This is a genomic window from Streptomyces sp. NPDC047117 (assembly GCF_040643545.1).
In the GTDB taxonomy this organism is placed as follows: domain Bacteria; phylum Actinomycetota; class Actinomycetes; order Streptomycetales; family Streptomycetaceae; genus Streptomyces.
In genome coordinates this window covers 1-57,095 of sequence record NZ_JBEYUN010000020.1, presented here as the reverse complement: position 1 = coordinate 57,095, position 57,095 = coordinate 1, and the positions used below count along the sequence as shown (strand labels likewise).

The 57,095-nt window shown below is 71.2% G+C and carries 51 protein-coding genes (1 of these 51 running past the window's edge); 16 read left to right on the top strand and 35 right to left on the bottom strand.

The annotated features are described in order from the left end of the window. The 5 genes from ABZ840_RS30720 to ABZ840_RS30700 all read right to left on the bottom strand — a co-directional run. Positions 1-145: the 5' end (the start) of a DUF2510 domain-containing protein gene (locus ABZ840_RS30720; protein ID WP_361565221.1), read on the bottom strand. It extends 890 nt beyond the left edge of the window; only the first 145 of its 1,035 coding nucleotides appear in the window; it begins with the start codon at positions 143-145; its stop codon lies off the left edge, out of view. A gap of 29 nt (positions 146-174) precedes the next feature. Continuing rightward, on the bottom strand, positions 175-1,476 hold the full coding sequence (locus tag ABZ840_RS30715) for a haloacid dehalogenase-like hydrolase (RefSeq protein WP_361564955.1): 1,302 nt from the start codon (positions 1,474-1,476) through the stop codon (positions 175-177). A 111-nt stretch (positions 1,477-1,587) separates the two neighbouring features. Beyond that, positions 1,588-2,370: a 3-oxoacyl-ACP reductase gene (locus tag ABZ840_RS30710; protein WP_361564952.1), complete on the bottom strand. Its 783-nt coding sequence runs from the start codon at positions 2,368-2,370 to the stop codon at positions 1,588-1,590. A gap of 1 nt (position 2,371) precedes the next feature. After that, positions 2,372-3,739: an aldehyde dehydrogenase family protein gene (locus ABZ840_RS30705; RefSeq protein ID WP_361564949.1), complete on the bottom strand. Its 1,368-nt coding sequence runs from the start codon at positions 3,737-3,739 to the stop codon at positions 2,372-2,374. 11 nt (positions 3,740-3,750) lie between these two features. After that, on the bottom strand, positions 3,751-5,118 hold the full coding sequence (locus tag ABZ840_RS30700; protein ID WP_361564947.1) for a glutamine synthetase family protein: 1,368 nt from the start codon (positions 5,116-5,118) through the stop codon (positions 3,751-3,753). A 73-nt stretch (positions 5,119-5,191) separates the two neighbouring features. Here ABZ840_RS30700 and ABZ840_RS30695 point away from each other — a divergent pair, with 73 nt between their 5' ends. From ABZ840_RS30695 to ABZ840_RS30685, 3 genes are all read left to right on the top strand, one after another. After that, the gene (locus tag ABZ840_RS30695; RefSeq protein WP_361564944.1) at positions 5,192-5,929 is read left to right on the top strand and encodes an FCD domain-containing protein; all 738 of its coding nucleotides are present in this window, start codon (positions 5,192-5,194) and stop codon (positions 5,927-5,929) included. A 120-nt stretch (positions 5,930-6,049) separates the two neighbouring features. Next, complete coding sequence (eat, locus tag ABZ840_RS30690; RefSeq protein ID WP_361564941.1) at positions 6,050-7,522, top strand: ethanolamine permease; 1,473 nt, start codon at positions 6,050-6,052, stop codon at positions 7,520-7,522. Positions 7,523-7,554: 32 nt separating this feature from the next. Further along, the gene (locus ABZ840_RS30685; protein ID WP_361564938.1) at positions 7,555-8,265 is read left to right on the top strand and encodes a gamma-glutamyl-gamma-aminobutyrate hydrolase family protein; all 711 of its coding nucleotides are present in this window, start codon (positions 7,555-7,557) and stop codon (positions 8,263-8,265) included. 32 nt (positions 8,266-8,297) lie between these two features. Here the strand turns inward: ABZ840_RS30685 and ABZ840_RS30680 are convergent, their stop codons facing one another. Further along, complete coding sequence (locus ABZ840_RS30680) at positions 8,298-8,852, bottom strand: helix-turn-helix transcriptional regulator (RefSeq protein WP_361564935.1); 555 nt, start codon at positions 8,850-8,852, stop codon at positions 8,298-8,300. Positions 8,853-8,963: 111 nt separating this feature from the next. On the opposite strand from ABZ840_RS30680, the gene ABZ840_RS30675 reads away from it, so the two are divergent. From ABZ840_RS30675 to ABZ840_RS30665, 3 genes are all read left to right on the top strand, one after another. Continuing rightward, positions 8,964-10,097: an aryl-sulfate sulfotransferase gene (locus ABZ840_RS30675; RefSeq protein WP_361564933.1), complete on the top strand. Its 1,134-nt coding sequence runs from the start codon at positions 8,964-8,966 to the stop codon at positions 10,095-10,097. 3 nt (positions 10,098-10,100) lie between these two features. Then, complete coding sequence (locus ABZ840_RS30670; RefSeq protein ID WP_361564930.1) at positions 10,101-11,411, top strand: solute carrier family 23 protein; 1,311 nt, start codon at positions 10,101-10,103, stop codon at positions 11,409-11,411. A gap of 391 nt (positions 11,412-11,802) precedes the next feature. Next, on the top strand, positions 11,803-12,270 hold the full coding sequence (locus tag ABZ840_RS30665; RefSeq protein WP_361564927.1) for a VOC family protein: 468 nt from the start codon (positions 11,803-11,805) through the stop codon (positions 12,268-12,270). Positions 12,271-12,456: 186 nt separating this feature from the next. On the opposite strand, the gene ABZ840_RS30660 is transcribed toward ABZ840_RS30665, so the two are convergent. Further along, positions 12,457-13,431 carry a LysR family transcriptional regulator gene (locus tag ABZ840_RS30660; protein WP_361564924.1) on the bottom strand — a complete coding sequence of 325 codons (975 nt, stop codon included), beginning with the start codon at positions 13,429-13,431 and terminating at the stop codon, positions 12,457-12,459. Positions 13,432-13,501: 70 nt separating this feature from the next. Between ABZ840_RS30660 and ABZ840_RS30655 the strand changes: the two genes are divergently transcribed. Then, positions 13,502-14,644 (top strand): TDT family transporter, encoded by a 1,143-nt coding sequence (locus ABZ840_RS30655; protein WP_361564922.1) that lies wholly within the window; start codon positions 13,502-13,504, stop codon positions 14,642-14,644. A gap of 60 nt (positions 14,645-14,704) precedes the next feature. On the opposite strand, the gene ABZ840_RS30650 is transcribed toward ABZ840_RS30655, so the two are convergent. The 3 genes from ABZ840_RS30650 to ABZ840_RS30640 form a co-directional block, all read right to left on the bottom strand. Beyond that, positions 14,705-15,442: a helical backbone metal receptor gene (locus ABZ840_RS30650; RefSeq protein WP_361564919.1), complete on the bottom strand. Its 738-nt coding sequence runs from the start codon at positions 15,440-15,442 to the stop codon at positions 14,705-14,707. Positions 15,443-15,547: 105 nt separating this feature from the next. After that, positions 15,548-18,151, bottom strand: a complete 2,604-nt coding sequence (locus ABZ840_RS30645) for an ABC transporter permease/substrate binding protein (RefSeq protein WP_361564917.1) — start codon at positions 18,149-18,151, stop codon at positions 15,548-15,550. Beyond that, the gene (locus ABZ840_RS30640) at positions 18,144-19,400 is read right to left on the bottom strand and encodes a glycine betaine/L-proline ABC transporter ATP-binding protein (RefSeq protein WP_361564914.1); all 1,257 of its coding nucleotides are present in this window, start codon (positions 19,398-19,400) and stop codon (positions 18,144-18,146) included. Before ABZ840_RS30640 ends, ABZ840_RS30645 begins: the two co-directional genes overlap by 8 nt. A gap of 342 nt (positions 19,401-19,742) precedes the next feature. Between ABZ840_RS30640 and ABZ840_RS30635 the strand changes: the two genes are divergently transcribed. Together ABZ840_RS30635 and ABZ840_RS30630 are read left to right on the top strand one after the other, a co-directional pair. Beyond that, a complete protein-coding gene (locus ABZ840_RS30635) occupies positions 19,743-20,654 on the top strand; it encodes a 5'-3' exonuclease (protein ID WP_361565218.1) in 912 nt (303 codons plus the stop codon). Positions 20,655-20,711: 57 nt separating this feature from the next. Further along, positions 20,712-21,578 carry a siderophore-interacting protein gene (locus tag ABZ840_RS30630; protein ID WP_361564911.1) on the top strand — a complete coding sequence of 289 codons (867 nt, stop codon included), beginning with the start codon at positions 20,712-20,714 and terminating at the stop codon, positions 21,576-21,578. A gap of 135 nt (positions 21,579-21,713) precedes the next feature. Here ABZ840_RS30630 and ABZ840_RS30625 read toward each other — a convergent pair whose 3' ends face one another. Continuing rightward, positions 21,714-22,337 carry a MerR family transcriptional regulator gene (locus ABZ840_RS30625; RefSeq protein WP_361564908.1) on the bottom strand — a complete coding sequence of 208 codons (624 nt, stop codon included), beginning with the start codon at positions 22,335-22,337 and terminating at the stop codon, positions 21,714-21,716. Positions 22,338-22,532: 195 nt separating this feature from the next. On the opposite strand from ABZ840_RS30625, the gene ABZ840_RS30620 reads away from it, so the two are divergent. The 3 genes from ABZ840_RS30620 to ABZ840_RS30610 all read left to right on the top strand — a co-directional run bounded on the left by ABZ840_RS30620 (position 22,533) and on the right by ABZ840_RS30610 (position 26,401). Beyond that, on the top strand, positions 22,533-23,459 hold the full coding sequence (locus ABZ840_RS30620) for a hypothetical protein (protein WP_361565215.1): 927 nt from the start codon (positions 22,533-22,535) through the stop codon (positions 23,457-23,459). Continuing rightward, positions 23,456-23,929, top strand: a complete 474-nt coding sequence (locus tag ABZ840_RS30615) for an ABA4-like family protein (protein WP_361564905.1) — start codon at positions 23,456-23,458, stop codon at positions 23,927-23,929. Before ABZ840_RS30620 ends, ABZ840_RS30615 begins: the two co-directional genes overlap by 4 nt. Before the next feature lie 171 nt (positions 23,930-24,100). Next, positions 24,101-26,401 (top strand): LuxR C-terminal-related transcriptional regulator, encoded by a 2,301-nt coding sequence (locus ABZ840_RS30610; RefSeq protein WP_361564902.1) that lies wholly within the window; start codon positions 24,101-24,103, stop codon positions 26,399-26,401. A gap of 109 nt (positions 26,402-26,510) precedes the next feature. Here the strand turns inward: ABZ840_RS30610 and ABZ840_RS30605 are convergent, their stop codons facing one another. The 11 genes from ABZ840_RS30605 to ABZ840_RS30555 form a co-directional block, all read right to left on the bottom strand. Then, positions 26,511-29,336, bottom strand: coding sequence for a DEAD/DEAH box helicase (locus ABZ840_RS30605; protein ID WP_361564899.1), 2,826 nt, complete (start codon positions 29,334-29,336; stop codon positions 26,511-26,513). A 138-nt stretch (positions 29,337-29,474) separates the two neighbouring features. Then, a complete protein-coding gene (tatC, locus tag ABZ840_RS30600; RefSeq protein ID WP_361564896.1) occupies positions 29,475-30,446 on the bottom strand; it encodes a twin-arginine translocase subunit TatC in 972 nt (323 codons plus the stop codon). Positions 30,447-30,508: 62 nt separating this feature from the next. Then, the gene (gene tatA / locus ABZ840_RS30595; RefSeq protein ID WP_031062580.1) at positions 30,509-30,802 is read right to left on the bottom strand and encodes a Sec-independent protein translocase subunit TatA; all 294 of its coding nucleotides are present in this window, start codon (positions 30,800-30,802) and stop codon (positions 30,509-30,511) included. 197 nt (positions 30,803-30,999) lie between these two features. After that, positions 31,000-31,224 carry a hypothetical protein gene (locus ABZ840_RS30590; RefSeq protein WP_361564893.1) on the bottom strand — a complete coding sequence of 75 codons (225 nt, stop codon included), beginning with the start codon at positions 31,222-31,224 and terminating at the stop codon, positions 31,000-31,002. Positions 31,225-31,318: 94 nt separating this feature from the next. Next, positions 31,319-31,561, bottom strand: coding sequence for a hypothetical protein (locus ABZ840_RS30585; RefSeq protein WP_052867442.1), 243 nt, complete (start codon positions 31,559-31,561; stop codon positions 31,319-31,321). Between the two features lie 57 nt (positions 31,562-31,618). Then, a complete protein-coding gene (locus ABZ840_RS30580; RefSeq protein ID WP_361564889.1) occupies positions 31,619-32,569 on the bottom strand; it encodes a WYL domain-containing protein in 951 nt (316 codons plus the stop codon). A gap of 17 nt (positions 32,570-32,586) precedes the next feature. Then, complete coding sequence (locus ABZ840_RS30575; protein WP_361564886.1) at positions 32,587-33,585, bottom strand: WYL domain-containing protein; 999 nt, start codon at positions 33,583-33,585, stop codon at positions 32,587-32,589. A 217-nt stretch (positions 33,586-33,802) separates the two neighbouring features. Further along, positions 33,803-34,177 carry an FKBP-type peptidyl-prolyl cis-trans isomerase gene (locus tag ABZ840_RS30570; RefSeq protein WP_361564883.1) on the bottom strand — a complete coding sequence of 125 codons (375 nt, stop codon included), beginning with the start codon at positions 34,175-34,177 and terminating at the stop codon, positions 33,803-33,805. Between the two features lie 87 nt (positions 34,178-34,264). After that, the gene (locus tag ABZ840_RS30565; protein ID WP_361564880.1) at positions 34,265-35,233 is read right to left on the bottom strand and encodes an FKBP-type peptidyl-prolyl cis-trans isomerase; all 969 of its coding nucleotides are present in this window, start codon (positions 35,231-35,233) and stop codon (positions 34,265-34,267) included. 159 nt (positions 35,234-35,392) lie between these two features. Further along, on the bottom strand, positions 35,393-36,754 hold the full coding sequence (gene pafA, locus ABZ840_RS30560; protein ID WP_052867447.1) for a Pup--protein ligase: 1,362 nt from the start codon (positions 36,752-36,754) through the stop codon (positions 35,393-35,395). A 9-nt stretch (positions 36,755-36,763) separates the two neighbouring features. After that, positions 36,764-38,020, bottom strand: a complete 1,257-nt coding sequence (locus tag ABZ840_RS30555; RefSeq protein WP_361564877.1) for an MFS transporter — start codon at positions 38,018-38,020, stop codon at positions 36,764-36,766. A gap of 255 nt (positions 38,021-38,275) precedes the next feature. On the opposite strand from ABZ840_RS30555, the gene ABZ840_RS30550 reads away from it, so the two are divergent. Beyond that, a complete protein-coding gene (locus ABZ840_RS30550; protein WP_361565212.1) occupies positions 38,276-39,271 on the top strand; it encodes a LacI family DNA-binding transcriptional regulator in 996 nt (331 codons plus the stop codon). 107 nt (positions 39,272-39,378) lie between these two features. On the opposite strand, the gene prcA is transcribed toward ABZ840_RS30550, so the two are convergent. The 6 genes from prcA to arc form a co-directional block, all read right to left on the bottom strand. Further along, positions 39,379-40,152, bottom strand: a complete 774-nt coding sequence (gene prcA, locus ABZ840_RS30545; protein ID WP_361564874.1) for a proteasome subunit alpha — start codon at positions 40,150-40,152, stop codon at positions 39,379-39,381. A 76-nt stretch (positions 40,153-40,228) separates the two neighbouring features. After that, a complete protein-coding gene (prcB, locus tag ABZ840_RS30540; protein WP_361564871.1) occupies positions 40,229-41,074 on the bottom strand; it encodes a proteasome subunit beta in 846 nt (281 codons plus the stop codon). Next, entirely contained in the window at positions 41,026-41,619 is a 594-nt protein-coding gene (locus ABZ840_RS30535) for an endonuclease VII domain-containing protein (RefSeq protein ID WP_361564868.1), read from the bottom strand. The genes prcB and ABZ840_RS30535 overlap by 49 nt, the downstream gene beginning before the upstream one ends. A gap of 7 nt (positions 41,620-41,626) precedes the next feature. Then, positions 41,627-41,845 (bottom strand): ubiquitin-like protein Pup, encoded by a 219-nt coding sequence (locus ABZ840_RS30530; RefSeq protein WP_030616454.1) that lies wholly within the window; start codon positions 41,843-41,845, stop codon positions 41,627-41,629. A gap of 216 nt (positions 41,846-42,061) precedes the next feature. Further along, on the bottom strand, positions 42,062-43,573 hold the full coding sequence (dop, locus tag ABZ840_RS30525) for a depupylase/deamidase Dop (RefSeq protein ID WP_361564865.1): 1,512 nt from the start codon (positions 43,571-43,573) through the stop codon (positions 42,062-42,064). 273 nt (positions 43,574-43,846) lie between these two features. Continuing rightward, positions 43,847-45,613 (bottom strand): proteasome ATPase, encoded by a 1,767-nt coding sequence (arc, locus tag ABZ840_RS30520; RefSeq protein WP_361564862.1) that lies wholly within the window; start codon positions 45,611-45,613, stop codon positions 43,847-43,849. Positions 45,614-45,865: 252 nt separating this feature from the next. Here arc and ABZ840_RS30515 point away from each other — a divergent pair, with 252 nt between their 5' ends. Beyond that, positions 45,866-46,159, top strand: coding sequence for a ferredoxin (locus ABZ840_RS30515; protein WP_030252045.1), 294 nt, complete (start codon positions 45,866-45,868; stop codon positions 46,157-46,159). Between the two features lie 207 nt (positions 46,160-46,366). Here the strand turns inward: ABZ840_RS30515 and ABZ840_RS30510 are convergent, their stop codons facing one another. The 3 genes from ABZ840_RS30510 to ABZ840_RS30500 form a co-directional block, all read right to left on the bottom strand. Then, the gene (locus ABZ840_RS30510; RefSeq protein ID WP_361564858.1) at positions 46,367-46,972 is read right to left on the bottom strand and encodes a hypothetical protein; all 606 of its coding nucleotides are present in this window, start codon (positions 46,970-46,972) and stop codon (positions 46,367-46,369) included. A 373-nt stretch (positions 46,973-47,345) separates the two neighbouring features. Beyond that, complete coding sequence (locus tag ABZ840_RS30505) at positions 47,346-48,365, bottom strand: tRNA (adenine-N1)-methyltransferase (RefSeq protein ID WP_361564855.1); 1,020 nt, start codon at positions 48,363-48,365, stop codon at positions 47,346-47,348. 395 nt (positions 48,366-48,760) lie between these two features. Beyond that, a complete protein-coding gene (locus tag ABZ840_RS30500; RefSeq protein ID WP_361564852.1) occupies positions 48,761-50,218 on the bottom strand; it encodes a site-2 protease family protein in 1,458 nt (485 codons plus the stop codon). Positions 50,219-50,366: 148 nt separating this feature from the next. On the opposite strand from ABZ840_RS30500, the gene ABZ840_RS30495 reads away from it, so the two are divergent. Beyond that, positions 50,367-51,317, top strand: a complete 951-nt coding sequence (locus ABZ840_RS30495; protein WP_361564850.1) for a RecB family exonuclease — start codon at positions 50,367-50,369, stop codon at positions 51,315-51,317. After that, positions 51,314-51,985 carry a response regulator transcription factor gene (locus ABZ840_RS30490; RefSeq protein WP_361564847.1) on the top strand — a complete coding sequence of 224 codons (672 nt, stop codon included), beginning with the start codon at positions 51,314-51,316 and terminating at the stop codon, positions 51,983-51,985. Before ABZ840_RS30495 ends, ABZ840_RS30490 begins: the two co-directional genes overlap by 4 nt. A gap of 124 nt (positions 51,986-52,109) precedes the next feature. On the opposite strand, the gene ABZ840_RS30485 is transcribed toward ABZ840_RS30490, so the two are convergent. The 4 genes from ABZ840_RS30485 to ABZ840_RS30470 all read right to left on the bottom strand — a co-directional run. Next, on the bottom strand, positions 52,110-53,696 hold the full coding sequence (locus tag ABZ840_RS30485; protein WP_361564844.1) for an ABC transporter substrate-binding protein: 1,587 nt from the start codon (positions 53,694-53,696) through the stop codon (positions 52,110-52,112). Between the two features lie 130 nt (positions 53,697-53,826). After that, the gene (locus ABZ840_RS30480; protein WP_361564842.1) at positions 53,827-55,434 is read right to left on the bottom strand and encodes an ABC transporter substrate-binding protein; all 1,608 of its coding nucleotides are present in this window, start codon (positions 55,432-55,434) and stop codon (positions 53,827-53,829) included. 375 nt (positions 55,435-55,809) lie between these two features. Further along, entirely contained in the window at positions 55,810-56,511 is a 702-nt protein-coding gene (locus tag ABZ840_RS30475) for an HAD family phosphatase (protein ID WP_361564839.1), read from the bottom strand. A gap of 182 nt (positions 56,512-56,693) precedes the next feature. Beyond that, on the bottom strand, positions 56,694-57,095 hold a 402-nt coding region (locus ABZ840_RS30470), incomplete at its 5' end, for a vitamin B12 dependent-methionine synthase activation domain-containing protein (protein WP_361564836.1).

The window sequence follows — 57,095 nt, the reverse complement described above, 5'->3', positions numbered from 1 at the left end:
CCTGGTCCGGAGTGCCGTACGCCGCCGGTGCGGCCTGGGCCGCGCGGGTCTGCTCGGTCCACGCCGAGCCGTCCCACCAGCGTTCGGGGGCGGGACCGTTGCCTGTGTGCCCGGGGTCTGGGTACCAGCCCGGCGGTGTCGTCATGCTCACGCCGGACACTTTATGGCGCGGAATCAGCCGCCGTACACACTGTCCCGCTGGTCGGGCACCACGCTGCCGTCGGCGCGGCGGACCGGCCCGAAGCCGCCCTCCGGCTCGATGTTCGCCGCCGTGGAGCAGGGGTACGTGCCGGACTTGCGCGGCAGCGGCTCGATGAACATCGGGTTGACCACCCAGCGTCCGTCGGCGTTGTCGTAGGCGCGGCACATCACCTCGTTCTTGTTGCGGTTGAGCACGAGGTGCGCGCCGGTGGCGTCGCCGACGAAGGTGACGTCGGTGTCGGCGTCGCCGCCGCCCAGCGCGATGCGGTGGCCGAAGTCCTGCTGCTGCCAGGCCCTGTCGCCCTTGACGCCGAAGATCTCCTGGTTGACCCAGCAGCGCTTGCCGTCGACGTACGGGATGGCCTCGCCCTTGTTGTCGCCGATGCCGCCGCAGCCCTGGTTCTCGTAGGTGATGCGGCCGTGCTTGTCGAGGACGCTGCGGATGGCGATGGTGTGCTTCTTGTCGATGCCGATGCCCTTCGACCAGACTTCGGTGACGGGCTCGGAGCCGGCGGAGACGATGTAGACGTCGAAGCCGGCGCGGCGGAGCGTGCTCACCAGGTCCCGCTGCTGGTCGTAGTAGCGCACGTAGCCGGGGACGGTGTGGCTGCCGACCTTGTCCTCGCTGCCGATCGGCGCGGCGAGGGCCCGCTTGCGCGCGGCGGCGGCGTAGGAGCGCAGCTCGGCGACGGTGTGGCCGGCGAACAGCTGCGGGATCCACGCGTACTGCGGCACGGTGCGGCGGTGGTTCCAGGTGCCCGCGAAGGCCTCGGCGCCGCCGTGTGTCTTCGCCTCGTCGCGGATCGAGAAGATCTCGTCGGCGCAGGCGCTGTCGGTGGAGGTGTTCAGGGGCGCGCCGACGGGGACGTCGGTGCCGCACGCCTTGGTGAGGGCGCGGTCGGCGGCCGGGGTCAGCCACTTGCTGGTGTCGCGCCAGCGGGCCGGGCGGAGGATCTTGTCGTGCTGGAGGGACCAGACGAGCGTCGCGTCGGTGACGTCGTTCTTGGTGATGGTGTTGTCCCAGTCGAAGGCGGCGACCGGGCGCTGCCCGTGGCCGTGCGCCAGTCCGGGGTGGGAGCAGACGCCGCGTTCGTCGATGGTGCGCTGGAGCTTGTCGCGGTTGGTGCCGTACCACTTCAGGCTCTTCGACAGCTGCGGGCAGCTCGCCTGCCGGGCCGTGTGGGCTGCCGGTGCGGCGGTGGCGGGCACGGCTGCGGCCAGGGTGGCGGTGACAGCCAGTGCCAGGGCCGGCGCGAGGGTGTGCCGGATGCGCATGCGTCCTCCTTGACGGTGCGGGCCGGGGCGGGACCCGTCCGGGCCGGCGGCGCGCGGCCGCCGGCCCGGACATGATCGGCAAACGATACCCGTGGGTCCTACACGATGTGGCTATACGGGCGTGACGTACGCCCCGGCGATGCCGCCGTCGACGAGGAATTCGGCCGCGTTGACGAAGGAGGAGTCGTCGCTGGCGAGGAAGGCGACCGCGGCCGCCATCTCCTCGGGCTCGGCGAACCGGCCCACCGGCACGTGCACCAGCCGGCGCGCCGCGCGCTCCGGGTCCTTGGCGAACAGCTCCTTGAGGAGCGGCGTGTTGACAGGCCCGGGGCAGAGCGCGTTCACCCGGATGCCCTCGCGGGCGAACTGCACGCCCAGCTCGCGGGACATGGACAGCACGCCGCCCTTGGAGGCGGTGTAGCTGATCTGGGAGGTGGCGGCGCCCATGACGGCGACGAAGGAGGCGGTGTTGATGATCGAGCCCTTGCCCTGCCGCTGCATGTACGGGAGGGCGTACTTGCAGCAGAGGTAGACGGAGGTGAGGTTGACGTCCTGGACCCGCTTCCAGGCGTCCAGCCCGGTGGTGAGGATGGAGTCGTCGTCGGGGGGCGAGATGCCGGCGTTGTTGAAGGCGACGTCGACCGAGCCGTAGGTGTCGTACGCGGTCTTGAAGAGCGCCTCGACCTGGCCCTCGTCGGTGACGTCGACCTGGACGAAGAGGCCGCCGACCTCGGCCGCCGCGGCCTTGCCGGCGGTCTCGTCGATGTCGGCGCAGACGACGTTGGCGCCCTCGGAGGCGAGGCGGCGCGCCGTGGCCAGGCCGATGCCGCTGCCGGCCCCGGTGATCACGGCGGTGCGGCCGACCAGCCGGCGGCAGACGGGGGTCTCGGTCATGTCACTGCTCCTCGGTGGCGATGAAGACGTTCTTGGTCTCGGTGAAGGCGGCGAGCGCGTCGGGGCCCAGTTCCCGGCCGAGGCCGGACTGCTTGTAGCCGCCGAACGGGGTCCAGTAGCGGACGCTGCTGTGCGAGTTGACGGAGAGGTTGCCGGCGGCGACCGCGCCGGAGACGCGCAGCGCCCGGCCGACGTCGCGGGTCCAGATCGAGCCGGAGAGCCCGTAGTCGGTGGCGTTGGCGAGCCGTACGGCCTCGGCCTCGTCCTCGAAGGGCAGTACGACGGCGACCGGGCCGAAGATCTCCTCGGTGGCCGCGCGGTCCTCGGGCCGGCCTTCCAGGACGGTCGCCGGGTACCAGAAGCCCTTGCCCTCGGGGGCCTCGCCGCGGATGGCGACGGGGGCGCCGTCGGGGACGTAGGACCGTACGCGGTCGCGCTGGGCCGCGGAGATCAGCGGGCCCATGCCGGTGGCGGGGTCGGCGGGGTCGCCGACGGTGACGGCCCTGACCGCGGGCTCCAGCAGCTCCATGAAGCGGTCGTACACGGAGCGCTGGACGAGGATGCGGCTGCGGGCGCAGCAGTCCTGGCCGGTGTTGTCGAGGAAGGAGCCGGGCGCGGCGGCCGCGGCCTTCTCGACGTCGGCGTCGGCGAAGACGATGTTGGGGCTCTTGCCGCCGAGTTCGAGGGTCACCCGCTTCACCCCGTCGGCGCACTTGGCCATGATCTGCTTGCCGACGCCGGTGGAGCCGGTGAAGACGACCTTGGCGACGCCGGGGTGCTCGACGAGCGCGCTGCCCGCGACAGGGCCGGCGCCGGGCAGGACCTGGAAGAGCCCTTCGGGCAGGCCCGCGGCGAGGCCCAGCTCGGCGAGGCGGAGCGCGGTGAGCGGGGTGGTCTCGGCGGGCTTGAGGAGGACGGCGTTGCCCGCGGCGAGGGCGGGTGCGGTGCCCCAGGCGGCGATGGGCATCGGGAAGTTCCACGGCGCGATGACGGCGACGACGCCGAGCGGTTCGTGGAGGGTGAGGTTGAGGCCGCCGGCGACGGGGATCTGCGCGCCGGTCAGCCGCTCGATGCCGCCGGCCGCGTATTCGAGGAGGTCGCGGGCGTTGCCGGCCTCCCAGCGGGCGTTGCCGACCGGGTGGCCGGCCTCGCGCACCTCCAGCTGGGCGAGCTCTTCGAGGTGGGTGTCGACGGTGGCGGCGAAGCGGCGCAGCAGCCGGGCGCGGTCGCCGGGGGCGAGCGCCGCCCACTGCCGCTGGGCCGCGGCGGCCCGGGCGACGGCGGCGTCGACCTGGTCGGGGGTGGTGGCCGGGACGGTCGCGATGACCTCTTCGGTGGCCGGGTTCAGGATGTGGTGCTCGGAAGGCAAGTGACTGGTCCTCACATGCGTTCGAAGGAGCGGAACCGCTCCCAGTCGGTCACGGCGGAGTCGTAGGCGTCCAGCTCGACGCGGGCCATGTGGAGGTAGTGCGCGACGACCTCGTCGCCGAAGGCGGCCTGGGCGATCGGGCTCTTCTCCCACAGGTCGGCGGCCTCGCGGAGGGTGGTGGGCACGTGCTGCGCGTCGCCCGCGTACGCGTTGCCCGTACAGGCCTCCGGCAGCTCCAGCTTGTGCTCTATCCCGTACAGCCCGGCCGCGACCATGCCGGCCACCGCGAGGTAGGGGTTCACGTCGCCGCCGGGGAGGCGGTTCTCCAGGCGGTGGGCGTGCCCCCGGCCGATGACGCGGAGGGCGCAGGTGCGGTTGTCCGGGCCCCAGGCGACGGCGGTGGGCGCGAAGGAGCCGGGCCGGAAGCGCTTGTAGGAGTTGATGTTCGGCGCGTAGAGGAGGGTGAAGTCGCGCATCGCGGCGATCTGTCCGGCGAGGAAGTGCCGCATCAGCGGGGACATGCCGTACTCGCCGTCCGCGTCGGCCAGCACGGGGGCGCCGTCCTCGCCACGGAGCGAGAGGTGGATGTGGCAGGAGTTGCCCTCGCGCTCGTCGTACTTGGCCATGAAGGTGAGCGCCATGCCCTCCTGGGCGGCGATCTCCTTGGCGCCGGTCTTGTAGACGGCGTGCTGGTCGCAGGTGGTGAGCGCCTCGTCGTAGCGGAAGGCGATCTCGTGCTGGCCGAGGTTGCACTCGCCCTTGGCGGACTCCACGATCATGCCGGCGGCGCCCATCTCGTTGCGGATGCGGCGCAGCAGCGGCTCGACGCGGCTGGTGCCGAGCACGGAGTAGTCGACGTTGTAGAGGTTGGCCGGGTGCATGTCGCGGTAGCCGCGGGACCAGGCGTCCTCATAGGTGTCCTTGAAGACCATGAACTCCAGCTCGGTGCCGGCGTACGCGCGCCAGCCGTGCTCGGCGAGCCGGTCCAGCTGGCGGCGGAGGATCTGCCGCGGGGAGGCCACGACGGGGCTGCCGTCGTGCCAGGCGAGGTCGGCGGTGAGCAGCGCGGTACCGGGGCTCCAGGGGGTGCGGCGCAGCGTCCCGGTGTCGCCGTGCATGCAGAAGTCGCCGTAGCCGCGCTCCCAGGAGGACATGGCGTAGCCGTCGACGGTGTTGAGGTCGACGTCGACGGCGAGGAGGTAGTTGCACCCCTCCGAGCCGTGTGCCAGGACGTCGTCGAGGAAGAAGCGGGCGGCGAACCGCTTGCCCTGGAGCCTGCCTTGCATATCGGTGAAGGCGAGGACGACAGTGTCGATCTCCCCGGCGTCCACGAGCACTCTCAGCTCCTCGACCGAGAGCGGGGGCGTGCGGTCTGCCACGGTGGTGCCTCCTGTCGCTGCGTCCGGAGGTCATAAGGTAGGCACACGAACCATTGATTGGGAAGGGGTTGCGGTGGACGGAGCGGCGGACCGGCTGGCGCCGGTGCTGCGCCCGGTGCGGGCGGGCAACGGCTTCGAGGAAGCGCTGGAGCAGATACTCCAGATCGTGCGGCTGGGACTGGTCCCCCAGGGCGAACGGCTGCCCGCCGAGCGGGAGCTGGCCGAGCGGCTGCAGATCAGCCGGGTCACGCTGCGCGAGGTGCTGAAGGTGCTGCAGGACGAGGGGCTGGTGATCAGCAGACGCGGGCGGTACGGCGGCACGTTCGTGCGGGAGCGCGCGGAGACGCCCGGCGAGGACGAGCTGCGCCGCCGCATCGAGCGGGTCGACGTCGAGGACACGCTGCGCTTCCGCGAGGTGCTGGAGGTGGGCGCCGCCGGGCTGTGCGCCGGGTACGGGCTGGACGGGGAGCAGGCGGAGCGGCTGCGCGCGGCACTGGCCGCCACGCACGACGCGCCGCTCTCCGACTACCGGCGGCGGGACACGCTGCTGCACCTGACGCTGGCCGAGCTGTCGGGGTCGGCCACGCTCGCGGCGCAGTACGCGGCCGTCCGGGCGACCGTGAATGACCTGCTGGACTGCATCCCGCTGCTGGTGCGCAACCTGGAGCACTCGCAGGCGCAGCACACCGCGCTGGTGGAAGCGGTGCTGGAGGGCGACGCGGACGGGGCGCGGGAGGTGATGCGGGAGCACTGCTGCGGCACGGCGGCGCTGCTGCGCGGCTTCCTCACGGGCCCGCCGCCGGCGCCGTGATCCGTACCGGGCGCGCCGGCAACGTAACCGTTCCTTTACGGCAGGGGTCTTGCGCCGGACCACTCCCCGCCACAAAGGTATGGCGCTAAACCTTTATCCAAGCCGAGGCAGGAGCGGCTCATGGCCGACAGCACGGAACCGCGCACCGCACCGACCTCTTCCCCGCCCCCCGGGGCCGCCGCACCCGAGGACGCCTACCTGGAGAAGCGCGCGCTGCGCCGGGGCAGCGCCGGGCCGCTGCTGCTGACCGGCCTGGGCGTGGCGTACGTCGTCTCCGGCGACTTCTCCGGCTGGAACAACGGCCTGGCCCAGGGCGGCTTCGGCGGCCTGGCGGTGGCGGCCGTGCTGATGGGCCTGATGTACACCTGCCTGGTCTTCGCGCTGGCGGAGCTGGCGTCCGTACTGCCCACGGCGGGCGGCGGCTACGGCTTCGCGCGCAGAGCGCTCGGCACCTGGGGCGGCTTCCTCACCGGCACCGCCATCCTCATCGAGTACGTTCTCGCGCCCGCCGCGATCTCCATCTTCATCGGCGACTACGTCGAGTCCCTCGGCCTCTTCGGCCTCACGTCCAGCTGGCCGGTCTACCTCGCCTGCTTCGTGATCTTCATCGGCATCCACCTGTGGGGCGTCGGCGAGGCGCTGCGCTTCAGCCTCGTCGTCACCGCCGTCGCGGTCGCAGCGCTGGTGGTCTTCGCGCTCGCCGCGGTCACCGACTTCCACGTGAGCGGGCTCAACGACATCCCGGCCGACAAGGACGCCTTCGGCTCATCCTCCTGGCTGCCCTTCGGCATCCTCGGCATCTGGGCCGCTTTCCCCTTCGGCATGTGGTTCTTCCTCGGCGTGGAGGGCGTACCGCTGGCCGCCGAGGAGACCAAGGACCCGGCCCGCACCCTGCCGCGCGCGATGGCCGCAGCGATCGGTGTCCTGCTGCTGCTCGCGCTGGTCACCTTCCTCACCGCGACCGGGGCGCGCGGCGCCGCCGCCCTCCAGTCCGTCGGCGACCCGCTGGTCCAGGCGCTGCAGCCGCACGGCGAGCCCACCGTCGCCTCCCGCATCGTCAACTACGCCGGGCTGGCGGGCCTGATCGCCTCCTTCTTCTCCCTCATCTACGCCGGGTCGCGGCAGCTCTTCGCGCTCTCCCGGGCCGGCTACCTGCCCCGCTTCCTCTCCCTCACCAGCCGCCGCAAGGCCCCCTACCTCGGCCTCCTGGTCCCCGGCGCGCTGGGCTTCGCGCTGGCCGCCGCCACCGGGGACGGCGCCCGGATGCTGAACGTCGCGGTCTTCGGCGCCACCATCTCGTACGCCCTGATGGCCCTCTCCCACATCGTGCTGCGCCGCCGCGAGCCGGAGCTGCCGCGCCCGTACCGCACCCCCGGGGGCATCCTGACCTCCTCGGTCGCGTTCGTGCTCGCCTGCTCGGCGCTGGTGGCGACGTTCCTGGTGGACAAGGAGGCGGCCGTCATCGCGCTCGCCGTGTACGCCGTCGCGCTGGCCTACTTCGCGTTCTACTCGCGGCACCGACTGGTGGCCGCGGCCCCCGAGGAGGAGTTCGCAGCGCTGGCAGCGGCCGAGGCCGAACTCGAACGCGACTGACCGTCCGACCCGCACACCGACCGGAGGTTCCCTTGTCCAAGCCGCTCATCGGCATCAGCACGTACCTGGAGGCCGAGGCACGCTGGGGCGTGTGGTCGCTGCCGGCGGCGCTGCTTCCCGCCGGGTACCACCGGCTGGTGCAGCGCTCCGGCGGCCTCGCCGCCATGCTGCCGCCGCACGAGCCGGACCTCGGCCGGGACGGGGCCCGCGAGGCGGCCGCGCACGTCGTCGCCCGCCTGGACGGCGTGGTGATCGCGGGCGGCCCGGACGTCCGGCCGGAGCGGTACGGCGCGGAGACCGACCCCCGCACCGGCCCGGCGGCGCTCGCCCGCGACGCCTGGGAACTCGCGCTCATCCACGCGTCGCTGGACTCCGGCACCCCGCTGCTGGGCATCTGCCGCGGCATGCAGCTGCTGAACGTCGCCCTCGGCGGCACGCTGCACCAGCACGTCGAAGGGCACTCCGGACCGCCCGGCGTCTTCGCCCGGCACCGGGTCGAGCCGGTACCGGGCACGCTGCTCGCCGCCGCGCTGCCCGAGCCGGTCTCCGTACCGACCTACCACCACCAGTCCGTGGACCGGATCGGCAAGACGCTGGTGGCGAGCGCGTACGCCGAGGACGGCACGGTGGAGGCGCTGGAGGCACCGGACGCCGAGGCCTTCGCACTGTCCGTGCAGTGGCACCCGGAGGCGGGCGACGACCTGCGGGTGATGGAGGCCCTGGTGGCGGCCGCCGCACGCTGACGCGCCGTCAGCGGCACGCCCGGCGGACGGCGTCAGAGGCCGATGTCGTCCGCGACGCCCACCAGCAGCACCCGCGTGCCCGCCTCCCGGGCTCGCCAGCGGTGCGTCACCCCGCCGGTGCAGTAGAGCGTGTCGCCGCGCGCCAGCTCGTACCGCTGCCCGTCGGCCTCCGCCTCCACGGCACCCTCGACGACGTACAGCAGCTCGTCGTTCGGGTGCCGGAACTCCCGGCCCCACTCGTGGGCGCCGGTGAACTCCAGCGCGTGCAGCTGCTGCTGCCCGCGGACCAGCGGCCGCACCGCGCCCGCCGCGCCGTCCTCCAGCGCGGCGGCGGGGTCGGCGCGCACCACGTCGACGGCCCGCCGGTCCTCGGCCGCGCCGAGCAGCTGGACCGCCGTGGTCTCCAGCGCGTCGGCGATGCGCTGCAGCGAACGCATGCTCGGCCGGGCGCGATCGTTCTCCACCTGGCTGAGGAAGGGCTTGGACAGGCCGGTACGCCCTGCCAGGTCCGCGAGCGTGAGGTCCAGCGCGCGGCGGCGGCGCCGCATCGCCCGGCCGACCTGCGGCGCCCCCTGATCTTCACGCATCGCGCACTCCTTCTCCCCTTTATCGCCACGTTCACAGCGTTGCAACACACGCCCCCTAGCCTCGAACCTGTTTGACGCCATCAAACAAAGTTTGACGAGAGGGACTCCGCCATGACCGCTGTCGATCAAAACACACGCCGCCGCCGTGGCACCGGCCTGCTCGCCCTCGACGAGGACGCCGCGTACCCCGGTTACACCCTCTACGCCCCGCTCACCGGCACCGGCGAGGTCTACCTCGTCGACCTGCGCGGCGAGGTCGTCCACCAGTGGAACCTGCCGTACCGGCCGGGCCGGCACGCCCGCATCCTCCCCAACGGCAACCTCGCCTACAACGGCGTACTCCCGGACCAGGAGGCGCTGTTCCCGATGTGGCACAAGTACCGCGGCGGCGTGATGCAGGAGGTCACCCCCGACGGCACCGTCGTCCGCGAGCACATCGACCCGCTCCAGCACCACGACGCGCACCACCTCGGCGACGGCCGCATCCTCTACGCCGCCCTGGAGCCGCTCACCGGCGAGCGCGCGGCGGCGGTACGCGGCGGGGTCCCCGGCTCCGAGCCGACGACCGCCGACGGCCCGACCGTCTGGGCCGACACCATCAAGGAGGTCGACGCGGACGGCACCGAACTGTGGTCCTGGCGCGTCTCCGACCACCTCGACCGCGACGAATTCCCCCTCCACCCCGACTACTCCCGCGAGCACTACCCCCTCATCAACGCCGTCCTCCCGCTCGCCGACGGCAACATCCTCGCCAGCCTCCGCAGCGCCTCGGCAGTCATCGTCATCAGCCGCGAGACCGGCGAGATCCTCTGGCGCACCGAGCCCGGCATCGTCTCCCAGCAGCACAACCCCACCGAACTCCCCAACGGCAACATCCTCATCTTCGACAACGGCGTCTTCCGCCCGCACTGGGACGTCCCCTTCTCCCGCGTCATCGAGGTCGAGCGCACCTCCGGAAAAATCGCGTGGGAGTACCACGACCCCGCCCGCGAAGCCTTCTTCGCCCCCTTCATGGGCAGCGCGCAGCGCCTCCCCAACGGCAACACCCTCATCTGCGACTCCCCCGCGGGCCGGATCTTCGAGGTGACCGCCGACGGGTACCTCTGCTGGGAGTACGTCGTCCCGCACTTCGGCGGCTACCGCGAGCCCGAGGTCGGCCGGATCTTCCCGGCCCAGCACAACGCCCTGTTCCGCGCGTACCGTTACGGCGCCGAGGACCTGCCCTGGCTGCCGGAGCAGGGCTGACCGGTGACGGCCCCCGCCGGCACCACCCGCGCCGAGGCCGCCGTGCACCCGGTGGACGAGCGGCTCCCGCTGCTCCGCCTCCTCCCCCTGGCCGCGCAGCACGTCCTCGCGATGCTCGCGGCCCCGGTCTCCACCGCGTTCCTGATCGCCACGGGCCTCGGCCTGTCCCCGGACCGCACGGCGGCCCTGCTCAGCGCGACACTCGTGCTGTGCGGGGCCGGCGCCCTCCTCCAGTCCTTCGGCGTCCTGCGGATCGGCGCGCGGCTGCCGTTCGTCATGCTCCCGGGCGGCGCGGCGGTGGCGATCTTCCTGCAGACCGCCAAGGAACACGGCGCCGCCACCGCCTCCGGCTCCGTCCTCATCGCCGCCGCCTTCCTCCTCGCCGTCCTCCCCCTCTACCGCCACATCGTGCGGTTCTTCCCACCGGTGGTCCTCGGCACCACCGTCCTTCTCATCGGCATCAACATGGTCAACGTGACGGCCCCGATGATCGCCCACGACACCTGGCTGGCCCTCGTCACCATCGGCGCCACCGCACTCTGCTACCTCGTACTGCCCGGCGTGTGGCGGCAGATGTCGGTGCTGCTGGGCATCGCGGCGGGCACGGCGGCGGCACTGCTCACCGGTACGGGCACGCACGCCGTACCGGCCGGCGGCCCGGTACTCGCCCTCCCCCACCCCTTCCCTTACGGCGCCCCGCACTTCGATCTCCTCGCCGCCGTCCCCCTCATCGTCTTCACCCTCGCCTCGCTCGCCGAGGCAACGGGGCAGACGGTCCTCAACAGCGAAGCGGTGGGCCGCGAACCGGCCCCCGCCCGCGACGTGCCGCGCACGGTCCGTGCCGACGCCCTCACCTCCCTCGCCGCGGGCCTGCTGGGCACCTCCATCATGGTGACCAGCGCCGAGAACATCGGCATCGTCCAACTCACCCGCGTCCGCAGCCGCTTCGTCACCGCCGGCGCCGGGGCGCTGCTCGTCCTGACCGGCCTGCTCGCCCCGGTCTCCCGCCTGCTGGCGGCCCTCCCCACCCCCGTGGTGGGCGGCGCGGGCCTGGTCATCTACGCCGTGATCGCCGCGATGGGCCTCGGCATGCTCCGCCGCGCCGACACCTTCGAGGGCCCGGTCATCACCGTCGTCGCCCTCACCCTCCTCGCCGGCCTCCTCCCCATCCTCGCCCCCGACCTCTACACCCCCCTCCCCACCTGGGCCCGCACCTTGTTCGGCAGCGGAGTACCGGCGGGGGCTATTACGGCGGTGATACTGACGGCACTCTTCACCAGGCCCCAGGGCCGGACTCCCAGCGGCATACCGTGATCGGTCCGGCCCCGACGCGGTCGGTCCGTGCACCGAGCGCATACCGCCACAGGCCCGGGGGCGTTTCGAAGCCGGCCCGGGCCTGCCGGGCGTTCGGGCGCCCCGGCTACGCGGCCGGCAGCTCCTCCGCCACCTCCGCGCCGACATCCATGCACTGCGCGGACACCCCGGTCAGGCGGCACCCTGCCTTCGTGTGAACCAGTGCAGACCGGGCAGCCATACCGGCTGTCGACCGCGGTGCCCTTACACCCGTACCGGCAGGAGCGCGACCGGACCTCGGCGGCATATGCGCAGTCCAGCCGGGGTACTCGGGCTGGGCCGGTCCGGACATGTACAAGGTGCAGCCCGGTGTGATCCGGCTGGCTCTCCCCCCACAGAAAGGGCCACAGCGATGACGACTCACGGCGATCTGCCCGCACCTGAGCACGGGCTCGTCCTCACCCACTTCCTGACCGTGCGCGACGTCGCGAAATCGCGGCGCTTCTACGCCGATGTCTTCGGCGGCGAGGTCGTACTGGAGGAGAACCCGGTCATCGTGAAGGTGGCCAACAGCTGGATCATCATGAACCCCGGAGGCGGGCCCACCCCCGACAAGCCCGGCGTGACCCTTGCACCGCCGGAGAACGACGACACGGTGTCCAGCTTTCTGAACGTCCGCGTCGCCGACATCGGCGCCTTCTACGCCGACGCCGTCGCCAAAGGCGCGGAGTTCCTCACGGAGCCTCTCGACCGCAAGGCCGAGCTGCGCTGCTATCTGCGCGACCCCGACGGTTACCTCATCGAAGTCGGCCAGGCCACCGGCATGCTCCAGGGGGTATTCGCCGACCCGCCCGCCGGATCCGGTCGCCAGCGCATGTGACCAGGAGTGGGACCTTCACAGGCACGACGGCGTACTCGTCGCGCCCGAAGGCGCCGGGTCGCTGTAGGGCAACAGCCGGGCCGCCGGCCCACACCCATCGCTGACCGCGTGCCCGACGCGATCCGCGGTTCGCGGTTCCCCGTGAGTCCCCGTCCGAGTGGGCACTGATTGGCGAATCAGAAGACGTCAGCCCGTCGCCCGCGTCAGCCCCAGCAAATGCCGGGCCGGCCCCGTGGGGCGTTGGCCTGTGGGCCATACCGCTCGTAGGTCGCGGCCCAGGCGGATGCCGGGGACCGGGACCTCGACCAGGCGGCGGGCCGCCAGTTCTTCGCCGACGGCGAGTTCACTGAGGACCGAGGGGCCGGCGCCGCTGACCGCCGCGGCCTTTACCGCGGTGGTGGAGGCCAGTTCGAGGAGCGGGGGTGCGAGGGGGCCGCAGGCGGCGAGGGCCGCGTCGAGGACCTGGCGGGTGCCGGAGCCCTGTTCGCGGAGGATCAGGGGGGTGGCGGCCAGTTCGCGGCCGGTCAGGGGGGTGCGGCGGCGGGCCCATGGGTGGGACGGGGCGGCGACCACCATCAGCCGGTCGTGGCCGATGACCGCGCCGTCCAGGCCGGACGGTACGTCCAGGCCCTCCACGAAGCCGAGGTCGGCCTCGCCGGAGAGGACCCGCTCCGCGACCACGGTGGAGTTGCCGGCGGACAGCGACACCGCGGTGTCCGGGCGCTGGGAGCGCAGCGCGATCAGCCAGCCGGGGAGGAGGTACTCGGCGATGGTCATGCTCGCGGCCACGCGGAGCCGGGAGTCCCGGCGGGCCCGCAGCGCCTGCGCGCCCGCGTCGAACGCCTCGGCCGCCTCCACGATCCGCCGCGCCCAGTCCGTGACCAGCGCACCGGCGTCGGTGAGCCGGGAGCCGCGGGGCGAGCGCTCGACCAGCCCGACGCCCAACTGCCGCTCCATGGCGCGCAGCCGGCTGCTGGCGGCGGGCTGGGTGATGCCCAGTTCCTTGGCGGCGCGGCCCAGGCTGCCCAGCCGGGCCACCGCGAGCAGCAGCTCCAGCGCGCCCAGCTCCGGGACGCGATGCGCCAGCCGGCCGTCGTGCGCCCCCTCAGCCGTACCCTCCGCCGCGCCGTCCCCGTGCGTCCGCTCCGCTTCACCGCTCATAACTCCAGCTTATGCCCTCATAGAGGAATGGCCCCTGGTGGGGTGGGGCCCGCGGCGGAACGCTGGAGGCATGGCTACCCTCGCGCATCCCCGCTCCCGCCCGGTGACCGGTCCCGGCGGCCGCACCCGCGGCTCCGTACGGCACCTCGGCCCCAACTGGTACGCCGCCGTCATGGGCACGGCCATCATCGCCAACGCCGGTGCCACCCTCCCGGCGCACTCCGCCGCGCTGCGCGCCGTCCTCGAAGTCGTCTGGGCGCTGTCGGCCGTCCTGCTGGCCGTCCTGCTCGTCGCCCGCGCCGCGCACTGGATCCGCCACACCGACCAGGCCAGAGCGCACCTGCTCGACCCGGCGGTGGCCCCGTTCTACGGCTGCCTGGCGATGGCCCTGCTGGCGGTGGGCGGCGGCACGCTCGCCGTCGGCAAGGACGTGATCGGGGTGTCCGCAGCGGTGGCGGTCGACGCCGTGCTGTGGATCGCGGGGACCGTGACCGGCCTGGCCGCGGCGGCGGCCGTCCCGTACCTGATGGTGACCCGGCACCGCATCGACGTGGGCACCGCCTCCCCCGCCTGGCTGCTGCCGATCGTCGCGCCGATGGTCTCCGCCGCCATCGGCCCGGGGCTGATCCCGCACCTGCCCGCCGGCCAGTGGCGGTCCGCCATGCTGCTGGGCTGTTACGGCATGTTCGGCCTGTCCCTGCTGACCGTGCTGGCCATGCTGCCGCTGGTGCTCTCCCGGCTGATCCACCACGGCCCGCTGCCGCTCGCCGCGACCCCCGCGCTGGTCCTCGTGCTCGGCCCGCTCGGCCAGTCCACGACCGCGGTGAGCAACCTCGCGAACGCCGCGCCCGCCGCCGGTTCCGCGTACCGCGGCGCGATGACCGCGTTCTCCGTGCTGTACGGCGTGCCGGTGATGGGCTTCGCGCTGCTGTGGCTGCTGTTCTCCGCCGCGCTGGTGGCCCGCGCGTTCCGCGGCGGCATGCGCTTCTCGATGACCTGGTGGGCGTTCACCTTCCCCGTCGGCACCTGCGTCACCGGCGCCGCCGGGCTGGCCGGCCACACCGGCCTGGCCCTGTACGACTGGCTCACCGTCGGGCTGTACCTGCTCCTGGTGGCGGGCTGGCTGACGGCCTTCGTGTACACGGCCCGCGGCCTCTTCCGGGGCACGCTCCTCGCGCCGCCCGCCTCGGCCCCGGCCCCCACGCCCGCCTGACCCGCACGACTGCTCGCGGGCGGTGCACCGGCAGGGGACGCCGGCGCGCCGCCCGTACCGCTACGCGGCCGCTTCCAGCGCCGCCCGCAGCACCCCGGGAGCCTCCGCCAGCGACGGGCCGTACCAGGTGAGATGGCGGCCGCTGACCAGCGCGGCCGGCAGCCCGGGGAAGGCTTCGGGCCCGTCGTCGGCGGTGAAGCGGTACGGCTCGTCGGGCAGCACGACGAGGTCGGCGCCGCGGGCGTTCAGCTCGTCGAGGGGGATCTTCGGGTAGCGGTCGGCGTGGTCCGCGTAGAGGTTGCGCACGCCCAGCCGGGCCAGCAGATCGCCCGCGAAGGTGTCCCGGCCGAGCACCATCCACGGCCGCCGCCAGATGGGCACCACGGCGGTCCGGTCCGGGTCGTACGCCGGGACCTCGCGCCAGGCCGCCTCCGCCGCGTCCAGCCAACCGGGGCGGGCGAGTCCGCAGCCGCGCACGAGGACGCGGTCCAGTTCGCGGAAGGCCTGCGGCAGGTCGCGGACCTCGGTGACCAGCACGTCCAGCCCGGCGGCGCGGAGCGCGGCGAGGTCGGCGGGGCGGTTCTCCTCCTCGTTGGCGATCACCAGGTCGGGGGCGAGCGCCGCGATCCGCGCGGTGTCGGGGTTCTTGGTCCCGCCGACGCGCGGGACGTCGAGACCCGCGGGGTGGCTGCACCAGTCCGTGACGCCGGCCAGCAGTTCGGGCGCGGTGCCGGCGACCGCCTCGGTCAGCGAGGGGACGAGGGAGACCACCTTGCGTACGACGGCGTGAGAGGTCATCGCCCCACGGTAGAGCCTGTGCGGACGCGGACGGGCCCCGCCACCGGAGTGCGGTGGCGGGGCCCGTTCCTGCGAAGGCGACGGCCGGTCAGAACCGGTACGGCGTCACTTCACCGGCGCCATCTCGTCGACGATGCCCGGGTGGGCGTCGACCCACTTCTTGACGCCCTCCTCCTCATGGCCGGTGCCCGCCTTGTTGACGGCCTGCTCCAGGCTCGCCAGCTCCTCGGGCTTCATGTGCCAGTTCTTCAGCCAGCCGTTGAACTCGGAGTACTTCTTGGGGAAGCCCTTGTTCGCGACCGTCTTGATCTGGTTGTTGGCGCCCCAGGTCTTCTTCGGGTCCTTCAGCTTGGTCAGGTCGTACTCGTCGTACGCCCAGTGCGGCGACCACAGGACGACCGCGATGGGCTCCTTCTTGGCGTAGGACCGCTCCAGCTCGGCGAGCATGGCGCTGGTACCGGCCTCGGTGACCTTCATGTCCTCCAGGCCGTACGCGGGCAGGACCTTGCTCTTCAGGCGCTTCATCTGGCCGGTGCCCGGCTCAATTCCGATGATCTTGCCCTTGAACTCGTCCTTGCGCTTCTTCAGATCCTCCATGGACTTCACGCCCTTCACATAGGAAGGCACCGCGATCTCCAGAGAGGTCTTGTCGTACCACGCACCGAGGTCGACGAGATCCTTCTTGTACTTCTCCCAGTACTGCTTCTGCGCGACCGGCAGCCAGGCGTCCATCTCCACGTCGACCTGGCCGGTGGACAGCCCGGTCCACATCGGGCCCACGTCGAGGTTGCGCATCTTCGGCTTGTAGCCGCGCTGCTCCAGGACGTACTTCCACAGGAAGGAGGTGGCGATGCCCTCGTCCCAGGACGGGTAGCCGATGTTCGGCGCGGCACCGGCGTCCTTGCCCTTGGCGTACGCGCCCGGGGCCGGGGCCAGCTTGTCGGCCATGCCCGGGTTCTTCTTCAGCCAGGCCTTGACGCCGTCCTGCTCGTGCCCCTTGCCGGCGTCCTGGATCTCCGCCTCCAGGCTGGTGAGCTGCTCCTCGCTCAGGTGGAACTTCTTCATCCACGAGGCGACCTGCGGCTCGTCCTTGGAGAAGCCCTTGCGGCCGAGGGCGTGGATGCCGTCACCGGAGCCGAAGGAGCCCTTGGGGTCCTTGAGCTTGGTCAGCTTGTACTTGCTGTACGCCCAGTGCGGGGACCACAGGGTCACCGCGATCGGCTTCTTGGCCTTGATCGAGCGGTCCAGCTCGGCCAGCATCGAGGAGGTGCTGGACTGCTGGAGCTTGTACTCGCCGTCCAGGCCGTAGTCCTTGAGGACCTTGTCCTTGACGATCTTCATCTCGCCGGCGCCCGGCTCGATGCCGGTGAGCTTGCCGCCGAACTGCTCGCCCTTGCCCTTGAGGTCGTCGAGCGTCTTCACGCCCTTGACGTAGGACGGTACGGCGATCTCCAGGGAGGTCTTGTCGTACCAGGCGCCGTAGTCCTCGAGCTTGTTCTTGTACTTCTTCCAGTACGACTCGTGCGTCACCGGCAGCCAGGAGTTGGTCTGCACGTCGATGTCGCCCTGGGCCTGGCCCGTGTAGAGCGCGCCGGCCTCCAGGGCCTGCGCCTTGGGCTTGAAGCCGCGCTGCTCCAGCAGCTCCTTCCACAGGTACGTGGTGGCCTTGCCCTCGTCCCAGTTGACGTAGCCCAGGTTGATCGAACGGCCGCCGCCGATGCCGGCCGCCGCGTCGTCGCCCTTGCCGCCGAAGGCGTTCATGCCGCCCGCGGCCAGCGCGAGCACGACCACGCCGACCATCGCGAGCGAGGTCGCCGGGCGCCACTGCAGGAACTTCCAGCCGCCGAGCGCGGCCTGCGCCTTGGCCAGCGCGCGCCGGCCGAGCGGCGAGACCCGCTGGTTCAGGGCGCCGGTCATCCGGTCCAGGTACATGGCGAGGATGACCACCGCGAGACCGGCCTCGGAGCCCAGGCCCACGTCGACGGAGCTGATCGCGTCGTAGACGGAGGAGCCCAGACCGCCGCCGCCGACCATGCCGGCGATGACGACCATGGACAGCGCCAGCATGATGACCTGGTTGATGCCGGCCATGATCGTGGGCAGCGCGAGCGGGATCTGCACGCGGAAGAGCGTGCGGCGCGGGTGCGTGCCGAAGGCGTCGGCCGCCTCCACCAGCTCCTCGTCGACCTGCCGGATGCCCAGCTCGGTCATGCGGACGGCGGGCGGCATGGCGAAGACGATGGTCGCCACGATGCCGGGGACCACGCCGAGGCCGAAGAAGAGGATGCCCGGGATGAGGTAGACCATCGCCGGCATCGTCTGCATCAGGTCCAGGACCGGGCGCACCGCACCGCTGACCGCACGGTTGCGGGCGGCCCAGATGCCCAGCGGCACCGAGATGACGACGATGACCAGGCAGGCCACCAGCACCAGGGAGAGGCTCTCCATGGTGGCGCCCCACTGTTCGATCGAGTCGATCAGCGCGAAGCCGAGGAAGGTCAGTGCGGCGGCGAGGAAGCCGCGCAGCCACCAGGCGAGCACCGCGAGGATGCCCGCGAGGATCAGGGGCTCGGGCGCGGCGAGCACCATGTGGAAGAAGCCGTACACCGTGTTGAGCACGTGGGTGATGGCGTCGAAGAGCCAGGCGACGTTCGACCGCAGCCAGTCGACGGCGGCGTCGGCCCAGGAGCCGATCTCGATCCTAGGCACCGGCGATCACCTTGCTCTCGCCGGCGGACTTGTCGTCCCCGGCCTTCTCGGCCGCGGGGGCGTCGGCCGTCTTCCCGTCAGCGGACTTGCCGTCCTCGGGCTTCTCGTCCTCGGGCTTCTCGTCCACCGGCGCGTCCGCGGGGGCCTGCTGGGCGGGCGCTCCGGCAGCGGGGGCGGTGTCCGCCTCGGCCTCGCCGAGCACGGCCAGCAGCCGCTGCGTGGGCACGGCGCCGACGAGCTCGCCGGCGGCGTCGACGACGGCCACCGGGACCGTGCTGGCCGAGCAGGGCGCGAACAGGTCGACGAGCGGGGTGTCCTCGGTGACCGTGGCGGGCGCCGCGGCACGGAACCGCTCGGCGGTGGATATCTCCTCGCCGTCCGCGTCCTTGCCGCCCAGCACCGACGCCACGTCCGTCATGATCGCGCCGGCGGTCAGCACGCGGGTGCGGTCGACGTCCTGGATGAAGGAGGCGACGTAGTCGTTGGAGGGCCGGACGAGGATGTCCTCGGCGGTGCCGTTCTGGACGACCCGGCCGTCGCGCATGACGGCGATCCGGTCGCCGAGCCGCATGGCCTCGTTCAGGTCGTGGGTGATGAAGACGATGGTCTTCTTCAGCGTCTTCTGCAGCTCCAGCAGCTGGTCCTGCATGTCGCGGCGGATCAGCGGGTCCAGCGCGCTGAAGGACTCGTCCATCAGCAGCAGGTCGGCGTCGGTGGCCAGCGCACGGGCCAGGCCCACACGCTGCTGCATACCGCCGGACAGCTCGTCGGGCCAGGACTTCTCCCAGCCCTTCAGGCCCGCGAGCTCCAGCGCCTCAAGGGCGCGCTTCTTCCGCTCGGCCTTCGGCACGCCCTGGACCTCCAGGCCGTACGCGGCGTTCTCCAGCACGCTGCGGTGCGGGAAGAGCGCGAAGTGCTGGAAGACCATGGAGATCTTCTGCGAACGGACCCGGCGCAGCTCTTTCGGGCTGAGCGTGGTCAGGTCCTGGCCGTCGAACCGCACACTGCCCGCAGTCGGCTCCAGCAGCCCGTTCAGCATGCGCAGCAGCGTGGACTTGCCGGAACCCGACAGACCCATGACGACGAAGATCTGGCCTTCGTCCACGGTGAACGACGCGTCGATCACCGCTGCCGTCGTACCCTCGGCGCGCAGCTCGTCGCGGGTCGCCCCGGCTTCGAGTTTCCGCGCGGCGTCATCGGGTCGTCTGCCGAACACTTTGTACAGGTGCTCGGCTTGCAGCCTGGACACATACACCTCTCGAGTTGAACCAAGGTACGGCCCGTCCCAGCCATGGGTGATCCCCAGGCCGAAAGGCTGGGGAGGGGCCGTGGAGCAGCACGGCTTCGGGCCGCCTGCGCCGGAAAGAGAAAGTTGAATCCCTTACCGGTTCCGCTCCGGATGCGCGCCTGCCCCCCTCTATTCACACCAAACACATCAGTGACACGGCTCACAAAGGTCACAGGTTTGACACGGCGTCACTTGCGACCCGGACACGCCCGCTCGCGACCCAGACGCGACCCACGGTGACGGAGCCGCACGTCAGGGGTTGTCAGTGGGGTGCGGCATCATCGGCGTGTGACTCGACGCCTGATGCTTCTCGACACCGCCTCGCTGTACTTCCGTGCCTACTTCGGCATGCCGGACTCGGTCCGCGCCCCCGACGGCACGCCCGTGAACGCCGTCCGCGGCCTGCTGGACTTCATCGCCCGCCTCCTCCAGGACCACCACCCGGACGACCTGGTGGCCTGCATGGACGCCGACTGGCGCCCCCAGTGGCGGGTGGACCTGATCCCGACGTACAAGGCGCACCGCGTCGCCGAGGAGGCCCCCGAGGGCTCCGCCGAGCCCGACGCCGAGGAGATCCCCGACACGCTCTCGCCGCAGGTCCCGGTGATCGAGGCCGTGCTGGACGCGCTGGGCATCGCCCGCGTCGGGGCGGCGGGGTACGAGGCGGACGACATCATCGGCACCCTCGCGACCCGGGCCGCCGGCCCTGTCGACATCGTCACCGGCGACCGGGACCTCTACCAGCTCGTCGACGACGCCCGCGGCGTCCGCGTGCTCTACCCCCTCAAGGGCGTCGGCACCCTCCAGCTCACCGACGAGGCGTGGCTCCGCGAGAAGTACGGCGTGGACGGCCCGGGCTACGCCGACCTGGCGACGCTGCGCGGCGACCCCAGCGACGGCCTGCCGGGCGTGCCGGGCATCGGCGAGAAGACCGCGGCGAAGCTGCTGGCGTCCTTCGGGGACCTGGCCGGGATCATGGCCGCGGTCGACGACCCGGCGGCGAAGCTCACGCCCACGCAGCGCAAGCGGCTGGCCGAGGCCCGCCCGTACCTGGAGGTCGCCCCCGAGGTCGTCCGCGTCGCCAGGGACGTCGCGCTGCCCGACTTCGACCCGGCAGTGCCGAAGGAGCCGGCCGATCCGGCCACGCTGGAGGAGCTGGCCGGCCGGTGGGGGCTGGGCGGTTCGCTCCAGCGCGTCCTCGGCGTACTCTCATGATGTGCTGTTAGGTTAGGTGTACCTAACTTATTTCTCAGTACGTCCAGGGGGCCCATCGTGGCAGCAGACCGTCCCGCCGAACGTCCCGCGCGCAAGAAGGCCGTCACCTACCGCGCCCGGGTGGTCCACACCGAGCGCCTCAGCCCGCACATGATGCGGGTGGTGCTGGGCGGCGCGGGCCTGGCGGACTTCCAGGCCGGCGAGTACAGCGACCACTACGTCAAGCTGCTCTTCCCGGTGCCGGGCGTGACCTACCCGGAGCCGTTCGACATGGCGCAGATCCGGGCGGACTTCCCGCGCGACCAGTGGCCCCGCACCCGGACGTACACGGTGCGCGCCTGGGACCCGCAGACCCTGGAGATGACCATCGACTTCGTCGTCCACGGCGACCAGGGCCTGGCCGGGCCGTGGGCCCAGCAGGCCGAGGCCGGCGAGGAGATCCGCCTGCTCGGCCCCGGCGGCGCGTACGTGCCCGAGGCCTCGGCCGACTGGCACCTGCTGGCCGGCGACGAGAGCGCGCTGCCGGCCATCGCCGCCTCGCTCGCCCGGATGCCGGAGGACGCGGTGGTGCGCGCCTTCATCGAGGTGCCGGACGCCCGTGAGGAGCAGAAGCTGCGGGCCCCGGCCGGCGCGGAGATCGTCTGGCTGCACCGCAACGACGAGCCGGTCGGCGAGCGGCTGGTGGCGGCCGTCCGCGGGACGGAGTGGCTGCCCGGTCGCGTCCAGGCGTTCGTGCACGGCGAGGCGGGCTTCGTGAAGGAGCTGCGCCGGCTGCTGCGCGTCGAGCGCGAGGTGCCGCGCGCCGACCTCTCCATCTCCGGCTACTGGCGCCGCGGCCACGACGAGGACGGCTGGCAGGCCTCCAAGAAGGAGTGGAACGAGGCGGTCGAGGCCGAGCAGGAGAAGCCGGCAGCCGCCTCCTGACCCCGGGGCGACGGATCGCGCACCTTCTGGCGCAGCGCGGTCCGGAACAGCCCGCCGCCCCGCGCCCCACTGGGCGCCCGCCCACCGGCGGGCGCCTCTGCCGTGCGCCGGACGGCCTTTCCCCCGTCAGATGGCCTACTCGCCGTAGATGCGGGCCGAGGCGTCCGTGTGCGCCAGCCGCCGCATGGCCGAGAGCACGGCGTCGCCGATGACGGTGCCCACGACCACGCTCTCGATCAGCCGTTCCACCTCCGCGACGGCGCCCACGTAGGCCAGGTCCGCCGTCGCTATCCGCTCGCAGGCGTCGGCGTAGACGTCGAGCATCTCCTCGAAGCGGCCGTGCCCCAGGCTCCGCAACGTGGCCAGCGCGGCGGCCAGCGCCTCGCCCGCCGGATGGTCGGCCGCGGCCTGCCACCCCCGCCGCTCGATCAGCGCGGCCACGGCCTCGCGCGCCCCCACCAGCTCCTCCGACTCCGCGCCCGGCGGCGGTGTCAGGCTGTTGTGCGCCGCACCGAGCACTTTGTGCACCGGCCGGTCCGTGTCCTCCACCGCGGCCAGCACTTCGCGCACGGCCGAGACGGAGAGCCCGCCGACCTCCAGGAGGCCGCGCACCAGCCGCAGCCGCCGCTCGTGCGTCTCGTCGTAGTCCGCCTGGTTCGGGCTGGTCAGGCGGCCTGCCGGGAGGAGCCCCTCCCTGACGTAGTACTTGATCGTCGGTACCGCCACCCCGGTCCGCCGGCTCAACTCGCCGATGCGCACGCGCCGTTCACTTCCCTTCAGGTCTTGCCGGATCGCCCCCTCATCATAGATAGTCGCACTATCGGATAGCGGCGAGTGCCACTATCCATTCTCGCGACATGACGATGACGGGGGTCACTCATGCCCGCTCCACTCCTGCCCGCACTGCGTCCGGCAGCCTCACCGCACCCGCCACTGACCTGGTTCTCGCTCGCCATGGTCGCCCTGGCCGCCGTCTCCGCGATCGGGCTCGTGGCCGACGACCGGATGCTGGTCGGCGCGCCGATCTGGCTCAAGCCGCTGAAGTTCTCGATCTCCTTCGCGCTCTACGGGCTGACGCTCGCCTGGATGCTCGGTCGGTCCCCGGCGCGAAGCCGTACCGGCCGGTGGGCCGGCACGGTCATCGTCGTGACCGGCACCGTCGAGATGGCCGTCGTCATCGGCCAGACGGTCCGCGGCCGGCGCAGCCACTTCAACACCGCCACCCCGCTGGACGCGGCGCTCTTCCAGGTCATGGGCGCGACCATCGTCGTCCTGTGGCTCGCCACCCTGGTGATCGCCGCGCTCCAGTTCCGCGGCGGTCCGGCCGCCGACCGCGCCGCCACCCGGGCCGTCCGGCTCGGCGCACTGATCGCGCTGGCCGGCCTGGCACTCGGCGCACTGATGACCATGCCCACGCCCGACCAGCAGGCCACCGCGGCGCAGGGCCTGCGGGACACCCTCGGCGCGCACAGCGTCGGCGTACCGGACGGCGGCCCCGCCATGCCGCTGACCGGCTGGAGCACCACCGGCGGCGACCTGCGCATACCGCACTTCGTCGGCATGCACGCACTGCAGGCCCTGCCCCTCTTCCTGCTCGCCCTCGACACCCTCGGCCGCCGAATACCCCGGCTGCGGGCCGAGCGGGTACGACTGCGGCTCGTCCTGGCCGCCGCGGGCCTGCACACCGGGCTGCTGGCCCTGCTGACCTGGCAGGCCCTGCGCGGCCGGCCGCTCCTCCGCCCGGACGCGCCGACGCTGGGCGCCCTCGCCGCCCTGCTCGCGGCGACCGCCCTCGGCACGTACGCCGCGCTGCGCGCCCCGGCCCGCCCGTACGACGACACCACCGACATCCCGGCCCGTTCCCAGGAGCTCACCGCATGACCGGCTTCCTCTTCGACCTCGCCTTCTGGCTCGCGGCGCCCTTCTGGGCCCTGCTGATCCTCGCGCCCGGCCGGCGGTGGACCGACCGCGTCGCCGCCTCGCCACTGCCGCTGGTGCCGGTCCTCGCCGTCTACCTGGCGCTGGCCGTACCGGTCCTCCCGCGGCTCTGGGCCGCGGTGTCGAGCCCCGAACTGGGCTCGTTCCAGGACCTGATGACGGTGGACGGCGGCGCGGCGGCGATCTGGGCCCAGGTCATCGCCTGGGACCTCTTCCTCGGCCAGTGGATGTACCGCGAAGCCCGCCGCCTCGGCATCCACTCGCTCGTCATGGGCCCGCTGCTGGTCCTGACCGTCCTGCTCTCCCCGATCGGCGTCCTGCTGTTCCTAGCCCTCCGGGCGGCACGGAGCCGTACGCCGGGAGCCCGTACCGCGGGGACGGCGCCGGCGGCGTCCGCGACGGCGGGAACGTAGCGCGCACGGCAGCGGACACCGGCGCGAGGGGAAACCGATGCGCCGGTGTCCGCGCCACCGCGTCCCCGGTTCCGGTCCCCCATCGGATGGTGCACCGCCGTTCCGCCCTCCCGGGTGTCCCGCGCCGCGTACCGTATGGCGCCCCGGCTGTCGGCACATGGGACGGGTGACATGGCGGTTGAGTTCCGGCGGCGCAGTGCCCACCTCCCGGTCGAGCTGACCGGCTTCGTCGGCCGTAGGGAAGAACTCGCTCAGGTGCGCGGGCTGCTGGCCGGGGCCCGGCTGGTCACCCTCTTGGGGCCCGGCGGCGTCGGCAAGACGCGGCTCGCGCTGCGGGCGGCCGCCGCAGTCCGGGAGGACTTCGCCGACGGCCTCTGCGTGGCCGAGCTGACCGCGCTGCGCGACCCCGAACTGCTGCCCAACGCCCTCTGCACGCTGCTCGGCGTCCCGCCGCAGTCCACTGCCGAACCACTGGACGCCCTCGTCGACCACCTCCAGGACCGGCAGCTGCTGCTGATCATGGACACCTGCGAGCACCTGGTCGACGCCTGCGCGATGCTCGCGGACATCGTGCTCGGCGCGGCCCCCGGAGTGACCGTCCTCGCCACCAGCCGCCAGCCCCTCGACGTACCGGGCGAGCACGTCTTCCCGGTGCCGCCCCTGCCCCTCGGCACGGCCGTCGAACTCTTCACGCAGCGCGCCGCGGCCGCCACCCCGGGCTTCGCCCTCACGGACCGGACCCGCCCCGACGTCGAGACGCTCTGCCGCCGCCTGGACGGCATCCCGCTGGCGATCGAACTGGCGACGGTCCGGCTGCGGGCGGTGGGGCTCACGCAGCTGGTGGACCTGCTGGAGGAGCGGTTCCGGGTCCTGACCGGCGGCCGGCGCACCGCACTGGCCCGTCACCAGACCCTCCGCACAGCCATCGGCTGGAGCCACGAGCTGTGCACGGACGCCGAACGGCTGCTGTGGGCACGGCTGTCGGTCTTCGCCGGCTCCTTCGACCTGGCCGGCGTACGGGCGGTGTGCGGGGGCGGCACGCTCGCCACCCACCGGGTGGTGGAAACGCTCATCGGGCTCGTCGACAAGTCGGTCGTCATCCGCCTGGACGGCGCCGACGGCGAGGAGGTCCGCTACCGCCTCCTCGACACCATCCGCGAGTACGGTGCCGACTGGCTGGCAGGCCTCGGCGCCGACGAGGCGACCGCCTGCCGGGAGCGGCACCTGGCGCACTACCGGACGCTGGCGCGGCACTTCGAGGACCACTGGTGCAGCAGCGAACAGGTGGAGCTGTTCCGGACGGTGGACCGCGAGCGCGCCAACGTGCGGGCCGCCCTCGAATACGCCTGTCTCCGGGCCGGGCACGCCCGGGAGGCGCTGGCCTTCGCCGTCTCCCTCGGGCACTACTGGGGCTTCGGGTCGCACTTCCGTGAAGGGCGCCGATGGCTGTCACGGTGCCTGGAGCAGGTGCCCGAGCCGGTACCGGAGCGCGCGGACGCGCTGCGTCTGCTGTGCTGGTACGCCGTCCGCCAGGGCGACCACGAAGCGGCGCGCGCGGCGGCAAGCGATTCCCTCGCCCTCGCCGAACGGCTCGGCGACGAGCGGCTGCTGGCCCACGCCACCCAGTACACGGCGATGCAGAGCATCCTCCACGGCGACGTCCACGCCGCCGTGCCCGCCTTCGAGGAAGCCCGCGCCCGCTTCCAGCGCCTCGGCGACGGCCCCGGTCTGACGAAGGCGCTGATGGACTACGGCATCGCGCACGCCATCGGCGGCGACCCGCACAAGGCACTGGCACTCGCCGCCGAGGCCCAGGACCTCCTCGCCGAACATCCCGGCGAAAGCTGGGTCCGCGGCTACGTGTTCATCTCACAGGGCCTCGCGCACTGGCGCGCCGGGGACATCGCGGCGGCCTCCCCCGTCGTACGGACCGGAGTCCGGCAGAAATACCGGATGGCCGACAAGGACGGGGTGGCCGCCTGCCTGGCCATCCTGACCTGGCTCGCCGTCGGCCAGGAACGCCACGGTCGCGCGGCCTGGCTCGTGGGCGCGGCCGAGCAGCTCGGCGAGGACCTGTCGGCCGTCCTGCTCGGCGTGCCGACCCTCGTCGACGCCTACGTCCGCGCGCGGGCGGAGGCCGCCGAAGCACTGGGGCAAGCGCGCTTCGAACGGCTGCGGCGGGTCGGCGCCGAGCTGCCCGTCCAGACGGCGGTCGACCTCGCCGAGGCGGACGCCGACCTCCCCGGCACGATGGTGCCCGCGCACGACGAACGGCAGACGAGCAACGGCCTCACCCGGCGCGAGCGGGAGGTCGCCGATCTGGTCGGCCAGGGCCTGTCCAACCGGGAGATCGCCGAGCGCCTGGTGATCTCCAAGCGCACCGCGGACGCCCACGTCGAACACATCCTGGGCAAACTCGGCTGCTCCTCCCGCACGGAAATCGCCCCCACCCTGGCGGACGGGCAACCGTGAACGGCGCCCGGCGCCCGGGTCCGCCGGGCACGCGGCAAGGCGAACGGCACCGCGCTGCCGCGCTCGCCGTCGCCGACGCGCAACACCGCGGTGCCGAGGGAGACCGGACCTAGCCCACCGACGAGTACGCGACCACGCCGCGCAGCACCCCGTCCACCGCCTTGCGGGCGGCGCGGGTGACCGTGCTGCCCTCCGGCGCGGCGGCCGCGATCTGGCCGAGGACGTCGATCAGCTGCTTGCACCAGCGGACGAAGTCGCCGGCCGGCATCTCCGCCTCGCGGAGCACCTCGTCGAGGCCGACGCCGGACGCCCACTGGTACGCCGCCCACGCGAAGCCGAGGTCCGGCTCGCGCTGGCCCACGCCCTCCGCCTGGTTGATCCGGTGATCCTCCTCCAGAGCGTCCAGCCGCCCCCAGATCCGCACCATCTCGCCCAGCGCGGCCCGCGCCTTCCCCGACGGCAGCTTCGGCGCGACCGCGTCGTCCGCCTGCCGCGCCTCGTACACCAGCGCCGATGCGCACGCGGCCAGCTCCTGGGGCGACAGGCCCTCCCAGACGCCGTCGCGCAGGCACTCGCTCGCCAGCAGGTCCAGCTCGCCGTAGAGCCGCGCCAGCCGCCGCCCCTCGTCCGTGACCGTGTCGCCCTGCAGATAGTCCAGCTCGGTCAGCAGCGCGCAGATCCGGTCGAAGGTACGCGCGATGGTGTTCGTACGGCCCTCGATACGGCGCTCCAGCTGCCGCGTGTCCCGCCGCAGCCGGTGGTACCGCTCCGCCCACCGCGCGTGGTCCTCGCGCTCGTCGCAGCCGTGGCACGGATGCGCGCGGAGCGCGGCACGCAGGCGGCCGATCTCCTTGTCGTCGGCGGCCTGCGACCGCTTCTTGCGGTGCCGCTCCGGCGGGATGTGCCCGGCCTTGGTCCGCAGCGCGGAGGCCAGGTCCCGGCGCGACTGCGGGTTGCGCGCGTTGAACGACTTGGGGATGCGCATCCGGTCCAGCGGCTGCACCGGCACCGGGAAGTCGATCGACGCCAGCCGCTTGACCTGCCGCTCCGCGGTGAGCACCAGCGGCCGCGGACCGTCCTCGGCGTGGTATCCGCGGTGCCCGTTGGTCCGCCCGGACGGCATGCCCGGGTCGAGCACCAGCGCCAGGCCCGCGAACTTCCCCGTCGGCACGTGGATCACATCGCCCGGCTTGAGCTTCTCCAGCGCCGCGGCCGCGGCGGCACGGCGCTGCGCCGCGCCCTGCTTGGCAAGCTCCGTCTCACGGTCCTTCAGATCCCGGCGGAGCCGCGAGTACTCCTCGAAGTCGCCGAGGTGACAGGTCATCGCCTCGCGATAACCCTCCAGGCCCTCTTCGTTCTTCTGCACCTGCCGCGAGATCCCGACGACCGACTTGTCGGCCTGGAACTGCGCGAAGGACATCTCCAGCAGCTCCCGCGAACGGTGCCGGCCGAACTGCGAGACGAGGTTGACCGCCATGTTGTACGACGGCTTGAAGGAGGAGCGCAGCGGGTACGTACGGGTGCCCGCCAGGCCCGCGACGGCGGCCGGGTCCATGCCGCGCTGCCACAGCACCACCGCGTGGCCCTCGACGTCGATGCCGCGGCGCCCGGCCCGGCCGGTGAGCTGGGTGTACTCGCCGGGGGTGATGTCGGCGTGCTGCTCGCCGTTCCACTTGACGAGCTTCTCCAGGACCACGGAGCGGGCCGGCATGTTGATGCCCAGCGCCAGGGTCTCGGTCGCGAAGACGGCCTTGACCAGGCCCTTCACGAACAGCTCCTCGACCACCTCCTTGAAGGTGGGCAGCATGCCGGCGTGGTGCGCCGCGATGCCGCGCTCCAGGCCCTCCAGCCACTCGAAGTAGCCGAGGACGTGCAGGTCCTCGTCGGGGATGCCGGCCGTACGGGCCTCGACGATCTTGCGGACCTTCTCCCGCGCCGCCTGGTCGTTCAGCCGCAGGCCCGAGTACAGGCACTGCTGCACCGCCGCCTCGCAGCCGGCCCGGCTGAAGATGAACGTGATCGCGGGCAGCAGGCCCTCGTTGTCCAGCCGGTCGATCACCTCCGCGCGGCTGGGCGTCCAGATGCGGCTGCGCTGGCGGCGGTCCCGCTCGCGGTCCGCCTCCCGGAGGTTGTTCCGGCCGCGGCGCTTGTCCCGGCCGAAGGTGGGGCGGCTGTTCTCCATCCGCGCGAGCCGCACCAGGTCGGGGTTGACCTCGCGCTTGCCGCGGCCGGGCTCGCCGCCCTCCTTCTCCTCGAAGAGGTCGTACATCCGGCGGCCGGCGAGGACGTGCTGCCACAGGGGCACGGGCCGGTGCTCGGAGACGATCACCTCGGTGTCGCCGCGTACGGTGTCCAGCCAGTCGCCGAACTCCTCGGCGTTGGACACGGTCGCCGACAGCGACACCAGCGTCACGGACTCGGGCAGGTGGATGATCACCTCTTCCCAGACGGCGCCGCGGAAGCGGTCGGAGAGGTAGTGCACCTCGTCCATGACCACATAGCCGAGGCCGTTCAGCGCCTGGGAGCCCGCGTACAGCATGTTCCGCAGGACCTCGGTGGTCATCACGATCACCGGGGCGTCGCCGTTGACACTGTTGTCGCCGGTCAGCAGGCCGACCTTCTCGGCGCCGTACCGCTTGACCAGGTCCTGGTACTTCTGGTTGGAGAGAGCCTTGATGGGGGTGGTGTAGAAACACTTGCGGCCCTGCTCCAGGGCCAGGTGGACGGCGAACTCGCCGACGATCGTCTTGCCGGATCCGGTGGGAGCGGCGACCAGCACACCCTTGCCGGCCTCAAGGGCCTCGCACGCCTCGATCTGGAACGCGTCCAGCGCGAAGTCGTACATCTCCTTGAAAGGGAAGAGTGCGGTGGCCTGCTCGGCCGCGCGAGTACGCGCGGCGGCATAGCGCTCAGCAGGGGACATGTCCTCGGTCATCGTGTCTACGAGACTACCGGCCACCTCTGACAGTCACGCGATCTTTATGCCACGCGATCCTCCGCACCCCAAAAACGCGGCGAGGGCCGGTCCCACCCCGGAACCGGCCCTCGCACACCCCGTACCGGGGCGGACGCGTTACGTGATGTCGTCCATGTCGTTGCGGCGCCGCTCCAGCTCGTGCCCGTTCACGGACTGCTCCGGGAGGGCCCGCGGCGCGTCGACGGACTCGATCCCGCCGATGCTCTCGGGGGTGAGGTCCAGCTCGGACGCCTCGTCGTCGGCGGGGCCCGCGGCGACCGCGCGGGCCCGGCGGCGGTCGTTCATGAGCGAGATGCCGACGGCGGCGAAGTACAGGACGGCGATGGGGGCCGCCAGCAGGATCATCGACACCGGGTCGACGCTGGGCGTGGCGACCGCCGCGAAGACCGTGATGCCCATGATCATTCCGCGCCACCAGCCGAGCATGCGCCGGCCGGTGAGCACGCCGCCCATGTTCAGCAGGACCAGGAGCAGCGGCAGCTCGAAGGAGAGGCCGAAGACGACGATCATCCGCGTGACGAGGTCGAGCAGCTTCTCCAGCGTCACGAGGTTGTCGACGCCCGGCGGGGTGAACTCGATGAGCACCTTGGCCGTGGTCGGCAGGACGTTGTACGCGAAGTAGCCGCCGGCCAGGAAGAGCGGGAAGCCGGCGCCGACGAAGCTGAGCGCGTACTTCTTCTCACTGCGGTGCAGACCGGGCGCGAGGAACGCCCAGAGCTGGTAGAGCCAGACCGGCGAGGAGAGGATCATGCCCGCCATCAGGGACACCTTCAGCGCGAAGGTGAAGGGCCCGAGCAGGTCCATCATCACGATGCGGGCGCAGGTCTCACCGCCCTGCTTCTGCGCCAGCTCCGAGAAGGACAGGTCGCACCCGACCGTCTGCAGCACCGGCTTGGTGATGACGTTGATGATGTCCTGGTAGAAGAACGCCGCGATGACGCTCGTCACCACGATGGCCAGCACGGCCTTCGCGAGCCGGTTGCGGAGCTCACGCAGGTGTTCCGCGAGGGGCATCCGCCCCTCGGGGTCCTTGTTCTTCTTTTCCTTGTCGGGGGCAGACTTGAGCAACCCACGTCCTCATCTCGTGCGGCGGGCAGCGGTACCGGGCCGCCGCCTCAGTCGGCCCTGGATCAGCGCTTGGTGGTGCTGTCGGTCGGCTCGGCGACCGGGCGGGAGCTGTTCACGTCACCGGGCGAGGCCTGGATCGTCTTCGGCGTCTCGCCCTGCGCGTCGTTCGGCGGGTCGGACGGCGCGGACTGCGACTGCGAGCCCTCGGACTTCATCGCCTTCGCCTCGCTCTTGAGGATGCGCGCCGACTTGCCGAGGGAGCGGGCCATCTCGGGGAGCTTCTTGGCTCCGAACAGAAGGATGACGACGACGAGAATGAGGATGATCTCGGGAGCGCCGATCTTTCCAGTGAACATAAGTGTTTACCTTCTCACCGAGGCGGCTGGGGTGGGGCTGCCCGACTGGTCGGACAAGCGTCCGTTTCGCCGTGCTGCCAGCGATCGTAACGCGCGGGGGTTAACCGGCGGCAATCCCCGTGCATACTCCCGATTGCGGGCCGCGCCTCGTTCGTCGACCCGCATCCAGCAGCGTACCGCCCGTGGGCGGACGATTTTCAGACCGTCTCCCGCCGGGTTCCGGCCATTGCCCCGGCGTTGCCGGCGAGCGGCCCGGCGGCCCGCTCCAGGTCCTGTGCGGCCTGCTGGATCCGGCGCGAGGCGTGCTCCACCTGCCGGGCGAGCCTGCGTACCTCGACGAAGACGCGGACGGCGAGCACACCGAGGACGGCGAGGCCGAGGAAGCCGAGGGCGATGGCGATGGCGATCATGGGCCAGAGCATGGGGCGAGCCTACCGGCGCCTACGGGGCGAATCGAACGAGCCCGTGCCCCCACCGGGGGATTACCCGGGGGAGGCACGCGCGAAGCCCGCCTCCTCACCCCGTGTGCAGCCGCAGCGTCCGTACGCCGCCGCCGGTCAGGAGCTCCACGATGCGTTCGCCGGCCGGCTTGCGGACGGCGGAGCCGCAGTCGGGGCAGGTGAAGGAGTAGAAGGTGGTGCGGCGGCTGCCGCCTATCGCCAGCCGCAGCGCGTCCGAGGCCAGCTCGAAGCGGCCCCGGCAGTCCGGACAGGCGGCCTTGAAGACCACAGGCGCGGCCGGTGTCGGCACCGTCGTCATCGCACTCACAGCTCCCCTGCTGTTTCTCGACTGTCCCGTGTGCTCCGGGCCGCCCGCTCAGCCGCCGTACGCGGCGAGCGCCCGGGCCGCCGCGTCCCGCGCGCTGTCCGCCAGCTCCTGCGGCGCCACGATCCGACCGTCCCGGCCCAGCCGCAGCGCGAGCCGCCGCAGCGACGCGGGGTCCGGCGTACGCAGGGTGATGCGCAGGCCCCCCTCGGGCAGCTCCTCGGCGGTGTCGTGCGGGTAGTACTCGGCGACCCAGCGGCCGCCGGGCCCCACCTCGATCACGACCTCCGGGTCCTCGGCGGCCGGCTGCACCAGGCCCTCGGACAGGTCCCGCAGCTCGATCGGCGGCGGGTCCGAGGGCGCGTCGAGCAGCTTGATCTCGGCGACCCGGTCCAGCCGGAAGGTGCGGCGCGCCTCGGACAGCCGGCACCAGGCCTCGACGTAGGTGTGGCCGATGGTGAAGAGGCGGATGGGGTCCACCTCGCGCTCGGTGAGCTCGTCGCGGGCCGGTGAGTAGTAGCGCAGCCAGAGCCGGCGGCGTTCTGCGATGGCTCGGTCCACGTCGGCGAAGACGCCGCCCTCGGACTCGAAGGTGACGGAGAGCCGGGAGCTGGCGCCGGCCGCCTCGCCCGCCGCGGCCTCCAGCTTGGCGGTGGCCCGCAGCAGCGCCTGCCGGTCGCCCTCGCGCAGGCCGGGCAGGGTGGCCACCGCGCGCGCCGCCACCAGCAGCGCGGTCGCCTCGTCGGCGGCCAGCCGCAGCGGCTCGGCGACGTCGTCGGGGTTGTGCCACCAGATGCGGTCGCCGTCGGTGTCGATGTCCAGCAGGTCGCCGCCGCGGAAGCTCGTACCGCACATCGGCAGCACGTCGAGGTCCGCGATCAGCTCGTCCTCGGTGATGCCGAAGGCCCGGGCCACGTCGCTGACGTGGGCGCCGGGGCGCTCACGCAGGTACGTCACCAGGGACAGCATCCGGCGGGTCTGGTCGATGGCATTCGTCGCCATGGTCCGGTCGCTCCCCCTCAGCCCTTGGCCACGGCACGCAGCCGGTCCACCACGTCGGCCCGCAGTTCGGCCGGTTCCAGCACGATCACGTCCGGGCCCAGCTCCACCAGCCAGGCGTCCAGCCCGTGCCCGTACGGGATCTCCAGCTCGTCCCAGCCGTCGCCCGTCGCGCGCACGGACAGCGCGCGGGCGCGCAGCGGGTAACCGTGGTCGGCGCGCAGCCTGATGCGGGCGGTGCCGGTGGCGGTCTCGCCCGCCCAGCTCTCCACCGTCTCCCGCACGGTCACGTGGTCGGGCACCTCGGCGGTGAACTTCCCGGCGCGCGAGCGGACCTTGCCGGTGATGCGGGAGAGCCGGAAGACCCGCTCGGCCTTGCGGTCGCGGTCCCAGCCCGCCAGGTACCAGTGGCCGCGCCAGCACTCCAGGATCCACGGCTCCACCTGGCGCTGCTCGGGCCGCGCCGCGTTGCCCTTGCGGTAGTCGAAGACGACCGGCCGGCGGTCACGGCAGGCCAGCATCAGCGGCTCGAAGGCGGCCTCGTGGGCGGGGATGCGGGGCTCCAGGGCGCTGTGCGGCTGCGCCGGGTCGTACGGGCCCTCGTCCTCCGACGCCAGCGGCATGCCGGCCGCGCGCAGCTTCTGGAGCGCGCCGCTGGCCGCGCCCGCGAGCCGGGCCTGCTGCCAGATCTTGGCGGCCAGGCCCAGGGCCGCGGCCTCCTCGGCGTCCAGCGTGATCGGCGGAAGACGGTTGGAGTCGCGGCGCGCGAGGTAGCCGGTCTCACCGTCCAGCCCCTCGACGGTCTCGATGACCATGCCGAGCTCACGCAGGTCGTCCTTGTCCCGCTCGAACATGCGATTGAACGCTTCGTCGCCCGCGCCGGCCACGGTGTCCCCCGGGCCGAACGCCTCGACGTACGCCTCGATGGAACCGCGCAACTCCCGCTTGGTGAGCGGGCGCCGGGTCCCCAGCAGGCACAGCGCCAGGTTCATCAGCCGCTCGGCCTTGGCAATGGCCATCGACGCCCTTTCTCTAGCTCCCGACCGATGACCGTACCGCTACCGAGAGCCGCTTCAAAAGCCGAGGGCCCATACCCCCGAGGGGGCATGGGCCCTCAATACTCGCGCCACGCGCCGTGCCGGCGCCGCACAAGGACGTAACCGGCGTCCGGACACGGTGTCCGCGTGGGCGAAAATCAGCGCCGGACCGGGCTCGGCCGGCCCCGGCGTCGCGTCCTCAGACCGAGACCAGGTCGCAGACGAAGATCAGCGTCTCACCCGGGGCGATGCGGCCGCCACCGGCGCCACGGTCGCCGTACGCCAGGTGCGCGGGAATGGTCAGCCGGCGGCGGCCGCCGACCTTCATGCCCTGCACGCCCTGGTCCCAGCCCGCGATGACCTGTCCGGCGCCCAGCTGGAACTGCAGCGGCTTGCCGCGGTTCCAGCTCGCGTCGAACTCCTCGCCGGTGCTGAAGGAGACGCCGACGTAGTGGACGGAGACGTTGTCCCCCGCCTTGGCGACCGGCCCGTCACCCTCCCACAGGTCCACGATCTCCAGATCGGTGGGCACGGGGCCCTCCGGGAAGTCGATCTCGGGCTTGTCGATGCTCACGTATGTGCTCCTACGAACGAATCGTTCTACAACGCCGGACAGTCTCGCAGATGACGACGCAGTGATCATCGCGGCCCGCGGACGGCCTCAGACGGCGCCGATGATGTCCACCGAGAAGACCAGCGTGTTCTTCGCCAGCCCGGACTGCGGGCTGGCGGCGTAGCCGTCCTTCGGCGGCACGACGACCAGGACACGGTCGCCGACGTTCTTGCCGACCAGCGCCTTGTCCCAGCCCTTCACGACCTGGCCGGTGCCGATCTGGAAGGCGGTGGCGCCACCGTGCTTCCAGGAGGAGTCGAACATCTTGCCGTCCTCCCACTTCACACCGGTGTACTGCGCGATCACACCCTGACCGGCCTTCACCTTCGGGCCGTCACCCTTGATGAGCACCTGGTCCTTGGTGTCCTTGGGGGCCTTCTCGCCCTTGGGGACCGTGATAGTGGCGGGCTTCTGCCCGTTGTCCTTCGCCTCGGGCATACCGGCCTCCGGCGCCGCCTGCTCCCCCTTGGCGGCGGCCTTCTTGTCGACCTTCTTGGCGTTGACGATGTCGACGACCCAGACCAGGCCGTCGCCCGCCTTCACACCCGCCTGCGGGTTCAGCTGGTCGCCGATGATCGACTTGGCGGTGCCCTCGATCTCGAAGCGGGTACCGACCTTCTTCCCCTCCGCCTCTTCCATCACCTGCGACGGCAGCATCTGCGAGGGCTGGCCGACCTCCCCGACGACCTGCGCCCGCTCCTTGGCACCCGGCTGCTTGGACCAGGTGCTGCCCAGCGACTGGCCCTTCATCGTCTGCCCGATGAAGTCCAGCCGAACGAAGTCGCCCTTCTTCACGGTCGCGCCCTTGCCCTCGTGGAGCGTCTTCACGACCGTCTTCTCCGACGGCTTGGCGCCCTTGGGCACGCTGATCTTGGGCTGCTCGCCGGCCTTGCCGTCCACCTTCACGACGCCCGAATCGGCGGAGTCGTCATCGGACCCGCACGCGGCGGTGAACATCAGGACGGGCACGGCGATCGCCGCGGCCGCGGCACGGCGGGTGTTCTTCGTGAGCTTCATCAGTCCAACTCGGGCTAGAGGGGTAGGTGGGCAATGCCCGCCACTCTACGACCTGAACCCCTCCGCGCCACGAGCCGAACGCCGCCCCTTTTCCAGAGACAACACGGCGGTGTGCACCGGCCCAATGGCCGTTGACACACCGCCGTGCCGCGGAAGGCGTCACATTCCCGCGATGAGCTTCTCCACCCGGTCGTCCACGGACCGGAACGGGTCCTTGCACAGCACCGTGCGCTGCGCCTGGTCATTGAGCTTGAGATGCACCCAGTCGACGGTGAAGTCCCTGCGCTGCTCCTGGGCCCGGCGAATGAAATCGCCGCGCAGCCTGGCCCGTGTCGTCTGCGGCGGCACGGACTTGCCCTCGAAGATCTTCAGATCGTTGCACACCCGCGCCGCCTGGCCCTTTTTCTCCAGGAGGTAGTACAGCCCGCGACGGCGGTGGATGTCGTGGTACGCGAGGTCTATCTGCGCCACCCTCGGGTGGGACATGGTGATGTTGTTCTTGGCGCGGTAACGGTCGATCAGCTGGTACTTCATCACCCAGTCGATCTCCGTCGCGACCCGGTCCAGCTGCTCGTCCCGGATCGCCTCCAGCGTGCGGCCCCACAGCTCCAGGACCCGCTCGACGGTGCCCGTACGGATGCCACGGCGGTCGCAGAAGTCCACCGCCTTCTCGTAGTACTCCTGCTGGACTTCCAGGGCCGAGGCCTCCCGGCCGCTCGCCAGCCGCACCTTGCGCTGACCGGTGATGTCGTGGCTGACCTCGCGGATCGCCCGGATGGGGTTCTCCAGGGTCAGGTCCCGCATCACCGTGCCCGCCTCGATCATGCGCAGCACGAGGTCGGTGGCGCCGACCTTCAGCAGCATGGTCGTCTCGGACATGTTGGAGTCACCCACGATGACGTGCAGCCGGCGGTAGCGCTCGGCGTCCGCGTGCGGCTCGTCGCGGGTGTTGATGATCGGCCGGGAGCGGGTCGTCGCGGAGGAGACCCCTTCCCAGATGTGTTCGGCGCGCTGGCTCACGCAGTACACCGCACCGCGCGGCGTCTGCAGCACCTTTCCGGCACCGCACAGCAGCTGACGGGTCACCAGGAACGGAATGAGGATGTCCGCGAGCCTGGAGAACTCCCCGTGCCGTGCCACGAGGTAGTTCTCGTGGCAGCCGTACGAGTTTCCCGCCGAATCGGTGTTGTTCTTGAAGAGATAGACGTCTCCGGCGATTCCCTCCTCATGCAGGCGGCGTTCGGCGTCGACGAGCAGGCCTTCGAGAATGCGCTCGCCGGCCTTGTCGTGGGTGACCAGCTCGGTCACGTTGTCGCACTCGGGAGTTGCGTATTCCGGGTGCGATCCCACGTCCAAGTACAGGCGGGCACCGTTCCGCAGGAAGACATTGCTGCTGCGGCCCCATGACACGACACGGCGGAAGAGGTACCGCGCCACTTCGTCGGGAGACAGGCGGCGCTGTCCCCTGAACGTACACGTGACGCCGTACTCGTTCTCCAGCCCGAAAATGCGGCGGTCCATGACTGAACATTACGCCTGATGGCCAGCTCTGAAACCGGGTTCGACGGCACCGTTCCGATCATTTTCCGCCTGGACGCCACCCGTCCGAATCCCGGACGGCAGCAGAAAACGCCGCGCGGCCACCATCACGGCCAGCGCGGCCACGCCACCGCCGCCCGCGACCGCGAAACCCGCCGTCGCGCCGCCCAGCTCCACCGCGGGCCCCACCACGGACGTACCCACAGCGGCCCCCACCCCGAACGTCGTGACCAGCCACGAGAACGCCTCCGTCACCGTGCCGCCCGGCGCGTGCCGGTCCACCACGATGAACGCGCACGCCAGCGCCGGCGCCAGGAACACACCCGCCAGCCCGGTCAGCGCCGTCATCCCGGCCACCCCCGGCGCCAGGGACAACGGCAGATACCCGAGCGCCAGCAGCCCGATCAGCACCCGCAACCGGTGCTCCGGCTCCCCCGGCCACTCGCGCGCCCCGTACACCACACCGCCGACCAGCGCCCCCGCGCCCAGCGCGGAGAGAAGGTAGCTGGAGACCATTCCGCCGCCGTGCGTATCGGCGTACGCCACCGCCGCCACCGCGATCGACCCCAGCGCCAGCCCCACGAAGAAGAACGACCCGATGAGGACCAGCATCCCGGAGGAGCGCAGCGCCCCCAGCCAGTGCGCCTCGCGCGGCGCGCTGCGCCACTCGCGGGACGGCGCCGAGACCACCACCGACAGCGCGCCGAGCACGCCGAGGACATTGATGACCAGCAGCGCGACCCGTTCGGACCAGGCCGCGACGCTCAGCGTCACCAGCAGCGGGCCGACCGCGAACATGACCTCCTGCGCCACCGCGTCCAGTGCGTACGCCGCGTGCACCCGCTCGGGGCGTTTGAGGACGCCCGGCCACAGTGCCCGCAGCCCGCCCTCCAGCGGCGGCGTGAAGAACCCGGCGACCACCATGGCCGCGTACGCCGGCCACACCGGGTCGATGCCGACCGCGGCCAGCAGGACCATGCCCAGCGCCGACAGGACGGCCGAGGGGAGCATGACGCGCGGCTGGCCCCACAGGTCCACCGCGCGGCCCAGCAGCGGCTGCCCTACGGCGTTGCAGAGGCCGTACACGGCCGAGAGGACCCCCGCCAGGGCGTAGCTGCCGCCCTCCGCCCGGGTGAAGAGCACCACCGCCAGCGCCGCCGTGGCGTTCGGCAGCCGTCCGACCAACGTGCCGACCAGCAGCCGCGCCGCGTGGCGCGTCCTGAGCAGCTCCGCGTAACCCGCGGCCATGTCCGCCCCTCTCCGCCGGCCGCCGGGGCCGGGTGCCCACCGTCAAGTGTTACGTATAACGTGTTCCGTCATACGTACCATGGCCGCTGACCGCGGGTCCACCGCGCACACCACAACAGCACCGCCGCACGAAGGGCAGCCACACCAGTGACCGAACAGGGGGCGGCGGCACGAGGCACCGGAACGCCGGACGCGGGGACACACAGCACCCGGTCGCACACGCCGCCCGAAGCACCCCGCGTCACCAGCAAGGACGTGGCACGGGCCGCCGGCGTCTCCCAGGCCGCCGTCTCCCTCGTCCTCGGCGACAAGTGGCGCGGCCGGGTCTCCGCGGCCAAGGCCGACGCCGTACGCACCGCGGCACGCGAACTCGGCTACCGCCCCAACCTCGCGGCCCGCAGCCTCCGCCTCGGCCGCACCCGCACCGCCCTCCTCGTCGTCCCGGCCCTCACCACCGAATTCTTCGCCCGCGTCTACACCGGCGCCGCCCGCATCGCCGCCGACAGCGGCTTCGGCCTCGTGCTCTACCCCTCCCCCGAAGGCATCGGCCCGGCCCGCGACCCCTTCGACTCCGCCCGCGCCACCCTCGACGGCGTCATCGCCTCCTCCATGGCCGCGGACGCGCTGACCGCCCTCTACGGCGAGGGCCTCCCCCTCGTCATGCTGGACAGCGACCCGAACAGCACCCCCGCCGCCGCCACCGTCAACCTCGACATCGCCCACGGCGCCCGCCTCGCCGCCCACCACCTGCTCGACCTCGGCCACCGCCGGCTCACCCACCTCGCCGCCGCCGTCGACTCCTGGACCTTCCACCTCCGCGCCGAAGCCCTCGCGGAGACCGTGGAAGCCGTACCGGGCGCCGCCCTGCACCGCCTGCCCGCACCGCTCAGCGTGGACGCCGGACTGCACGCGGCCCACGCCGCGCTGACCGCCCCAGGCCCCCGCCCCACCGCCCTCGTCTGCGACGACGACCTGCTCGCCGCCGGTGCCTGCAAGGCCGCCCGCCGCCTCGGCCTGCGCGTACCCGAGGACGTCTCCATCACCGGCTTCGACGACCTCGCGCTGGCCACCGCCGTCGAACCCGAACTGACGACCGTACGGCTGCCCGCCGAGGAGTTCGGCGCCGCCGGCATGCGCGCCCTCATCGACGTCCTGGCCGGCCGGCCGGCCGCCGCGCCCACCACCCTCCCCGTCGAACTGGTCACCCGCGACTCGACCGCCCCGCCCCCGCCGGACGAGCCGCGCTCCTGACGCACTGTCAGGATGCCCGTGGGGGACCTCTCCGGGCCCCGCGCACACCGCGCCGCCCCGGCGGGAAACAACCCACCGGGGCGGCGCGGAACGTACGCGAGCGGCGCTCAGCTCTCCGAGTCGGAACCCTCCTCGGCCTCACCCTCGGCATCGGACTCGGTGGCCGGCGTCGCGGCCGCACCGTCCGACTCCAGCAGCCGCGCGAGCTGACGGCCCAGCACCCGCTTGAACTTCCGCTGCTGCGGCCGCTTGCGGTCCAGGACCGCGACCTCCAGCTGCTCGGCGGTCAGCGTCCGCTCACCACCGTTGTTGTCCCGCGACAGCGACTCCACGGCGAGCTTCAGCGCCTCGCCCAGCGTCATGTCGTCCCGGTGATGCTGATCGAGATAGCTGCTGATCTGATCGGCGTTACCACCGACCGCGACCGAACCGTGCTCGTCCACGATCGAACCGTCATGCGGCAGCCGGTAGATCTGGTCGTCCTCCGGGGTGGGACCCACCTCGGCGACCAGCAGCTCCACCTCGTACGGCTTCTCGCCCGCGCTGGAGAAGATCGCACCGAGCGTCTGGGCGTAGGTGTTCGCCAGCCCGCGCGCCGTCACGTCCTCACGGTCGTAGGTGTACCCCCGCAGATCGGCGTAGCGCACACCACCGATCCGGAGGTTCTCGAACTCGTTGTATTTACCGACCGCCGCGAAGGCGATCCGGTCATAGATCTCGCTGACCTTGTGCAGTGCACGGGAAGGATTCTCGGCGACGAAAACGACGCCGTCGGCATACTGCAGGGCGACAACACTGCGTCCGCGCGCGATGCCCTTGCGGGCGTACTCGGCGCGATCGGCCATGGCCTGCTGGGGTGAGACATAGAACGGCGTCGACACCGGCTATCCGTCCCTTTCTGTCAATGGCTCTCTCACGGCGAAAGCCCCTCCGGATCCGTCATCCGCTGTCGTCACGTCAGAGCAGTGCGGCCCGCGGGCCGTCGGGCTGCTCCATACGCCGCTCGTGGACGGCACGGGCGATCTCGGACACCTCGTCCTCGGTGAGCTTCTTGAAGCCCTCGTCATTGATCACCGTGACGATCGGATAGATCCGCCGGCCCATGTCCGGGCCACCGGTGGCCGAGTCGTCGTCCGCGGCGTCGTACAGCGCCTGCACGACAGCGGTCGCCGCGTCGTTCTCCGAGAAGTCGTCCCGGAACAGCTTCTTCAGAGCACTGCGCGCGAAGACCGAACCGGAGCCCGTCGCGGCGTAGTTCCGCTCCTCCGAACGCCCGCCGGTCACGTCGTACGAGAAGATACGGCCCTTCTCGCGGTCGATGTCGTACCCGGCGAACAGCGGCACCACGGCCAGACCCTGCATGGCCATGCCCAGATTGCTGCGGATCATCGTCGACAGGCGGTTCGCCTTGCCCTCCAGGGACAGCTGCGCGCCCTCGACCTTCTCGTAGTGCTCCAGCTCCAGCTGGAAGAGCTTGACCATCTCGACGGCCAGGCCCGCGGTGCCGGCGATGCCGACCGCGCTGTACTCGTCCGCCGGGAAGACCTTCTCGATGTCCCGCTGCGCGATGACATTGCCCATCGTCGCGCGACGGTCACCGGCCAGCACGACGCCCCCGGAGAACGTCGCCGCGACGATCGTCGTGCCGTGCGGCGCCTCGATCGCCCCCTGCACGGGCGGCAACGGCCGGTTCCCCGGCAGCAGCTCCGGCGAGTGCTCGCTGAGAAAGTCCATGAACGAGGAGGATCCAGGCGTCAGGAAGGCAGACGGTAGACGCCCGGTGCTTCGAGTATTGGCTTCCACACTTTTCCTTCCAGATACTCGGCCGCACGCCTCAGGACGTCCGGCCGATCTTTGAATTGCCCAAGCGCTGCGTTACAGCTGAAGCACAGCACGCCACGGACCTTACCCGTATCGTGATCGTGATCCACATGCACGGCCGGAGCCGCGAGACAGATGGGACAGAGCCCCTTCGTCTCGGCGCGAAGAGCATCCCGCTCGGCCTCGGTGAGGCCGTATTTGCGTCGGAAGTAGCTCTCGCGATTCCGCTCGGCTCGGCACGACCGGCAGTAGCTTGCCCAGCCGTCCGACGACGACTTGTTCTGCTCCCACTGGTCGTGCGGCTTTACTTCCTCGCACTGGGGGCACCGCTTGGATCCGCGAGGCACAGGAATCTTCTCGCGGACCGTCCGCCCCTTGGCCGCCTGGCGCTGCCGGTAGTACTCCGCGGAGCACTCCCGGCAGTACGCCTGCAGGCCGTCGCGCATCGACTTGTTGCTGGCGAATGCCCCCGACGACAACGTCCGTCTGCATCGTGAGCAGTTCTTCTCGTGATGCAATTCGGACATCTAGGGATTACTCGCCACCCTTCTGGACAAATGACCTCACGAAATCCTCAGCGTTCTCCTCGAGGACATCGTCAATCTCGTCCAGCACGGAGTCCACGTCGTCCGACAGCTTTTCCTGGCGCTCCTTGAGGTCCTCGGACGCTTCCGCGTCCTGAGTCTGCTCCTCGACCTCCTCGGTGGTGCGCGACGCCTTCTGCTGTCCGCCGCCGGTGTCCTTGGTCGCCATATCCCTCACCCCGCTCGGTTCGCCCCGCTCGATGTGACTGTCAAGATCAGACCTTACAAGCTGGGTCCGACATCGGCCCTGCACTTTCCCTCAACGTCCGGGACCCACTTCGATGATTCCCGCCGGGCGGGCCTTTCAGCCGCCCGGCGGGCGCCGGATCGGTCACGATCGGGCCTCTCATCAGGCCGTGAGCGGCCCGTACGCGTCTTTACCGCCTCAGCCGCCGCTCAGTACCCGGACCAGGTCCTCCGCCGTGCGGCAGCGGTCCAGGAGCTCCTTGACGTGGTTCCGGGTGCCCCGCAGCGGCTCCAGTGTCGGGACCCGCTGGAGGGAGTCACGGCCGGGCAGATCGAAGATCACGGAGTCCCAGGAGGCGGCCGCGACATCGTCCGCGTACTGCTCCAGACAGCGGCCCCGGAAGTAGGCCCTGGTGTCCTCCGGCGGCTTGATCTCCGCCTTCTCCACGTCCGCCTCGGTCAGCAGGCGCTGCATCTTGCCGCGCGCCGCCAGCCGGTTGTAGAGGCCCTTGTCGGGCCGTACGTCGGCGTACTGGAGGTCGACCAGGTGCAGCCGCGCCGCGTCCCAGTCGAGGTTGTCGCGGCGCCGGTAGCCCTCCATGAGCTCCCGCTTCGCGACCCAGTCCAGCGTGCCGGACAGGCTCATCGGGTCGTTCTCCAGCCGGCCGAGCACGTCCTCCCAACGGCTGAGGACGTCCTTGGTCTGCGCGTCCGCGTCGGCGCCGAAGCGCTCCTCGACGTACTTGCGGGCCAGCTCGTAGTACTCCATCTGGAGCTGTACGGCGGTGAGCGTCCGACCGCTGCGGAGCGTGATGAGCTGTTGCAGCGACGGGTCGTGCGAGACCTGGTGGAGGGTGCGTACGGGCTGGTCGATGGCGAGGTCGACGTTGATGAAGCCGTCCTCGATCATGGAGAGGACCAGCGCCGTCGTGCCCAGCTTCAGGTAGGTGGAGATCTCCGAGAGGTTCGCGTCGCCGATGATGACGTGCAGCCGGCGGTACTTCTCGGCGTCGGCGTGCGGCTCGTCGCGGGTGTTGATGATGGGCCGCTTGAGCGTCGTCTCCAGGCCCACCTCCACCTCAAAGTAGTCGGCGCGCTGGCTGATCTGGAAGCCGTGCTCGTGGCCGTCCTGGCCGATGCCGACCCGGCCGGCACCGCAGACGACCTGGCGGGAGACGAAGAAGGGGGTGAGGTGGCGCACGATGTCCGAGAAGGGGGTCTCCCGCTTCATCAGGTAGTTCTCGTGCGTGCCGTAGGAGGCGCCCTTGTTGTCGGTGTTGTTCTTGTAGAGGTGGATCGGCTGGGCGCCGGGGACCTGGGCGGCCTTCTCGGCGGCCTCGGCCATGATGCGTTCGCCGGCCTTGTCCCACAGCACGGCGTCGCGCGGGTTGGTGACCTCGGGGGCGCTGTACTCGGGGTGCGCGTGGTCGACGTAGAGCCGCGCGCCGTTGGTGAGGATGACGTTGGCCAGGCCGATGTCCTCGTCGGTGAGCTGGCTGGCGTCCGCATTCTCACGTGCGAGGTCGAAGCCGCGGGCGTCCCGCAGCGGGTTCTCCTCCTCGAAGTCCCACCGGGCGCGTCGGGCCCGGTGCATCGCCGCCGCGTAGGCGTTGACGACTTGGGACGAGGTGAGCATGGCATTGGCGTTCGGGTGGCCGGGGACGGAGATGCCGTACTCCGTCTCGATGCCCATTACTCGCCGTACGGTCATGCGGCCCTCCTTGCCCGGCGGCGCCCCCTGCTGGGGTCGGCGCTCAAGTACCGCTGCGCTTCCGGTCCGTATGCGGTCCCCGCTTCCGCACTGAGTGGTGCGGCGGTACCGAAGAGCCTAGAACGCCGATGCGGCGCTGGGGAGATCATTACAGTCATTGCTCCAGTCCGGTTTTCCCTGTTCCGCCGGGTCCCCTCCAGGGCGCGTCCCACCCCTGGAAATGCGTCCGGCTGCGGACGCCCCGCCTGGGACATCCGCAGCCGGTGAGCGGTGTTACAGGTACTGACCGGTGTTCGCCACCGTGTCGATCGAGCGGCCGGTGTCCGCGCCTTGCTTGCCGGTGACGAGGGTGCGGATGTAGACGATCCGCTCGCCCTTCTTGCCGGAGATGCGGGCCCAGTCGTCGGGGTTGGTGGTGTTCGGGAGGTCCTCGTTCTCCTTGAATTCGTCCACGCACGCCTGGAGCAGGTGGGCGACCCGGAGGCCCTTCTGGTTCTGTTCGAGGAAGGCCTTGATGGCCATCTTCTTGGCGCGTCCGACGATGTTTTCGATCATGGCGCCGGAGTTGAAGTCCTTGAAGTACAGGACTTCCTTGTCACCGTTGGCGTAGGTGACCTCCAGGAAGCGGTTCTCCTCGGACTCCGCGTACATCTGCTCGACGACCGACTGGATCATGGCGCTGACCGCGGCCTTCGGCGACCCGCCGTGCTCGGAGAGGTCGTCGGTGTGCAGCGGCAGCCGGTCGGTGAGGTACTTCGAGAAGATGTCCTTGGCGGCCTCGGCGTCCGGACGCTCGATCTTGATCTTCACGTCGAGACGGCCGGGACGCAGGATCGCCGGGTCGATCATGTCCTCACGGTTCGAGGCACCGATGACGATCACATTTTCCAGGCCCTCCACGCCGTCGATCTCGGAGAGCAGCTGCGGGACGATGGTGTTCTCCACGTCCGAGCTGACCCCGGAGCCACGGGTGCGGAAGAGGGAGTCCATCTCGTCGAAGAAGACGATGACGGGCGTGCCCTCGCTGGCCTTCTCCCTGGCCCGCTGGAAGACCAGGCGGATGTGCCGCTCGGTCTCGCCGACGTACTTGTTGAGGAGCTCGGGGCCCTTGATGTTGAGGAAGAAGCTCTTCCCCGCGGGCTTGCCGGTCACCTCGGCGACCTTCTTGGCGAGGGAGTTGGCGACCGCCTTGGCGATGAGTGTCTTGCCGCAGCCGGGCGGGCCGTAGAGCAAGACGCCCTTCGGCGGGCGCAGTTCGTGCTCCTTGAACAGATCGGGGTAGAGATACGGGAGCTCGACGGCGTCCCGGATCAGCTCGATCTGGCCGCCCAGACCGCCGATCTTGGTGTAGTCGATGTCCGGTACCTCTTCGAGGACCAGCTCTTCGACCTCGCTCTTGGGGATGACCTCGTAGACGTAGCCGGAGCGGGGTTCGAGCAGCAGGGCGTCGCCGGGGCGGATGGTGATGTCCAGCAGCGGCTCGGCGAGCCGCACCACCCGTTCCTCGTCGGTGTGCCCGATCACCAGGGCGCGCTCGCCGTCCTCCAGGATCTCCTTGAGGGTGACGATGTCCCCGGCGCGCTCGAACTCCATGGCCTCGACCACGTTGAGCGCTTCATTGAGCATGACCTCCTGGCCACGCCTGAGCTCTTCGAGCTCGACGCTCGGGCTGACATTGACCCGGAGCTTTCGGCCTCCGGTGAAAATGTCGGCCGTGCCGTCCTCGTTCGCCGTCAGGAAGACACCGAAGCCGGCCGGCGGCTGCGCGAGCCGGTCGACTTCCTCCTTGAGCGCGACGATCTGGTCGCGGGCCTCACGGAGAGTATTGGCGAGTCGCTCGTTCTGAGCCGATACGCCGGCCAGGTTTGTCTGCAGCTCGACGATCCGCTCTTCGAGAATCCTCGTGTGACGCGGAGAGTCGGCGAGCTTGCGTCGCAGGACGGCGATCTCCTGCTCGAGATAGGCAACCTGGCCGGCAGGGTCGTCAGACCCCCGCCCCGGCCGGATGCCGCGGTTGATGTCGTCGTCGTGGGCTGCCACGGTCCTCACCTCCTCCAAGGGGAGCTGGACGCTTCCTGACCCTACCTGGGCCGGTGCAGGTTGAAACCCCTAGATCGAAAAGACTGTCGGGGTGTGTCCGATCTTCACCCTTGCGCACGTCCTCACCCTGGGGTGATACCCACCCGACAACATCCGAAAGCGACCGGTTGTATCGTCGACACGGTCAACACCCGTCAGTGCTGGCACTACTTAGTCAACATCGGTTAAACGCACGTAGGAACGGCAGGCGAGATGAGCGCCCAGGAAGAAGCCACCGAGCTCGAGGTCTGGATCGACCAGGACCTGTGCACCGGCGACGGCATCTGTGCGCAGTACGCGCCGGAGGTTTTCGAGCTCGACATCGACGGGCTGGCGTACGTGAAGAGCGCCGACGACGAGCTGCTCCAGGACAAGGGAGCCACCACTCCGGTACCGCTGCCGCTGCTCAACGACGTGCGGGACTCCGCGAAGGAGTGCCCCGGCGACTGCATCCACGTGCGCCGGGTGTCGGACAAGGCCGAGGTCTACGGCCCGGACGCGGAGTAGCCGGCGGGCGACGGGCCGCGGCCGCCGGGCGGGACGGGACGGCGGCCGTCGGTGACGTCACGTGACGGCCGGCCGGAGGAAGGGCCCGCGCCGTACGACCGGAACAAGGGCCCGTACGGCCGGAACAAGGGCCCGCGTCGGCGGTCGGACGCTCACAGGGAGTGGCCGGAAATCGTACGGTGGGGCGCCTCGCGGGGTGGGCCGGGGTCAGATGCCGCGGGAAGCGGGGAGTTCGCTTCCGGCGCTGGACGTTTCGCTCTGGACGAACTTGCCGTTCTGCCACCGCCACTTGGTGCCCTTGTGAATGTCGGGGCAGCAGCGCGGCACATCGGTGCTGGAGTACCCCAGGAGCGTGGCGCTCACGGCCCCTCCCGAGAGCGTGAGGTCCTGCACGCTGAACTTGTCCGCGGGGTCGACGAGGGTCGCCACCACGCGCGGCGCGGCCCCTTCGACGGACGGCGCGGCAAGGACGTACACACCGCTGGGCGGCGTGCCCATCTCGGCCTTGCAGCGCACCACCGCGACGGTCTCCTGTCCGCCGTCGCCGTCGAGGTCCCCCGAGACCTTGTCGGTCACCTGGACCGGATTGGGCCCGCAGTCGAGCGGGTAGTGCGCAGACCGGGCGTCCGGGGCGGTGGCCGCGGGGGCGGGGCGGCCGTCGGCCGAGGTCGCGGCGGAGGCGGTCGGGACCGTGCCGGCAGGCTGGACGAGGGAGGCCAGGGCGACCACGCCCGCGACGGCGGTCGCGGTGGCGAGCCACTGCATGAAGGTCGTGCTGGTGTGCGGAAGGTCCGGGCCTGCCAAGGACTGCACGCGGAATAACTCCTGGGAAGAGCTGTGGCGGTGGGGGTTGCCCGGCATCGTTCCACACGATGCCCTGCCACGGAACCAACAAGTCCGGACCAAGAAGAAAACTTGAAGAACTCGGTCCTTGCCCTGGGAACGCGGCTGCCCCACGCGGGGTTCCCGAACGGCGAAAAACACACCGGAACCGGCCATGCGGACGCCCGGCGCCCGTGGTTCGGCCGTGCTTCTGCTCGAGGCCCGGTCCGCGGCTCGGCCCCTGCCCCCGAAACGCGTCGGCGCCGCCGGTGGCTCCCTGTCGGGAACTCACGGGCGGCGCCGTGCGGTTCGGTACGTGGCGGCGAGCCGTACGGAGTCGGCTCTCGCGGTGAGCCGTACGGGGTCAGCTCTCGGCGGAGTCCTCGCGGCTCTCCGCGCCGGCGTCCGCCTGCGGGGGCGCTTCCTGACCGGCCTGCTCGCGCTCCTTCTTCTCGCGCAGCTTCTGGGCCGGGCTCTTGTGCTCCTGCGCGGGCGCGGACTGGCCACCGGGGCCGGTGTAGTCCTCGCCGTACGCGCCCTTGGCGGGCCGGCGGCGGCGCAGCGGCGGCTCCACGCCGTCCGCGAGGCGGCGGGCGGTGAGCAGGAAGCCGGTGTGGCCGATCATGCGGTGGTCGGGGCGGACGGCCAGGCCCTCGACGTGCCAGGTGCGGACCATGGTCTCCCAGGCCGACGGCTCGTTGAAGGTGCCGTGCTCGCGGATGGCCTCGACGGTGCGGGCCATCTGCGTCGTGGTGGCGACGTACGCGCAGAGGATGCCGCCGGGGACGAGCGCCTTGGAGACGGCGTCCAGGCACTCCCAGGGGGCGAGCATGTCCAGGATGACCCGGTCGACCTCGGTGTCGGAGAGGTTGTCCTGGAGGTCACCGACCGTGAGCGTCCACGCGGGGTGCGGGCCCCCGAAGTAGCGCTCGACGTTCTGGGTGGCGATCTCGGCGAAGTCGGCGCGCCGCTCGTAGCTGTGCAGCATGCCCTGGTCGCCGATGGCGCGCAGCAGGAAGCTGCTGAGCGAGCCGGATCCCACTCCCGCCTCGACGACGCGGGCGCCGGGGAAGATGTCGGCCATCGCCAGGATCTGCCCCGCGTCCTTGGGGTAGACCACGGCGGCACCGCGGGGCATGGACAGGACGTAGTCGGGGAGCAGGGGGCGCAGCGCGAGGTAGGCGACGTTCCCGGTGGTACGGACAACACTGCCCTCGGGAGCGCCGATCAGCTCGTCGTGGGGGAAGGCTCCCTTGTGGGTGTGGAAGCTCTTCCCCGCTTCGAGCGTGAACGTGTAGTGGCGACCCTTGGGATCGGTGAGCTGGACCTGGTCCCCGACCTTGAAGGGCCCGCGACGGCGGGCGGCACCGGTCGGTTCGGACATGTGACCAGCCTACCGGGCGTGCGGAGCACTCCGTACCAGGGCCGCGCGACGGCCGGGCGCGGCGCATACGGGGCGGAGGGGGCCGGCGCAGCCGGGACATTCGGACGCGGCGCCTACGTGGCGGGTCGAACACCCCTGTCCCCCCGGCTGGGGGTTACCCAGCAGCAAGCCGCGGGAACCCTGGGCCGGAGGCTGCCCGGCGCGGGAGCTGCCGGGCGCGGCGCATACGGGACGGGGGGCCGGCGCAGCCGGGGGCATTCGGGCGCGGCGCCTACAGGGCGGGTCGAACACCCCCGTCCCCCCGGCTGGGGGTTACCCGGGAGGGGCGGGCCGGAATCGCGGTCGGCCTCTGCGGGAATCGTGATCGGCACTCCTTCGGCGCTCCTCCGGCGCTCTCAGGAAGGCCGGGCCATCGCCGCCACGAAGGCCTTTTCGACGTCGGCGGCGGAGAGGACGCCGTAGATCTCGCCGGTGTCCTCCACGACCAGGTACTCGGTGGCCGGGGTGGTGCGGAGGTGGTCCAGGAGGTCCTCGCCGGCCAGCTCGGCCGGGACCCGCATGCCCTCCTTCAGCTCCTGCGCGAGGCCGCTGACCGCGACCCAGGGGCGGCGATGCTCGGGGACGGCGACGATCGACGCCTCTCGGACGACGGCGGTGGGCACGCCGTGCCCGTCCACGACGACCAGGGCGCGGGCGCCCGCTTCGTTGGCGCGGCGCAGCGCTTCGGAGAGCGGCAGGCTCGGCTCCACGGGGACGGCGCGCCGGGTGAGCGTACGGGCCCGGAGGTCGGGAAGGTGTGCCCGGAGCCGGGCCATGCGCAGGCTGTTGCCGGCACCGGTCCAGATGATCGCGGCGAGGATCGCGGCGAGCAGGGCGTCCGTGAGGGAGTCGACGCCGCCGATCTCGGGGCGTTCGTTGCCCAGCGCCCCGGTGTGGGTGAGCAGCGGCAGTCCGATGAGCACGGCGACGGCGAGCGCGCGGCCGACCCAGGCGGCGGCGACGGTGCCGGTCATCGGCTTGCCGGTGACGGCCCAGACGACGGCGCGGAGCATCCGGCCGCCGTCGAGCGGGAGGCCGGGGAGCAGGTTGAAGATCGCCACGATGAGGTTGGAGATCATCAGTCCGGCGATCAGGACGCCGGGGACCGTGCCGGGTTCGACGAGGTACATCGCGCCGTAGAAGACGCCGGCGAGCACGAGAGAGAGCAGCGGGCCGACGAAGGCGAGGACGAACTCCCGGCCGGGGGTCTCGGACTCCTTCTCGATCTCCGAGACACCGCCGAAGAACTGGAGCTGGATGCGGCGTACGGGGAGCTTGAACCGGAGCGCGGCGACGGTGTGCGCCAGCTCGTGCACCAGGACGGACGCGTAGAAGGCGACGGCGAAGAAGAGGGAGACCAGGTAGCGGGCGGCGCCCAGCTCGGGCAGCACCCGCTCCAGCTGGCCGCCGAAGACCCAGGTGATGAGGGCGGCGACCAGGAACCAGCTGGGGGCGACGTACACGGGCACGCCGAAGGGCTTGCCCATGAGGATGCCGCCGCCGGGACCGCGGCGTCCGTTGGCGGCGCCGTCGACGGACCCGGGCGTGACGGCGGGCCGGCCACCGGTCGGCGGGGGCGTCACCTTCTCGGGCAGGTCCTCACCACGTACGTCCTCGCCACGTACGTCCTTCTCGGGCACGCCCCCGCCGCGTACGTCCTTCTCGGGCACGTCCTCGCCACGCACGTCCTTGCCGGTCTCCGCTCCCCCGTCCCGCGGTCCGTCGTCGGCGGTTGCCGGTACGTCGGCGGTTTCCGGTGCGGCGGCGGACTCCTGGGCGTCCTGCGGGCCCTGCGGCTTCCCGCTCTCGTCCACGGTGTCCCCTCGTCGGTGTGCGGCCTTCGCCCTGACCGGCCTGTCCGGTTCGGTACCACGCTCTCAGTACCACGATCATGCAGGGCGAAGCGGTCCGCGTCGATGGTATGCGGAATGCTGTCGGTGGCGGGCCGTAGGGTCTATGGCTATGGACACGAGCACCGAGAAGGCCGTACGGGCAGCGCCGGCCGCGGCGCGCCCGGTGGCGCTGTCGCCCTCCCGCGCGAGCGATTTCATGCAGTGCCCGCTGCTGTACCGCTTCCGGGTGATCGACAAGCTGCCGGAGAAGCCCAGCGAGGCGGCCACCCGGGGCACGGTGGTGCACGCGGTCCTGGAGCGGCTCTTCGACGCGCCGGCGGCGGAGCGTACGGCGCCGAGCGCGCGGGCCATGGTGCCGGGCGAGTGGGCGAAGCTCCTGGAGAAGCGTCCGGAGCTCGCGGAGCTGTTCGCCGACGATCCGGAGGGCGAGCGGCTGGCGCGCTGGCTGACGGACGCCGAGGCGCTGGTGGAGCGGTGGTTCTCGCTGGAGGATCCGACGCGGCTGGAGCCGGCCGACCGTGAGCTGTACGTGGAGACGGTGCTGGAGTCGGGGCTGCGGCTGCGCGGCTTCATCGACCGGGTGGACGTGGCGCCGACGGGCGAGGTGCGCCTGGTGGACTACAAGACCGGCAAGGCCCCCCGCCCGGAGTACAGCGACGGCCCGCTGTTCCAGATGAAGTTCTACGCGCTGGTGCTGTGGCGGCTGCGCGGGCTGGTGCCGCGCCGGCTGCAGCTGGTCTACCTGGGCAGTGGCGACGTGCTGACGTACGACCCGTCCGAGGCGGATCTGCGGGGCGTGGAGCGCAAGCTGCTGGCGCTGTGGGACGCGATCCAGCGGGCGACGGATTCGGGTGACTGGCGGCCGCGGCCGACGAAGCTGTGCAACTGGTGCGATCACCAGGCGGTGTGTCCGGAGTTCGGGGGCACTCCCCCGCCGTATCCGCTGGCGCCGGGCGCGCCGGCCGCCGACAGGACGTTGCCGGTGATCCCGGCGCCGCAGTCCGGGGACGCCGCGGCAGGGCAGAATGGGGCCGCAGGCCAATCGAAGGAGAGTTCGTGACTATCCGCGTCCTGCTGGTCGACGACCAGCCGCTGCTGCGTACCGGCTTCCGGATGATCCTGGAGGCGGAGCAGGACATCGCGGTCGTCGGCGAGGCCGGTGACGGCATGCAGGCGCTGGATCAGGTGCGGGCGCTCCAGCCCGATGTGGTGCTGATGGACATCCGTATGCCGCGGATGGACGGCGTGGAGGCGACCCGCCGGATCACCGGTCCGGCGAAGGACGGCCCGGCGAAGGTCCTGGTGCTGACCACGTTCGATCTGGACGAGTACGTGGTGGAGGCGCTGCGGGCGGGGGCGAGCGGCTTCCTGCTGAAGGACGCGCCGGCGAACGAGCTGGTGCAGGCGATCCGGGTGGTGGCGGCAGGTGAGGCGATGCTCGCGCCGAGCATCACGCGCCGGCTGCTGGACAAGTACGCCACGCATCTGCCGTCGGGCGAGGAGCCGGTGCCGGACACGCTCGGCACGCTGACCGAGCGTGAGGTGGAGGTGCTGAAGCTGGTCGCGCGCGGCCTGTCGAACGCGGAGATCGCGGCGGACCTGTTCGTCAGCGAGACGACGGTGAAGACGCACGTGGGGCATGTGCTGACGAAGCTGGGCCTGCGGGACCGGGTGCAGGCGGCGGTGTACGCGTACGAGAGCGGGCTGGTGCGTCCCGGCGCGCAGTGAGGCCGTCCGCTCCGGCAGCGCTCGGGGCGGCAGTCGGCACGAAGGCCCGGCGCGGGAGAACCGCGCCGGGCCTTTCGCTGTGCGTGTCGCTAGGCGAGTCGCTGTGCGAGGTCGGGGACCGCGCTCACTCCTCCGAGCTCTTGCTGATCTCCCAGAAGCGGAAGACGGTCGAGGAGTCCAGGGTCCATTCCAGGCCGGAGACGGTGTCCCGGGCCACGGCGTACTGCTTGCCCTGCCAGAGCGGGATCACCGGCAGCTCGTCGGCGACGATCTGCTGCACCTCGCGGTAGTCCTTCTTGGCGGCGCCGCGGTCGGGCTCGGCCGCGGTCCTGGGGAGCAGGCCGCGGGAGATGCGCCCGGAGTCGTAGCCGTTGTTCAGGACGTTGCCCTTGCCGAAGAACGGCTGGGTGAAGTTGTCGGGGTCCGGGTAGTCGGGGACCCAGCCCTTGACGTACACGGGGTACTTCCCGGCAGCCACGCCCTTCTCGTACTCCTCGAACGGCACGCTCTTGACCTTGGCGTCGAAGAGGCCGCTGGAGTTGAGCTGCTGCGCGATCTCCTGGAGGGCCGCGTCGGTGTCGGGGCCGTAGCGGGTGGGGGTGGACCAGAGGGTGAGCTTCGCCTTGCCCTGGATGCCGGCGCCGCGGAGCGCGGACTCGGCCTTGTCGCGCTGCGGGCGGGACCCGTAGGTGTCGAAGAAGGAGGTGCTGTGGCCGGTGATGCCGGCGGGCACGATGGAGAACAGCGGCTCGACGGTGCGCTGGTAGACGTCACGGACGAGGGCGGCGCGGTCGATGGTGTACGCCATGGCCTTGCGGACGCCGAGCTTGCCGGCGACCGGGTCCTTGGTGTTGAGGACCAGGTTCATGGTCTCGGCGCTGTCGCCCTCGACGACCTGGGTGCGGCCGCTGTCGACGGCCTGGTCGAGGTCGGCGATGTCCTTGTTGGCGAGGCCACGGTAGGCGAGGTCGACCTTGCCGTCCTGCACGGCGTGCTTCAGCGTCGTCTGGGAGTCGTAGAACTTCATGGTCATGCCGGAGTTCTTGACCTTGGCCGGCCCCTTGTAGGAGGGGTTGACCGAGAAGACGGCCTGCTTGGTGCCGTAGCTGTCGAGCTTGTAGACGCCGGAGCCGACGGCCTTGCCGTCGGTGCGGAGCTTGTCGGCCGGGTATTCCTTGCGGTCGACGATGGAGCCGGCGCCGGAGGCGATCTTCATGGGGAAGGTCGCGTCGGGCGTCTTGAGGTGGAAGACCACGGTCTTGTCGTCGGGCGTCTGGATCTCGTCCAGGCCGGCGAGCATGACGGCGGGGCCGTTCTTGTCGTTGATCCGCAGGGTGCGGTCGAAGGAGTGCTTCACGTCCTTGGACGTGAGGGCGTCCCCGTTGCTGAACTCCAGCCCGTCCTTCAGGGTGCAGCGGTAGACCTTGCTGCTGTTGTCGGTGAAGGTGCAGCTCTTGGCGGCTTCCGGCTGGGGGGTGGTGCTGCCCTTGGGGAAGCTGATCAGGGACTGGAAGACATTGTTGAACAGGAGCCAGGAGCCCGGGTCGTAGCCGGCCGCCGGGTCGATCGACTGGATCGTGTCCGTCATGCCCATGACCACAGGTTCGCCGACCCCGGCACCCTCGTCGTCGCCCGAGCCGCACCCGGCAAGCAGGGCTGCGGCCAGCCCCGCACACAAGGGGGCGGCGAGCAGCTGGTCACGTTTCCTCACGTGCGCGTTCCTCACAGTTGGTGTCGCGGTTGCCTGCCGACGAGGCCGCCGGCCGATGAGAGCGAGGGGCTCGCTCTGCGGGCGGGCCGGCCGGCGCCCTGGCGGGTGCCGGCCGGCCGTTGCTCCGGCGTCAGTCGGCGACGCCGCGGCCCAATTCCCAGATCTGCAGCGCGGAGGAGGAGTTCAGTGCCCACTCCACGCCGGTGATGTCATCACGCGCGGCGACGTACTGCTTGCCCTGCCACAGCGGGAGGACGGGGACGTCGTCGGCCACGATGTTCTGCGCCTGCTTGAAGCTGCCCGCCGCGGCGTTGCGGTCCGCCTGCTGACGGGTGGCCGGGATCAGCTGGTCCTCGATCTCGCGGTTGCGGTACGGGGAGCCGAGGAAGTTGCCCTTGCCGATGAAGGGCGCGAGGTAGTTGTCGGCGTCCGGGATGTCGGCGTACCAGCCCATGCCCCAGACCGGGTACTTGCCCTTGCCGGAGTCCTCGCGGAACGTCTGCCAGCTGCCCACGCCCTTGAGGCTCACGTCGAACACACCGCCCTTGTTCAGCTGCTGCCGCAGCTCCTCGAACTCGTCCTTCGTGGTCGAGCCGTAGTGGTTCTCGGTGTAGGCGAGGGTGATCTTCACCGGCGTGCGGATGCCGGCGCTCCGCAGGATGCGCTTGGCCTCGGCCGGGTCGGCGTTGCCGTACTTGCTGAAGAAGGAGTTGATGTGGCCGGTGAGGCCGGTCGGCACCAGGGAGTACAGCGGGTCGCCGGTGTGCGCGTACACGTCGCGGACCAGCGCGGGGCGGTCGACCAGCTGGGCCATGGCCTGGCGTACCGCCTTGTTGCGTACGACGGGCGCGTCCGTGTTGAAGGCGAGGTAGCGGATCTCCTGGCCGGGCATCTCCTGGAGCACGACGTGGGAGTCCCGGGCGTTCTGCAGGCCCTCGATCTGATGCGGCGACAGGGTGCGGTTCATCAGGTCGATGTCGCCCTTGCGCAGCGCCTTCTCCATGTCCTCCGAGTCGTCGAAGAACCGCATCTCGACCTCGTCGTTCTGCGGCTCGATGCCCCCCTTGTACTCGGGGTTGCGGGTGAAGACGGCCTTGGTGACGCGGTTGCCGCTGTGCTCGGCCTTGAGCTGGTACGGGCCGGAGCCGACCAGGTCGAAGCCCTTGTAGAGGGCGTTGCGCGGGTAGACCTTGTGGTCGACGATCGCGGCGGCGGGGGTGGCGAGCTTCTGCGGGAAGGTGGCGTCGGGCTTCTTGAGATGGAAGACCACCTCGTGCCGGCCGGAGGTCTCCACGGTGTCGATGTTGTTCATCAGCGTCACCGGACCGTTGGTGTTGTTGATGCGCAGCATCCGGTCGACGGAGAACTTCACGTCGGCGGCGGTCAGCGAGTCGCCGTTGGAGAACGTCAGGCCGTCGCGGAGGGTGCAGCGGTACTGCTCGTTCCGGGTGTCGCGGAAGCCGCAGGAGCGGGCCGCCTCGGGGACCGGCTCGGTGCCGGTGCGGGGCAGCCGCATCAGGGTCTGGTAGGTGCCGCGCAGGACGTTCCAGGCGCCGACGTCGTACGTCTGGACGGGGTCGAAGGGGGCCGGGGCAGCCTTGGACGCCTCGATGGTGTCGGTGGTACCGACGACGATCGCCTTACCGTCCCCACCTGCACTGTCGCCGCTTCCGCAGGCTGCCAGTACGGGGGCGAGCAGACCGGCCAGGGCCGGCAGCACCAAGGTCTTGCGATTCATCGTCGGCGGGTTCCTTATCAGGCGCAGAGGTGTTGCTCGCGTCGACATTAGTAGGAACGGTCAGCGGGTCCGTGACACAGCAGAGTTGAGCGCATATCACGCCGGGATAACACTCCCGGGGTGACCGATATCCGGACACTGGAACGATTCGTACGCCGCTTCATCAATCCGGACACTTACCCCCGCCCAACCCCTTCGCGCACCCCCTTGGAACAACGTTTCCCCCGACTGTCGAGAGGCAGTGGCGTGATAAACGTCACGGATCCCAATGCAACCGGCGGCATGGGAATTCAGTGGCTGCATTAGTCACGGAAAATGAGCACTCCGCTCCTCAGCGTCCCTTCGCCCTTTCCTCCGACGACGCTCAGTACCGGCTCATCGCTTTTCCGTGATGAGGGACCGCAGAAAAGGCAGATCGACCTCTTCCAGGGAGCCCACGACGGTCCGCGTGGGGGTCGGCTCGATCGGCAGCAGCGACGGCACGGCGACCACCCGGCAGCCGGCCGCCTCGGCCGACGTCACGCCGGTCACGGTGTCCTCCACCACCGCGCACCGCGCCGGGTCCACGCCGAGCCGGGCCGCGGCGGTCAGGTACGGGTCGGGGTGCGGCTTCGTGCGGGCGAGGTCGTCGCCGGCGAGGGTGAGGTGGAAGTGCTCCGCGCCCAGCGATTCGAGCATGCGGTCGATGATGTCGCGGTGCGAGGCGGAGACCAGCGCGGTCGGCACCTGGTGCGCCGCCAGCTCCGCCAGCAGCCTGCGGGCGCCGGGCATGAGCGGCACGCCACGGGCGATCCGGGCGGCGAAACGGGCGTTGAGCAGCACGGTCAGCTCGGCGAGCGCGATCGTGGCGCCGGTGGCCTGGATGAGGTACGAGGCACTGCGGCTCATCGGCCCGCCGACCACGACCTGGCGGTGCGCCTCGTCCAGGACGTACCCCAGGTCGGCGAAGACCTCTGCCTCCACCTCCCACCAGAAGTTCTCGGTGTCGACGAGAGTGCCGTCCAGATCGAGAAAGACGGCCTGGAGGGTGGAGCCTTCGGCCGTTCGGGTGCCGACGGCGGGGATGCTGCTGGTCATCCGTACACCTCCGTTGCAGGGGTCCCCGGAGGGACAAAAGGGCCGGCCGCCTTCCCGCGGGGAAAGACGACCGGCCGCTACCGGACCGATAAGTGTACGACTGTGCCGGTCCGTACGCTTCGGTCCCCGACCGGAGGCCCGGCTTCGGGCCTCCGGAGGGACGACAAACGCGCTACCGCGCGTTATCGCGCGTTGAAGTACTTCGCCTCCGGGTGGTGGATGACGATGGCGTCCGTGGACTGCTCCGGGTGGAGCTGGAACTCCTCGGAGAGCTGGACGCCGATCCGCTCCGGCTGGAGCAGGTCCGCGATCTTCGCGCGGTCCTCCAGGTCGGGGCAGGCGCCGTACCCGAGGGAGAAGCGCGCACCGCGGTACTTCAGCGCGAACATGTCCTCCATCTCGGCCGGGTCCTCGCCCTGGAAGCCCAGCTCGGCGCGGACGCGCGCGTGCCAGTACTCGGCGAGGGCCTCGGCGAGCTGGACGGAGAGGCCGTGCAGCTCCAGGTAGTCGCGGTAGGAGTCGGCCGCGAACAGCTTGGCCGTCTCCTCGCCGATCTTCGAGCCGACGGTGACGACCTGGAGGCC

Excerpts from the sequence above, each read along its gene's own strand:
- ABZ840_RS30715 (WP_361564955.1), bottom strand. The coding sequence starts at position 1,476 with ATGCGCATCCGGCACACCCTCGCGCCGGCCCTGGCACTGGCTGTCACC.
- ABZ840_RS30710 (WP_361564952.1), bottom strand. The coding sequence starts at position 2,370 with ATGACCGAGACCCCCGTCTGCCGCCGGCTGGTCGGCCGCACCGCCGTG.
- eat (WP_361564941.1), top strand. The coding sequence starts at position 6,050 with ATGGCCGACAGCACGGAACCGCGCACCGCACCGACCTCTTCCCCGCCC.
- ABZ840_RS30680 (WP_361564935.1), bottom strand. The coding sequence starts at position 8,852 with ATGCGTGAAGATCAGGGGGCGCCGCAGGTCGGCCGGGCGATGCGGCGC.
- ABZ840_RS30675 (WP_361564933.1), top strand. The coding sequence starts at position 8,964 with ATGACCGCTGTCGATCAAAACACACGCCGCCGCCGTGGCACCGGCCTG.
- ABZ840_RS30665 (WP_361564927.1), top strand. The coding sequence starts at position 11,803 with ATGACGACTCACGGCGATCTGCCCGCACCTGAGCACGGGCTCGTCCTC.
- ABZ840_RS30660 (WP_361564924.1), bottom strand. The coding sequence starts at position 13,431 with ATGAGCGGTGAAGCGGAGCGGACGCACGGGGACGGCGCGGCGGAGGGT.
- ABZ840_RS30655 (WP_361564922.1), top strand. The coding sequence starts at position 13,502 with ATGGCTACCCTCGCGCATCCCCGCTCCCGCCCGGTGACCGGTCCCGGC.
- ABZ840_RS30650 (WP_361564919.1), bottom strand. The coding sequence starts at position 15,442 with ATGACCTCTCACGCCGTCGTACGCAAGGTGGTCTCCCTCGTCCCCTCG.
- ABZ840_RS30635 (WP_361565218.1), top strand. The coding sequence starts at position 19,743 with ATGCTTCTCGACACCGCCTCGCTGTACTTCCGTGCCTACTTCGGCATG.
- ABZ840_RS30620 (WP_361565215.1), top strand. The coding sequence starts at position 22,533 with ATGGTCGCCCTGGCCGCCGTCTCCGCGATCGGGCTCGTGGCCGACGAC.
- ABZ840_RS30615 (WP_361564905.1), top strand. The coding sequence starts at position 23,456 with ATGACCGGCTTCCTCTTCGACCTCGCCTTCTGGCTCGCGGCGCCCTTC.
- ABZ840_RS30610 (WP_361564902.1), top strand. The coding sequence starts at position 24,101 with ATGGCGGTTGAGTTCCGGCGGCGCAGTGCCCACCTCCCGGTCGAGCTG.
- ABZ840_RS30605 (WP_361564899.1), bottom strand. The coding sequence starts at position 29,336 with ATGACCGAGGACATGTCCCCTGCTGAGCGCTATGCCGCCGCGCGTACT.
- tatA (WP_031062580.1), bottom strand. The coding sequence starts at position 30,802 with ATGTTCACTGGAAAGATCGGCGCTCCCGAGATCATCCTCATTCTCGTC.
- ABZ840_RS30590 (WP_361564893.1), bottom strand. The coding sequence starts at position 31,224 with ATGCTCTGGCCCATGATCGCCATCGCCATCGCCCTCGGCTTCCTCGGC.
- ABZ840_RS30585 (WP_052867442.1), bottom strand. The coding sequence starts at position 31,561 with ATGACGACGGTGCCGACACCGGCCGCGCCTGTGGTCTTCAAGGCCGCC.
- ABZ840_RS30580 (WP_361564889.1), bottom strand. The coding sequence starts at position 32,569 with ATGGCGACGAATGCCATCGACCAGACCCGCCGGATGCTGTCCCTGGTG.
- ABZ840_RS30575 (WP_361564886.1), bottom strand. The coding sequence starts at position 33,585 with ATGGCCATTGCCAAGGCCGAGCGGCTGATGAACCTGGCGCTGTGCCTG.
- ABZ840_RS30565 (WP_361564880.1), bottom strand. The coding sequence starts at position 35,233 with ATGAAGCTCACGAAGAACACCCGCCGTGCCGCGGCCGCGGCGATCGCC.
- pafA (WP_052867447.1), bottom strand. The coding sequence starts at position 36,754 with ATGGACCGCCGCATTTTCGGGCTGGAGAACGAGTACGGCGTCACGTGT.
- ABZ840_RS30555 (WP_361564877.1), bottom strand. The coding sequence starts at position 38,020 with ATGGCCGCGGGTTACGCGGAGCTGCTCAGGACGCGCCACGCGGCGCGG.
- ABZ840_RS30535 (WP_361564868.1), bottom strand. The coding sequence starts at position 41,619 with ATGTCCGAATTGCATCACGAGAAGAACTGCTCACGATGCAGACGGACG.
- ABZ840_RS30530 (WP_030616454.1), bottom strand. The coding sequence starts at position 41,845 with ATGGCGACCAAGGACACCGGCGGCGGACAGCAGAAGGCGTCGCGCACC.
- dop (WP_361564865.1), bottom strand. The coding sequence starts at position 43,573 with ATGACCGTACGGCGAGTAATGGGCATCGAGACGGAGTACGGCATCTCC.
- ABZ840_RS30515 (WP_030252045.1), top strand. The coding sequence starts at position 45,866 with ATGAGCGCCCAGGAAGAAGCCACCGAGCTCGAGGTCTGGATCGACCAG.
- ABZ840_RS30505 (WP_361564855.1), bottom strand. The coding sequence starts at position 48,365 with ATGTCCGAACCGACCGGTGCCGCCCGCCGTCGCGGGCCCTTCAAGGTC.
- ABZ840_RS30495 (WP_361564850.1), top strand. The coding sequence starts at position 50,367 with ATGGACACGAGCACCGAGAAGGCCGTACGGGCAGCGCCGGCCGCGGCG.
- ABZ840_RS30480 (WP_361564842.1), bottom strand. The coding sequence starts at position 55,434 with ATGAATCGCAAGACCTTGGTGCTGCCGGCCCTGGCCGGTCTGCTCGCC.
- ABZ840_RS30475 (WP_361564839.1), bottom strand. The coding sequence starts at position 56,511 with ATGACCAGCAGCATCCCCGCCGTCGGCACCCGAACGGCCGAAGGCTCC.